This is a genomic window from Candidatus Goldiibacteriota bacterium HGW-Goldbacteria-1, from assembly GCA_002839855.1.
In the GTDB taxonomy this organism is placed as follows: Bacteria; Oederibacteriota; PGYV01; order PGYV01; family PGYV01; genus PGYV01.
Genome location: PGYV01000001.1, coordinates 230,686 through 288,356, shown reverse-complemented (window position 1 = coordinate 288,356; position 57,671 = coordinate 230,686). Strand labels below are relative to the sequence as shown.

Annotated in this window: 58 protein-coding genes (2 of these 58 only partly in view); 54 read left to right on the top strand and 4 right to left on the bottom strand. The window is 41.1% G+C overall.

The window, feature by feature from the left end; translation table 11 throughout:
• The 19 genes from zwf to CVV21_01110 all read left to right on the top strand — a co-directional run.
• Positions 1-1,066, top strand: the 3' portion of a protein-coding gene (gene zwf / locus CVV21_01200; protein PKL92992.1) for a glucose-6-phosphate dehydrogenase. It extends 497 nt beyond the left edge of the window; only the last 1,066 of its 1,563 coding nucleotides appear in the window; its start codon lies off the left edge, out of view; it ends in the stop codon at positions 1,064-1,066.
• Positions 1,067-1,092: 26 nt separating this feature from the next.
• A complete protein-coding gene (gene pgl / locus CVV21_01195) occupies positions 1,093-1,839 on the top strand; it encodes a 6-phosphogluconolactonase (protein PKL92991.1) in 747 nt (248 codons plus the stop codon).
• 174 nt (positions 1,840-2,013) lie between these two features.
• Positions 2,014-2,265 carry a transposase gene (locus tag CVV21_01190; GenBank protein PKL92990.1) on the top strand — a complete coding sequence of 84 codons (252 nt, stop codon included), beginning with the start codon at positions 2,014-2,016 and terminating at the stop codon, positions 2,263-2,265.
• A gap of 143 nt (positions 2,266-2,408) precedes the next feature.
• Entirely contained in the window at positions 2,409-3,593 is a 1,185-nt protein-coding gene (locus CVV21_01185) for a hypothetical protein (GenBank protein PKL92989.1), read from the top strand.
• 52 nt (positions 3,594-3,645) lie between these two features.
• Entirely contained in the window at positions 3,646-4,155 is a 510-nt protein-coding gene (locus tag CVV21_01180) for a hypothetical protein (protein ID PKL92988.1), read from the top strand.
• A 262-nt stretch (positions 4,156-4,417) separates the two neighbouring features.
• The gene (locus CVV21_01175; protein PKL92987.1) at positions 4,418-5,716 is read left to right on the top strand and encodes a hypothetical protein; all 1,299 of its coding nucleotides are present in this window, start codon (positions 4,418-4,420) and stop codon (positions 5,714-5,716) included.
• A 178-nt stretch (positions 5,717-5,894) separates the two neighbouring features.
• On the top strand, positions 5,895-6,935 hold the full coding sequence (locus tag CVV21_01170) for a hypothetical protein (protein ID PKL92986.1): 1,041 nt from the start codon (positions 5,895-5,897) through the stop codon (positions 6,933-6,935).
• A 120-nt stretch (positions 6,936-7,055) separates the two neighbouring features.
• Positions 7,056-7,328 (top strand): hypothetical protein, encoded by a 273-nt coding sequence (locus CVV21_01165; GenBank protein ID PKL92985.1) that lies wholly within the window; start codon positions 7,056-7,058, stop codon positions 7,326-7,328.
• Positions 7,329-7,666: 338 nt separating this feature from the next.
• Entirely contained in the window at positions 7,667-8,323 is a 657-nt protein-coding gene (locus tag CVV21_01160; GenBank protein ID PKL92984.1) for a hypothetical protein, read from the top strand.
• Positions 8,324-8,595: 272 nt separating this feature from the next.
• Positions 8,596-8,796, top strand: coding sequence for a hypothetical protein (locus tag CVV21_01155; GenBank protein ID PKL92983.1), 201 nt, complete (start codon positions 8,596-8,598; stop codon positions 8,794-8,796).
• A gap of 552 nt (positions 8,797-9,348) precedes the next feature.
• Positions 9,349-9,549 carry a hypothetical protein gene (locus CVV21_01150; protein ID PKL92982.1) on the top strand — a complete coding sequence of 67 codons (201 nt, stop codon included), beginning with the start codon at positions 9,349-9,351 and terminating at the stop codon, positions 9,547-9,549.
• Positions 9,550-9,575: 26 nt separating this feature from the next.
• On the top strand, positions 9,576-10,706 hold the full coding sequence (locus CVV21_01145) for a hypothetical protein (protein PKL92981.1): 1,131 nt from the start codon (positions 9,576-9,578) through the stop codon (positions 10,704-10,706).
• Between the two features lie 151 nt (positions 10,707-10,857).
• Positions 10,858-13,800, top strand: coding sequence for a hypothetical protein (locus tag CVV21_01140; GenBank protein PKL92980.1), 2,943 nt, complete (start codon positions 10,858-10,860; stop codon positions 13,798-13,800).
• A 1-nt stretch (position 13,801) separates the two neighbouring features.
• Positions 13,802-15,136 carry a hypothetical protein gene (locus tag CVV21_01135; GenBank protein ID PKL92979.1) on the top strand — a complete coding sequence of 445 codons (1,335 nt, stop codon included), beginning with the start codon at positions 13,802-13,804 and terminating at the stop codon, positions 15,134-15,136.
• A gap of 1 nt (position 15,137) precedes the next feature.
• Complete coding sequence (locus tag CVV21_01130; protein PKL92978.1) at positions 15,138-15,995, top strand: DNA methyltransferase; 858 nt, start codon at positions 15,138-15,140, stop codon at positions 15,993-15,995.
• Complete coding sequence (locus CVV21_01125) at positions 15,992-17,581, top strand: hypothetical protein (GenBank protein PKL92977.1); 1,590 nt, start codon at positions 15,992-15,994, stop codon at positions 17,579-17,581. Before CVV21_01130 ends, CVV21_01125 begins: the two co-directional genes overlap by 4 nt.
• A 375-nt stretch (positions 17,582-17,956) precedes the next feature.
• The gene (locus CVV21_01120) at positions 17,957-19,924 is read left to right on the top strand and encodes a D-alanine--D-alanine ligase (protein ID PKL92976.1); all 1,968 of its coding nucleotides are present in this window, start codon (positions 17,957-17,959) and stop codon (positions 19,922-19,924) included.
• Positions 19,925-20,450: 526 nt separating this feature from the next.
• The gene (locus CVV21_01115; protein ID PKL92975.1) at positions 20,451-20,786 is read left to right on the top strand and encodes a hypothetical protein; all 336 of its coding nucleotides are present in this window, start codon (positions 20,451-20,453) and stop codon (positions 20,784-20,786) included.
• 16 nt (positions 20,787-20,802) lie between these two features.
• Complete coding sequence (locus CVV21_01110; GenBank protein PKL92974.1) at positions 20,803-21,135, top strand: hypothetical protein; 333 nt, start codon at positions 20,803-20,805, stop codon at positions 21,133-21,135.
• A gap of 399 nt (positions 21,136-21,534) precedes the next feature.
• On the opposite strand, the gene CVV21_01105 is transcribed toward CVV21_01110, so the two are convergent.
• On the bottom strand, positions 21,535-21,717 hold the full coding sequence (locus CVV21_01105) for a hypothetical protein (GenBank protein ID PKL92973.1): 183 nt from the start codon (positions 21,715-21,717) through the stop codon (positions 21,535-21,537).
• Between CVV21_01105 and CVV21_01100 the strand changes: the two genes are divergently transcribed.
• The 20 genes from CVV21_01100 (at position 21,683) to CVV21_01005 (ending at position 36,376) form a co-directional block, all read left to right on the top strand.
• Entirely contained in the window at positions 21,683-24,631 is a 2,949-nt protein-coding gene (locus CVV21_01100; protein ID PKL92972.1) for a hypothetical protein, read from the top strand. The two genes, CVV21_01105 and CVV21_01100, sit on opposite strands and share 35 nt — an antisense overlap.
• Positions 24,632-25,495: 864 nt before the next feature.
• A complete protein-coding gene (locus CVV21_01095) occupies positions 25,496-25,738 on the top strand; it encodes an AbrB family transcriptional regulator (GenBank protein PKL92971.1) in 243 nt (80 codons plus the stop codon).
• Complete coding sequence (locus tag CVV21_01090; GenBank protein ID PKL92970.1) at positions 25,735-26,130, top strand: VapC toxin family PIN domain ribonuclease; 396 nt, start codon at positions 25,735-25,737, stop codon at positions 26,128-26,130. Before CVV21_01095 ends, CVV21_01090 begins: the two co-directional genes overlap by 4 nt.
• A gap of 438 nt (positions 26,131-26,568) precedes the next feature.
• Positions 26,569-26,835: a hypothetical protein gene (locus CVV21_01085; protein ID PKL92969.1), complete on the top strand. Its 267-nt coding sequence runs from the start codon at positions 26,569-26,571 to the stop codon at positions 26,833-26,835.
• Positions 26,835-27,098, top strand: a complete 264-nt coding sequence (locus CVV21_01080) for a hypothetical protein (protein PKL92968.1) — start codon at positions 26,835-26,837, stop codon at positions 27,096-27,098. The genes CVV21_01085 and CVV21_01080 overlap by 1 nt, the downstream gene beginning before the upstream one ends.
• A 119-nt stretch (positions 27,099-27,217) precedes the next feature.
• Complete coding sequence (locus CVV21_01075) at positions 27,218-27,784, top strand: hypothetical protein (GenBank protein ID PKL92967.1); 567 nt, start codon at positions 27,218-27,220, stop codon at positions 27,782-27,784.
• 140 nt (positions 27,785-27,924) lie between these two features.
• Positions 27,925-28,269, top strand: coding sequence for an ArsR family transcriptional regulator (locus CVV21_01070; protein ID PKL92966.1), 345 nt, complete (start codon positions 27,925-27,927; stop codon positions 28,267-28,269).
• Positions 28,269-29,306, top strand: coding sequence for an arsenical-resistance protein (gene arsB / locus CVV21_01065; GenBank protein ID PKL92965.1), 1,038 nt, complete (start codon positions 28,269-28,271; stop codon positions 29,304-29,306). The genes CVV21_01070 and arsB overlap by 1 nt, the downstream gene beginning before the upstream one ends.
• Positions 29,303-30,442, top strand: a complete 1,140-nt coding sequence (locus CVV21_01060; protein ID PKL92964.1) for an acetyl-CoA synthase subunit gamma — start codon at positions 29,303-29,305, stop codon at positions 30,440-30,442. The genes arsB and CVV21_01060 overlap by 4 nt, the downstream gene beginning before the upstream one ends.
• Positions 30,439-30,756 (top strand): ferredoxin, encoded by a 318-nt coding sequence (locus CVV21_01055; GenBank protein PKL92963.1) that lies wholly within the window; start codon positions 30,439-30,441, stop codon positions 30,754-30,756. The genes CVV21_01060 and CVV21_01055 overlap by 4 nt, the downstream gene beginning before the upstream one ends.
• A gap of 80 nt (positions 30,757-30,836) precedes the next feature.
• Positions 30,837-31,160 carry a hypothetical protein gene (locus tag CVV21_01050; protein ID PKL92962.1) on the top strand — a complete coding sequence of 108 codons (324 nt, stop codon included), beginning with the start codon at positions 30,837-30,839 and terminating at the stop codon, positions 31,158-31,160.
• Positions 31,161-31,299: 139 nt separating this feature from the next.
• Entirely contained in the window at positions 31,300-32,460 is a 1,161-nt protein-coding gene (locus CVV21_01045) for a hypothetical protein (GenBank protein ID PKL92961.1), read from the top strand.
• Positions 32,461-32,474: 14 nt separating this feature from the next.
• Entirely contained in the window at positions 32,475-32,900 is a 426-nt protein-coding gene (locus CVV21_01040; protein PKL92960.1) for a zinc-binding protein, read from the top strand.
• Positions 32,900-33,271, top strand: coding sequence for an ArsR family transcriptional regulator (locus CVV21_01035; protein ID PKL92959.1), 372 nt, complete (start codon positions 32,900-32,902; stop codon positions 33,269-33,271). Before CVV21_01040 ends, CVV21_01035 begins: the two co-directional genes overlap by 1 nt.
• 1 nt (position 33,272) lies before the next feature.
• The gene (locus tag CVV21_01030) at positions 33,273-33,506 is read left to right on the top strand and encodes a thioredoxin family protein (protein ID PKL92958.1); all 234 of its coding nucleotides are present in this window, start codon (positions 33,273-33,275) and stop codon (positions 33,504-33,506) included.
• A gap of 10 nt (positions 33,507-33,516) precedes the next feature.
• Positions 33,517-33,960, top strand: a complete 444-nt coding sequence (locus CVV21_01025) for a thioredoxin (GenBank protein ID PKL92957.1) — start codon at positions 33,517-33,519, stop codon at positions 33,958-33,960.
• A complete protein-coding gene (locus tag CVV21_01020) occupies positions 33,950-34,342 on the top strand; it encodes a hypothetical protein (GenBank protein PKL92956.1) in 393 nt (130 codons plus the stop codon). The genes CVV21_01025 and CVV21_01020 overlap by 11 nt, the downstream gene beginning before the upstream one ends.
• Entirely contained in the window at positions 34,339-35,049 is a 711-nt protein-coding gene (locus CVV21_01015) for a cytochrome C biogenesis protein (protein ID PKL92955.1), read from the top strand. The genes CVV21_01020 and CVV21_01015 overlap by 4 nt, the downstream gene beginning before the upstream one ends.
• Positions 35,050-35,126: 77 nt before the next feature.
• Positions 35,127-35,552, top strand: a complete 426-nt coding sequence (locus tag CVV21_01010) for an arsenate reductase ArsC (GenBank protein ID PKL92954.1) — start codon at positions 35,127-35,129, stop codon at positions 35,550-35,552.
• Between the two features lie 461 nt (positions 35,553-36,013).
• The gene (locus CVV21_01005) at positions 36,014-36,376 is read left to right on the top strand and encodes a hypothetical protein (protein PKL92953.1); all 363 of its coding nucleotides are present in this window, start codon (positions 36,014-36,016) and stop codon (positions 36,374-36,376) included.
• A 3-nt stretch (positions 36,377-36,379) separates the two neighbouring features.
• Here the strand turns inward: CVV21_01005 and CVV21_01000 are convergent, their stop codons facing one another.
• A complete protein-coding gene (locus tag CVV21_01000) occupies positions 36,380-37,531 on the bottom strand; it encodes a hypothetical protein (GenBank protein PKL92952.1) in 1,152 nt (383 codons plus the stop codon).
• A gap of 85 nt (positions 37,532-37,616) precedes the next feature.
• Between CVV21_01000 and CVV21_00995 the strand changes: the two genes are divergently transcribed.
• Positions 37,617-39,479 (top strand): hypothetical protein, encoded by a 1,863-nt coding sequence (locus CVV21_00995; protein PKL92951.1) that lies wholly within the window; start codon positions 37,617-37,619, stop codon positions 39,477-39,479.
• Positions 39,480-39,482: 3 nt separating this feature from the next.
• Here CVV21_00995 and CVV21_00990 read toward each other — a convergent pair whose 3' ends face one another.
• Entirely contained in the window at positions 39,483-40,034 is a 552-nt protein-coding gene (locus tag CVV21_00990) for a hypothetical protein (protein PKL92950.1), read from the bottom strand.
• Between the two features lie 123 nt (positions 40,035-40,157).
• On the opposite strand from CVV21_00990, the gene CVV21_00985 reads away from it, so the two are divergent.
• The gene (locus tag CVV21_00985) at positions 40,158-40,499 is read left to right on the top strand and encodes a hypothetical protein (GenBank protein PKL93054.1); all 342 of its coding nucleotides are present in this window, start codon (positions 40,158-40,160) and stop codon (positions 40,497-40,499) included.
• Between the two features lie 47 nt (positions 40,500-40,546).
• Here CVV21_00985 and CVV21_00980 read toward each other — a convergent pair whose 3' ends face one another.
• The gene (locus CVV21_00980) at positions 40,547-41,422 is read right to left on the bottom strand and encodes a cation-efflux pump (protein PKL92949.1); all 876 of its coding nucleotides are present in this window, start codon (positions 41,420-41,422) and stop codon (positions 40,547-40,549) included.
• Positions 41,423-41,565: 143 nt separating this feature from the next.
• On the opposite strand from CVV21_00980, the gene CVV21_00975 reads away from it, so the two are divergent.
• The 13 genes from CVV21_00975 to CVV21_00915 form a co-directional block, all read left to right on the top strand.
• Complete coding sequence (locus CVV21_00975) at positions 41,566-42,327, top strand: hypothetical protein (protein PKL92948.1); 762 nt, start codon at positions 41,566-41,568, stop codon at positions 42,325-42,327.
• On the top strand, positions 42,324-43,055 hold the full coding sequence (locus tag CVV21_00970) for a hypothetical protein (GenBank protein ID PKL92947.1): 732 nt from the start codon (positions 42,324-42,326) through the stop codon (positions 43,053-43,055). The genes CVV21_00975 and CVV21_00970 overlap by 4 nt, the downstream gene beginning before the upstream one ends.
• A gap of 22 nt (positions 43,056-43,077) precedes the next feature.
• Entirely contained in the window at positions 43,078-44,310 is a 1,233-nt protein-coding gene (locus CVV21_00965; GenBank protein PKL92946.1) for a DEAD/DEAH box helicase, read from the top strand.
• Positions 44,311-44,415: 105 nt separating this feature from the next.
• Positions 44,416-45,117 carry a hypothetical protein gene (locus CVV21_00960; GenBank protein PKL92945.1) on the top strand — a complete coding sequence of 234 codons (702 nt, stop codon included), beginning with the start codon at positions 44,416-44,418 and terminating at the stop codon, positions 45,115-45,117.
• A complete protein-coding gene (locus CVV21_00955) occupies positions 45,114-45,362 on the top strand; it encodes a hypothetical protein (protein PKL92944.1) in 249 nt (82 codons plus the stop codon). The genes CVV21_00960 and CVV21_00955 overlap by 4 nt, the downstream gene beginning before the upstream one ends.
• Before the next feature lie 207 nt (positions 45,363-45,569).
• The gene (locus tag CVV21_00950) at positions 45,570-47,219 is read left to right on the top strand and encodes a hypothetical protein (GenBank protein PKL92943.1); all 1,650 of its coding nucleotides are present in this window, start codon (positions 45,570-45,572) and stop codon (positions 47,217-47,219) included.
• Positions 47,220-47,374: 155 nt separating this feature from the next.
• Complete coding sequence (locus CVV21_00945; GenBank protein PKL92942.1) at positions 47,375-49,240, top strand: hypothetical protein; 1,866 nt, start codon at positions 47,375-47,377, stop codon at positions 49,238-49,240.
• Between the two features lie 37 nt (positions 49,241-49,277).
• Complete coding sequence (locus CVV21_00940) at positions 49,278-50,849, top strand: hypothetical protein (GenBank protein ID PKL92941.1); 1,572 nt, start codon at positions 49,278-49,280, stop codon at positions 50,847-50,849.
• On the top strand, positions 50,846-52,336 hold the full coding sequence (locus CVV21_00935) for a hypothetical protein (protein ID PKL92940.1): 1,491 nt from the start codon (positions 50,846-50,848) through the stop codon (positions 52,334-52,336). The genes CVV21_00940 and CVV21_00935 overlap by 4 nt, the downstream gene beginning before the upstream one ends.
• A 13-nt stretch (positions 52,337-52,349) precedes the next feature.
• Positions 52,350-52,697 (top strand): hypothetical protein, encoded by a 348-nt coding sequence (locus CVV21_00930; protein ID PKL92939.1) that lies wholly within the window; start codon positions 52,350-52,352, stop codon positions 52,695-52,697.
• A complete protein-coding gene (locus CVV21_00925) occupies positions 52,657-53,130 on the top strand; it encodes a hypothetical protein (protein ID PKL92938.1) in 474 nt (157 codons plus the stop codon). Before CVV21_00930 ends, CVV21_00925 begins: the two co-directional genes overlap by 41 nt.
• On the top strand, positions 53,131-54,147 hold the full coding sequence (locus CVV21_00920) for a hypothetical protein (GenBank protein PKL92937.1): 1,017 nt from the start codon (positions 53,131-53,133) through the stop codon (positions 54,145-54,147).
• A gap of 113 nt (positions 54,148-54,260) precedes the next feature.
• Positions 54,261-57,671: the 5' portion of a hypothetical protein gene (locus CVV21_00915; protein PKL92936.1), read on the top strand. 429 nt of this gene lie beyond the right edge of the window; 3,411 of the gene's 3,840 nt are visible here — the first part of the coding sequence; the start codon lies at positions 54,261-54,263; its stop codon lies off the right edge, out of view.

The window sequence follows — 57,671 nt, the reverse complement described above, 5'->3', positions numbered from 1 at the left end:
AAAACCGTTTATTAGGGTCATGTATGAAAAACCTTTTGGGCGTGATAAAGAAAGCGCCAAAGCGCTTAATATTGAATTACTTGAATATCTTTCAGAAAAACAGATTTACCGTATTGACCATTACCTTGGCAAAGAGACTGTGCAGAACATCCTTGTGTTCAGGTTTGCCAACATGATTTTTGAACCGGTCTGGAACAGTGAATATATTGACAATATTCAGATAACTTTTTCCGAAGACATAGGCGTGGAACACAGGGCGGGTTATTATGAAAAATACGGAGCTTTAAGGGATATTTTTCAGAATCACATGCTGCAGCTTGCCGCCCTTATAGGGATGGAACATCCGGCGGGACTGGACGAAGAAAGCATAAGAAGCGAAAAAATGAAGTTTTTTAAATCAATAACCCCTTTTGATTTAAGCGGTTTAAAAGATAGTGTGATAATGGGGCAGTATGCTGCCGGCAATAATATGACAGGTTACAGGCAGGAACAGGGCGTTAATTCTGATTCCTGTGTTGAAACTTATTTTGCCTTAAAGATGTTTGTGGATAATAAGCGGTGGGAAGGCGTCCCGTTTTACATAAGGGCGGGCAAAAGGTTAAAACGTAAAACATCACAGATTGCCGTTGTATTTAAAAAAGTCCCGTCGTGCATGTTCTGCAGGGAACATCAGGGCAACACTATGTCTCCCAACATACTGGTATTCGGTATTCAGCCGGAGCAGGGTGTAAACCTTACGTTTCAGGCAAAAACGCCGGGGTCAAAAATGTGCTTAGCCCCGCTTGAAATGAAATTTAATTACAATGATTTATTCGGCGGGCAGGTATCTGATGATTATGAAACCCTTATATTGGACTGCATGCAGGGGGACAGGACATTGTTCTGGACAAAAGAAGGCTTGGAAATATCGTGGCAGCTGCTGCAGCCCGTGCTTGAACAGTGGGAAGCCTGCAGGATAGGTGAAAAACAGCAGCTTCTTCACATGTATCAGGCAGGGTCATGGGGGCCTGAAGAAGCGGATATGCTGATTGAAAAAGACGGAAGAAAGTGGATAATAAAAGAGTAATAGAAGTTTTGAATTTTGGAGGATAAATGGAAATAACGGTTCATGAATTTCCTGACATGAAAAAACTAAGCGGCCAAAGCGCGCTTTATATAGCTGGTATTATTAAGGGCAGTATTGAAAATAAAGGCAGGTGTATTATTGCGTTATCCGGCGGAAAATCCCCAAAGCAGGTTTATGAAAAACTTGCGGAAGCTGAGGTTAACGCGGGAATCAACTGGCGCAGGGTTTTTGTTTTTTGGGGAGACGAGCGCTACACAGGGCATACGTCAGACGACAGCAATTATTACATGACATACAGAAGCTTTCTTTCAAAGGTAAATATACCGCAGGAAAATATCTTCAGGGTGCCGGTGGAAGTGTCCCCCGCATCGTACGCGGCAATCCTTTATGAACGCATGATGGAAAAGTTTTTTATGTCCATGGGCGCGGTTAACGGAAAAAAAAGGACGCCTGTTTTTGACCTTATGCTGCTTGGGGTGGGCACGGACGGCCACACGGCATCATTATTCCCCGGCCATGAAGCGGTTAACGAGAAAAAAAGATGGGTGGTAAGTTTAAAAACCGCTGATAATATTCAGGAACGCGTTACAATGACCCTGCCGGTTATAAATTCCGCGTGCAATGTGGTCTTTATAGTCTCCGGTGAGGGCAAAGGCAAAATAATAAGGTCAGTGCTGGAAGAACGCGGCACAGACAAAAAAGAATACCCCGCCGCAAAAATCACCCCGGAAACGGGCACAGTTTGGTTTGTGGATAAAAGGGCGGTTAAGTAACAGCAGCAGCTTGGCAGCTGGGCAGTTAAGCGGCTTGGCAACCTGGTTTAGCATTGGTAGCCGCACCCTTTAGGGTGCGTGTTTTTGGTGTTGCAGGTTTGTATGTTCGGTCTTACCTCCGACTTTCTGTTCTTAATATACAGGATAAAACAACTCCGGAAAGGGTAATTTGACATGGAAAAAACAATTAAAGAACTGACAATGCTGCTTTTGTACTTAAACTCATGGAAAGAAAAATTAATTGACGGCGAAAAGGTTAACCGCAGCTGGAAAAATTTCCGTTATGAGGTTCTGGACCAATTGGAAGAAGAAGGCTTAATATACGGCGGTAAGAAATCAAAATCTGTCACTATAAGCGAAAAGGGTATGAAAACAGCGGTTAAGCTTGCAGAAAAATACATGAAAATGGGCAAAAAAACAGAGTAACTAATCTCCGGCATCTGTGATTATATTAACGTAGAGGCGTAATACATTACGCCTCGCACTTGAGCCTCGCACTTGATTTTAAATTGTAACTGGATCTGGTAGGCGCGTCCCTTTAGGGCGCGGCAGTTGATTTTGATCCGGTATTGGAATTTGATCTGGTAGACGCGGGTCTTCAGCCCGCGGCCTTTGTTCTGGTTTTTAATAAAAAAATCTATAGAATACGGAAAGTGAACATAAAACTGTTTACTTTGAATAACGTTGTTGGAGGGGAAATGAAAAAAATACTGCCGTTGATAATACTATGCCTGTTTGCATGTTCAATTTATAGTTATCCATATTATATGGAAAGTGCATCATCTGTCGGGATGGGCAATGCGAAAACTGCTTTGGCTGATGATGAAAATGCTATCTTTCAAAATCCTGCGGGTTTAGCCGGCATAGAGAATACATCGTTTTCTTTATCGGGCGCTTTGACAAAATACCTTTGGAAGGGAAGCACACATACCGCGGACTCCGGTGATTTTTTGTCTACCGCTTACGGTGTCAGTTATATAAATAAAAATTATGGTTTTAATATTTATGTCAGAGCACAGGGCGATGTGCTGAATAAAACTTTTTCTGACAATGGAGAGGCTGTCGATTCCTTAATATATGAGTATCAGTTAGCGGGGGCGTATGGAATAGATCTATTATCTAACATCTCAATAGGTATTAATGTTAAATATAATCATGTTATTTCCAAGATATCAGATGTCAATAATACTTTGCTTTTTGGCGCGGGAGTATTATTAGAAATAACGGAAGAGTTTAAGATGGGTGTTAATATTCATGATGTTGGAGGTATAAATTTTAACAGATATCATATTTGGGATGATTATGGAAGGGAGATGGAATCTGATATTTTACCTTGGGATATTGACTTTGGCATTAGTATAAAAGTATTTGACAGTTTGACAGCGGCATTTGATATTAAAAATATAATTGGAGGATACTTTGATCTGCCTACGGTAGTTCCTGCGTATGCAGGATATTTTCAGCCGGTTATTGCAAATACTATCAGCTATAACTTTGGCCTTGTTTACAGCGTTTCTGATTCTATCACGTTATTAAGCGGAATTATTATAAGAGAAGAACCGCAGGATTTCTTTTATTATATATATAACACCGGTGATTCGTTTAAGATGATTCAAAAAACAATTGTTTCTGCTGGATTGGAATGGCAAGTTGAAAATTGGATGTTTAACTTTACATTAAATGATGATTTTAGAGAAGTCGGCGATGTTAAAATGCCATTAAGTTACTATTTAACAATCAGATTAAATATTTAATAGAAGCCGGATATGGTTAAGGCTTAATACTTCTTTTACGGAGGGTACTATCATGGCAAAGAAAATACTTATTGCCTACGGGTCTTTTTCGGGGTCAACGGCTGAAACCGCGGAATTTATCGGAAAGAAGCTGTCTGAAAAGGGCATGCAGGCTGATGTGAAGCCTGTAAATAAAATTAAATCAGTTGAAGGCTATGACGGCGTTATCATCGGCAGCGGTGTTGTGATGGGGAAAATAAAAGGCTCTGTCGTGAAATTTGTCTCCGCGTACAAAGACGCGCTGTTAAAGGTTCCTGTGGGTTATTTTCTTGTATGCCTGACAATGCAGAAAGACACGCCTGATAACAGAAAAACCGCAGCCGGGTATCTGGATCCGGTCAGGGCTTTTGTCAAGCCGGTAAGTGAAGGGCTGTTTCCGGGCAAGGTGGATTTTAAAACGTTACCGTTTCCCATGAACTTTTTAACCCTGATGCCGGCCTTTAAAAAAGGCGTGCCCGAGGGGGATTTCAGGGACTGGGCAAAAGTGGAAAAATGGGCAGACGAGACAGCTTCAAAGTTTTAAAGTTTTTATTTATTGGATATGGGATAAAAGTTTATGGGATACTGCCTTGTTTTGGTAGGCGCGTCCCTTTAGGGTGCGGCAGTTGATTTGATTTTGTAATTGTATTTACCAAACATCCAAGCCTCTAAGCGTCCGAGTATCTGTTTTATCATCCTTTGGCCTTTCTGAAGCCGTGGTAATATATTATATTAGTAATATAATGTATTTGACAAAACATTATATTACTAATATAATATATTTAAACACGTAAAGAAGGTGAATAATGGAAACGGTGAAACTAAAAGAGCTTGTACAGTCCCACAGGGAAAGGTTTCTGGCGCGTGGTGGGTTAATAAAAAGGGAACTTCAGTCCGGGCTGGAAAAATTTTATGATACGGGTGAAATTGTGCTTATAACCGGCGTCAGGCGCAGCGGGAAGTCGTCGCTTATGCGGCTGATATGCGGTGATATTATGAAAGCCGGAGTCCGCAAAGAAAATATATTATATGTGAATTTTGATGATGAACGTTTTATAGATTTTACCAGCGCTGATTTTGAGGTTTTATATGAAACGTACCTGGAGGCGGAAAATCCGCGCGGGAAGAAATATTTCTTCTTTGACGAGATACAGAACATAAGCGGCTGGCAGAGGTGGGCAAACAGGCTTTATGAGCGGGGGGATACAAAGGTATTTATCACCGGGTCAAACGCATCCATGTTAAGTTCTGAAATATCAACACATCTTACAGGCAGGAACAGGCAGGCTGTAAACTGGCCTTTTTCCTTTGGGGAATACCTAAAATTTCATGAAGTTTCTGCGGCTGTTTCAAAACCTCCCTCTGCCGAGAAAAAGGCCGCGCTAAAGTCCCGTTTAAGTTTATACATAGCCGGAGGAGGATTTCCGGAAGCCGTGAAAAACAACGACGTCACACTGGTGGAGCAATATTACAAAGATATTATATACAGGGACATAATTTCAAGATACGCGCTGCGTAATTCGCGCGAGTTTAAAGAACTGTGCGTATATCTTTCTTCAAACATAGGAACCATATGCAGCTATGAAAACCTTGCTAAAATGATACATGCTAAAAACATTACAACGGTTAAAAATTATCTGGAATACCTTGAAAGCGCGTATATGTTTTTTAGGCTGCCGATGTTTGATTTTTCCGTAAGAAGGCAGATATATAATCCCGGAAAATTCTACTGCGTTGACACGGGGATGGCCAAGGTAACAGGTTTTAAATTCTCCGAAAATGCCGGGCATATTTATGAAAACGCTGTTTTCCTGGAATTAAAGAGAAGAAACAGGGAAATATATTACTGGAAATCAAAGGACGGCCATGAGGTTGATTTTGTCTGCAGGGAAGGGATGAAAATAACCGAAGCCATACAGGTGTGCCTTGATATATCCGCGGAAAAGGCTAAAGACAGGGAAATAAGGGGGCTGGTAGAAGCGGCAGCCGAGTTGAAGGTAAAAAAACTGACCATAATAACCAAAGATGAAGAAAAGATAATAAATCATGGCGGCTTAAGTGTGGCAGTGGTGCCGATGTGGAAGTGGCTGCTTAAACCCGCTTAATTATGAGACAGGTATTATGCCTTGGCAGGTTTGGCTTTTGTCTTAATAATGTTTTCATTTATGGGATAGAATTTTTGGAATTGGTAGACGCGGGTATTCGGCCCGCGGTTTTTGTTTTTGCAGGGACGGCGCTACCGCACCGTCCGGGTAATAAAATAATATAACTTATGGAGATAATATGAACAAAAAAATATTAGTGTTAAGCGTGCTTTTTTTATTTTTAATTATGGGATGCGGTGCAAAAAATCAAACCGCAATTGGGGTCATGGATCCGCAGTACTGGAAAACGCAGGCTATTAAGGATATAATTCCATTCTGGGAAAAAACCATTGATGAAGACTACGGCGGTTTTCATACTGACGTAACTTATGAAGGGCAGGTTGAAGCGGGAAGCAAACTTCCAAGGATGAATTCAAGGGTTGTTTTTGGTTTTGCCGCCGCGTATATGCTTTCAGGCGATGAAAAATACCTGCGTTTTGCGGAACATGGCATGAAATACCTTAGTGACGCGGGGTGGGATAAAGAAAACGGCGGCTGGTACGCTTTTACTGATGATTACGGCGGCGGCGATATGGGCGCTAAAAATATGTTTGACCAGACGTATGGGAATTTAGGGCCTGTATTTTATTATATTGTAACGGGGGATAAAAGAGCGCTGGAACTTGTGGGGCGGACGCATACGCTGATGAATGAAAACGCATGGGATAAAAAGTATGGCGGTTATTATACGATGGTGGATAATCAGTGGCAGAACATTACAACCGCCAAATCGTTTAACGCCCAGCTTGATACATGCACGGCATATTTAATCTACTATTATCTGGCAACAGGGGACGAAAACCTGTTACAGGATTTAGTACGCCTTTGTGATGTTATTGTTGAAAAAATGGTGGATAAAAAAACGGGTTTTGTGGGTGAAAGCTATACGGCTGACTGGACCGGCAAGGAAACTGAACTTTGGGGAGGGCACAATACAAAAACCGGCTGGGTTATGATGCGCATGTATTATCTTACAGGTAATAAGGAGTATTTAACGGCGGCGCAGAAAATAGATTCCGCCCAAAGAAAGTATATGTGGGATAAAAAACACGGCGGATGGTTTTTTAAATTCATAAGCACCCGCCCCGGTTCAATTGACGATTCCAAAGACTGGTGGACCCAGGAAGAAGGCAATAATCTGATGCTTAACATGTATTATCACTCCAAAGATAAAAAGTAAATTGAGATATTTAAAAAAAGCGCGGAGTTCTGGGATAAGTATTTCATAGATAAAACATACGGGGAGTGTTATGAAACCCTTCTGGCGGACGGCACACCGTCGTCGCGCGTTAAAGGGACAATGTACAAATCCGCCTACCATACAATGGAACAGGCCCTGTTTAATTACCTGTATCTTAGCCTATATGTCCATAAAAAAGACGCGGAACTGTATTTTAATTTAAGTTCAGATACGGAAGGGCAAAAGCATTATGTAAACATACTTGAAGCAAAAGAGGTAAAGATAAAAAGCGTGGAAATTGACGGTAAAGCGTGGGAAAAGTTTGAAGATGATTATGTTTTGCTTCCAAAAGGGAATAATATGAAGGTAAAAGTGGTATTTGGGATAGAGTAATGGGTGATTTGTATTTGTTATCGCACAGATTGTATTTTTGTCTTGGTAGACGCGGGTCTTTAGCCCGCGGTAGTTGGTTCAGTTTTTGTAGGGATAGCGCTCCCGCGCTGTCCGGTATTTGATTTAGTTTTTGTAATTGTCTTTGCCGACCTTCCAATCATCTAATCATCCAAACATCTGTTTCACTGTCCCTCCGTCCCTCCGTCCCTCGTATTTTTATTGCAGTTTTCATCTATGTATTTTCCGCTTGCTGAATGCCCGGTGTTGTTATAGACTTGAAAAGCTTTAAAGTTATATGTCAGGGCAGACATCAGGCCTTTATAAAATGGAGGAATTAAATGAAAAGAATATTAACTGTTTTTGTTTTATTATACATTATACTGTTTCTGACAGTTTCCTGCCAGAAACCATGTAATACCTGCCCCACGGTTGTGGAAGTTACTGTCGTGGTTATAGCCACATCCACGCATACATGCGATTATACTGCCACGGTCACGTGCACCGCTACGCCCATAACTTCCGCAACACCCACATGCACAATTACTCCAACCCCCACAACCACAAGAATCTGCAGCCCGGAGCAGTGTAATGGTATTGACGACGACTGCGACGGTATTATTGACAATGATTTTCCTGAACAGGGGCAGGAGTGTTTTGAAGGGTATGGCGCATGCAGGCAATCCGGTGTTTTTGTGTGCAACGGCAGCAGCGGGGTAATCTGTAACGCTGTAGCATTGGAACCGCAGACAGAGATATGCAACGGCCTTGACGATGACTGTGACGGCCTTGTTGATGAAGATTTTCCTGATTTGGGACAGCAGTGTTTTGAAGGGCTGGGTGCGTGCAGACAATCCGGTGTTTTTGTGTGCGACAGCGGCGGCGGGGCAATCTGTAATGCTGAACCGTTGATGCCGCAAACGGAGATATGTAACAACGGGATTGATGACGACTGCGATGGATTAATAGACATGGAAGATCCTGACTGCATACTATAACTGACGCAGGACTTCATCCCGCGGTTGTTGGTTTGTCTTTGTAGGGACAGCGCTCCCGCGCTGTCCGGTATTTGATTTGGTTTTTGTTATTGTCTTTACAAAGCCTCCAAGCATCTAACCTTCCAAGCATCTGTTTTACTGTCCCTCCGTCCCTTTTGCGTATTTAATCAAAAAACCTACTTGACAAAATAGCTACAAAATAGTAAATTTAAATTGGGTCCTGATCATTATATAGGCAGCATAATGATGCAGGGGGCAGAAGGGAGAAAAAAATGGGTACAAAGAAAAAAGTTTTTGGGAGAATCTGGGAGGATAACAGGTTTCAAAGCCTGTTTGTGTGTTCGTGCGGGAAAAGGGAGTGGGTAATTGAAACCGAAGAAGATCCCAAAAAAGTTATATGCAATATCTGCGCAAACACACACTACCTGAAAAAAAGCAAAACCGGACGTTATATGGTATTGGAAAACGCGTAAAAATTTCTAATATCCTGTCCGGGATAATCGCTGATCTTAATGCAAACTTAGGGTCATACCCCAAGTTTGCATTGAACATTTCTGACGCGTGATGCTGGTTTTTACCTGTAGAACCGCAATGTATTGCAGCTCGTATTTGAATTGGAATTGGTAGCCGCGTCCCTTTTCCGGCCGTCGCAGCAAAAAACTGTTATGGCGGAGATGGCAGGGCGCGTTGTTTAGATTTGTGCCGTTGCAGACACGGGTCTTTAGTTCGCGGTAGTTGGCTTAATTTTTTGTAGGGATAGCGCTCCCGCGCTGTCCGGGTTTTGAATGTGTCTTGTTATCGCACAGTTTGTATTTATGACCTGGTAGACGCGGGTCTTCAGCCCGCGGCCTTTGTAGTTGTTTTTACCAAGCCTCTAAGCCTCAAAGCATCCAAGCCGCCATTAGTATTTTAGGGTAGTTAACAGAAGTATTAACTTGACAAAACACCTACAAATATGTAATATAAATATTGTTCTTTCATTTTCTAATAAATGCAAGTGGCGCGGGGGTAGATGGGAGCCGAAGATGAAGGGAAAGGCAAGAGTTTTTGGGAGGGTGTGGGAAGATGACAAATATCACAGCCTGTTTGTGTGTTCGTGCGGGCAGACAACATGGGTAATGGAAACAGAGGAAGATATAAAAGAAGTTAAATGCAGTTTCTGCGAAAAGTCACATTTTCTTGTAAAGAATAACAGCGGGCGTTATATGGTAATGAAAGTAAAATAAACAGCAAAGCTGACCGGGAGGGTGAAGTGAAAAAAATCTTTCTATTAATGGTAATATTGCTTTTATCAAATATGTCTTTTGGAGAAGTTATTAAAAGCATTGGTGAAATTAACGGCGGAATTAATCTGCTTGCGATGACCGAATACAACAAAGACGCTCAGGAACAAAACGAAAGTTTTGAATCTTTAAATGCATCTTCGGATTTTAGGCTGATTACTTCCGGCGGCTTGGTAAGCATTGCCGGGGCTTATATATTTGACAGCCCGTCCGGTTTATGGGCGTTTTATTTGAAAAATGATTACATTATTGTTCTGGATAATGACAGTAAAGTGTTTTGGCCTAACAGCACCAATGAATTACTGACTATGAAAAGTAATTTAAGCGCTGATTATTTTGGCCTTGGGTTTAGAAAGTATTTTCAGGACAAATGGAAAAATGAACAGGTGAATTTCTTTCTTGGATTTGATGCTGGTATTATGTATTCAATTGCAAATCAGGTGGAAGGCAATGCATATACAGCAACAGGCGATGAAATGGGAACGCTGTCTGTTACGCCGTTTGGTTTATTTTTTGGAACCTGTTTTGAAGCGGGCACAGATTACTGGTTTAATGATAACTTTGGATTAAATTTTAAAGCGGGGTACAGGTATTCAAAAGGTGATTTAGAGGGAATATTCCGGGGAACCGGTTATTATTACCCTCAAGACGGCTCCCTTATGGTTCAGCCTGTTGATTATTCGGGTTTGTATATTAATGGCGGAATATCTTTTTCTTTTGGAAAATCAAAAGCAAAAGAGTCTGGCGTAGCACAGGATATTGATGATTCAATCTCTAATCTATCAAATGAAGGTGTAGAACCTTCTGATGTCGAAAGTATTTCGGAGTCAGAAAAGTTGCCCGCGCTGCCCTCTGATAACAGTGAATACACGGAATTTATGAAAAAAGGCGATATAGAGTTTGAACGCAAACGTTATAAAATCGCATTGGTGTATTTTGAACAGGCGGCTTTAATTCAGGAGACGGCTGATGTATATAAAAGAATCGGGAATTGTAATTTTTATCTGGAAAATAAAGCAGAAGCAAAAAAAGCATATACAAAATCAATAGAACTAAATCCGCATGACATACAGCTGATCAATTGGCTGGAGAAATATTAGTTTCTCAACTCAAACTTGGGGTCAGACCCCGGGTTTGAGTTGAGAAGTATATTTTGATACTTATTATCATGTGGTTTAAATTGACGCGAAACGCGGCAGGGTTTATAATAGCCATAATTACCAAATAGCAACGGGAGGGCGCAAAGCCTACATGAACCTGACAAAAGAACAGGCAAAACAAGAGCTGCAAAAGCTTGTGGATTTATTTGAAAAAGAAATGAAATCCGGCGAAGCCATGGAACTTAACGAGGCTAACACCAAAAGCACCTTCATTGAACCTCTTTTAAGGCTGCTTGGGTGGGATACAAACAATCATAATGAAGTCTGTCTTGAAGACGCAATTTCCCGCAAGCGTGTGGACTATTCTGTGCGTTACAACGGCAGGGTGGAATTTTTTGTAGAGGCTAAGCAGGTAAGCGTAAACCTTGAAGATAAAAAGTTTATTAATCAGGCAATAGGATACGGGTACAGCAGAAAAGACGTGCCTTTTGTGGTTTTAACCGATTTTGAAGGCTTTAAGTTATTTGACGTAACAGTAAAGCCGGATATAAGAAACATAAGAAAAGGCATAAAACTTGACCTTAACTGGAAACAGTATGTAGATAAATTTGATGACCTTTGGATGCTTTCCAAAGAATCGGTTATAAACGGGGATTTAAACAAACTTCTTTCAACCAAACCAAAAGACAGGGTTCCTGTAGATAAAGCCGTCCTTAATGACCTTAAAGTCTGGCGTGAGCACCTTGCCAAAGACATCTACAAAAACAACCCGGATTTATTTCACTCCGGAGATTTGGAACGTGACGCGGACTACTTAAAAGAAATTAACCAGAAGCTTTTAGACCGAATAGTATTTATGCGTTCCTGTGAAGACAGGGGGCTTGTAGCAGGGCATTCTTTAAGGGCGCTGTTTGAAGACAGAAGCGACAGCCTTGGAACAAGGACAATGCAGGTAATACTGGACAAAGAATTTGCCTTTTATAACCGCATATTTGACAGCGAACTGTTCCGCCCGCAGGACTGGGAAAAAGACCTTAAAATAGAATTTAAGACGCTTAACGCTATAATAGAAGATACCTATAACCCATATCAGTTTGACGCCATACCGTTAGAAGTGCTTGGAAATATTTACGAGCAGTTTTTAGGTTACACAATAAGGGTCACGGACAAACAGGTAAAGTACGAAGAAAAGCCTGACGTAAGAAAAGCAGGCGGCGTTTATTACACGCCTGAGTATATTGTGGATTATATAGTAAAGAATACAGTAGGCAAAAAGCTTGCGGAATTAAAGGAAAAAGACATAAAAAAATTAAGAATACTTGACCCTGCATGCGGTTCGGGCAGCTTTCTTATTCGCGCGTATGAAGAAATGCTTAACTGGTACAGGGATTTAAAAAGAAAACAGTCCACAGAAAAAGCAGATAAACAAAGCCAGGATAAGTTATTTGAACAGGGAAAACAGCAGGGCGATGTGCTGAATATCGCGGAAAAGGCAGAGATATTAAAAAGGCATATATTTGGCGTAGATTTAGACGAGCAGGCAGTGGAAGTTACCAAACTTTCACTTGTTTTAAAGATGCTTGAAGGGGAATTTGTGCCTATCGGCGGCCAGGGCGTACTACCTATGCTTAATCAGAACATCAAATGCGGCAACTCCCTTATATCCGGCGACCCGCTACTGCTTACAAGGTACTTTGGGAATGATTATTACAAGATAAAACCTTTTAATTGGGAAGAACAGTATAAAGAGGTTATGGCAGAAGGTGGATTCGACTGCGTTATCGGCAACCCTCCGTATATTGGATTTCAAGGTTTCAAAAAGGAAAAGGAGTTTTACACTGACGTATATTCAAGTGCCAAAGGAAAATTTGATATATATGTATTATTTATAGAAAAGGGTATAAAAATTATTAACAAAAATGGTCTTATGTCATATATTTGTCCTACGGGTTTTATGAAACGCAATCACGGTATTGAATTAAGGAAGTATATATTAAACAATGTCAATGTTGAAGAAATTATTGATTTTGAACATGAATCAATATTTAAAGATGCGTTAAATTATACAGGTATATTTATATTTTCAAAATCTAAAGCTAAAGACAATATGCTCAAATACAAAATAGGTTTAAATGGGAAGCTTGAATATTATCCACAAAAAGAATTAGGTGAGGGTTTATGGATTTTTAGAAATCCTTTGGAAACTAAAATAATAGAAAAAATCAATAAATTAGATAATGTTAAAAAATTGATTGAAGTGACAGATGATATTACCGAAGGAATTGTCACCGGTTTAAATGACATCTACCTTTTGGATTCGGAAACAATCAAAAACAATAAAATCGAAAAAACTTTTTTAAAACCATGTATAAGAGGCAGAAATATAAGAAAATACTACTTGGACGCTGTAGACGAATACGTTTTTTATCCATATGATGTAAATAATGATTTGATACCTGAAAAAGAAATAAAAGCTAAAGCTCCAAATTATTATAAATTTTTAACATCTAATAAAACCGAAATTAACAAGAGAGAATACTTTACTAAATCATCAAAAAAATGGTATGAACTTTGGAATCAGAGAAAAACAAAGAATTTTACCAATATTAAAATTATTGTACCAGAACTGGCTGAATCAAACCGATTTATGATTGATGATAAAGGTTATTACTACGGGGATACGGTTTGTGGCTTTTACTTTGAGGAAAAAGCCGACGTAGATATTTATTACATTTTGGGTATTCTAAATTCTCGATTAATGGAATGGTATTATAAAAAAACAACAGTGCCAAAAGCTAATGAATTCTTTATATATAAAACTATGTTTCTAAAAAATCTACCAATTTTTGTTATAGATAAGAAGGATGAAGCTCAGGTGGTTAGACAAAAAAGAATATCTGATTTAGTTAAAACAGTATTGTTACTGAGTTCTCAGTTAAATAATAACAGAAAAGGCGCACAAGGTAACCAGATTGACAAAGAAATAGACTCAGTGATGCAAAAAATTGATGAAGAAATATATGGGTTATATAAGATTTCACAAGAAGAAGTTGAATTGATAAAAGTGATTAGTAATAAAAATAGGGAGGTGTAAGATGGGCGAATACAGAAGAGAAACTATAAAATTGGAAAAGTTAACCATAAATCTTGGTAATCCCAGATTTGACCAGAAAGAAAATCAGAGGGATGCCATTATTGCAATGGTTAATGATCAAGAAAAAAAGATAATAAATCTTTCAAAAGATATAATTGAAAATGGGGTTAACCCATCTGATGTCATTATGGTTTCTGAAATGGATTCAGACACATATGTGGTTCTGGAGGGCAATAGACGTGTTGTAGCCTTAAAACTGTTACTTAATCCGGATATAATAAAGAATGAAAATGAAAGTTTCTATAAGAAAATAATAAAATTAAGTTCCGTATTTAACGCTAAACCAATTAAAGCGTTAGATTGTGTTGTGTTTGATGAATATAAAGATGCAAATAAATGGATAGTTTTAAAACATACTGGCGAAAATGAAGGTAAAGGAGTTGTGGAGTGGGACGCGCAACAAAAACGTAGATTTGAAGAACATACAAAAGGAAAAATGAATGTATCTTTGCAAATAATAAATTTTTTATCTAAAAGAGATGATGTTGACGATTCTTTAAAAGCAAACTTTGATAAGATTCCTATAACGAATTTAGAGAGACTTGTTGAAGATAAAAAAGTTCAAGAATTTTTAGGCATTAAAATTGAAAATGGTTTATTTGAATCGAAAGTTGAAGAAAAAGAAGTAGTAAAAGGTTTAGTTAAAATCGTAAGAGATTTAATAGATAAAAGAGTAAAAGTTAAAAAAATATATAAAAAAGAAGATAGACAAAGATATTTGAACGAATTTACTCCGGAAGAAAAGCCCGATACTAAAAGAACAAGCAAAGAGGTTTGGGGACTTGGAGAGAGCTTAGTTGATAAAAGAAAGATAATACCAAGATCTTTAAAGTCTACAAAAAGTAGAAATAAGTTAATTCCAAGTGGATATGTCTTAAAAATAAGACAGCCAAGAATTAACGATGTTTTTATTGAGTTGAAAGCGCTTAAATTCGATAAATATACAAACGCAATAGCAATTCTATTTAGGGTTTTTTTAGAGATGAGTGTTGATGAATATATGAGTAATAAAAAGATCGGAACTAAAGAAGAAATAGAAAGTAAATTAAGATTACGGGAGAAAATTACAAAAGTCATAGAATATATGTGTAAAGAAAATATAATGACAAGTAAAGAATTGAAACCTTTGCGCGTTGCGGTAAGTGATAAAGATGACGTGATATCAATTGATACATTTAATGGCTATGTTCATAATAGATATTTCCAGCCAAAAGAAAAAGACCTAATTAAGAGCTGGGAAAATTTAAGTACATTTATTTTAAAGTTGTGGTGTTAGTATGCGATTTTTGTCCCCGTTAAGATATCCAGGTGGAAAAGGCAAAATAGCAGATTATATAAAGACCATCGTTAGCAATAATGGTTGTTTGGATGGGACTTATATAGAACCATATGCTGGCGGTGCATCAGTTGCCCTATCATTATTATTTTCGGAATATGTTAAGAAGATTGTAATAAATGATTTTGACAATATGATCTACTCTTTTTGGCATAGTGTCTTATACGATACAGAAAGACTTTGTAAACTCATAAATGATTCAAAGGTTAATGTTGAAACATGGAAAAAAATGCATAAAAGAATAAAAAGGCCTTCTGAGTATACATTACTTAATCTTGGTTTTACAGCATTCTATTTAAATAGGACTAATAGGTCTGGTATTATAAAAGGTGGCGTCATAGGTGGAACGGACCAAAAAGGGAAATGGAAAATAGATGCGAGATTTAATAAGAAGGAGTTAATAAGTCGGATAGAGAAAATTGCAAGATATAAAAGTCGAATAGAGATATCTAATTGCGATGCGATTACATTAATAAAAAAACTTAAAAAATCCAAAGATATGAAGACTATTTTGTATTTGGATCCACCATATTTTGTTCAAGGACATTCACTTTATATGAATTATTATAAACCAGAAGACCATAAGCAAATAGCAGAACAAATATTTGGATTGGGTGAGCAAAAGTGGATAGTAAGCTATGATGATGTAAAAGAGATAAGGCGTATTTATAGCAATTATAAAAGTATTAAATACAAGCTACACTATAGTTCGGGTGAAAAGAAAACTGGAAATGAAATAATGTTTTTTTCAGATAACATAATAAAACCTAAAAGTAATTTTATACGGGATATTGTATGATGATGGATGAAATTGTAAGCATTTGTCAAAATAATAATTATAAAGGTGTTGTTCTGAAATGCATAGCCCAAAAAGCCGAAGTTGGATTTGTAAACTATTACACTTCGTTTACTTTTTCTGATGATATTTACGCTACAATTGGCGAACCTGAATGGCATGAGTACTCAAAAACACAAATCATTGTCCCTATTTTGAATTATGATGATGTAAAAAAGATTATAGAATTTACTTGTTTAAGAGATGATTTGTTATTAATGCGAAAACATTTTTCGGTTGAAGAATTTTATAAACTGTTGAAAAAAGTTGAAACAACAAAGCGTTTAGATATTGAAGGTAATATTATAAGTTATGATATTGATTTTGATCATAAAGAAGAATATGTTATTGGTTCACATTTTAACAGTATTTTTAGTTCTGGTAATTGTAATTTAGCAAGAAGTTCAACTGTTTTTGCTTTGTGGTCAAATGAAACGAATTATATGCCTTTAAAACCAGTTGAGACTGCAATAATCAACGGAATTGAAGTAAGTAGTCCTATAATTTCTTTAATTGGATTTTTAGGTGCTGATAAATTTAATGAACTCAAAGGTTCAATTGGCATATATTTTCCAAATTTTGATGCTTGGTTTTTAAGTGATAAAAAGGAAAAAGGAACAACCCCAAGTGAACATAATGGCACACGTGTAGAAGTTGGAATTGCCACGAAGAATAAGTCGGATATTAATAAATTATCAATTATTTATAAACTTACTAGGTCTGATGAGACCTTGCTTTGGAACATTTATAAATTAGATAATGTTAAATATCCAACCGGAAGTGAAAACGAAGTAATCATGTTTTATCAGCCGTTGCCAGATGATGTTGATAAAACATTTTTTATGCTTATTTCAAACGACATGAAAATATGTGATTTTACAACTGAACAACCTTATGTTGAAGAACTACATTATACAATGGACATTAATGGTGGTGGTCGAAAAGTTCGAAAAACTTTTTCGGTTGGTGATAAGTTAGATAAAAATAGCATTTTGCGAAAAAAGAAAGCAGATTTACTTCGATTAACAAAAAAGAAAGTTTTATATGAAGCTGGTAACCAACTGACAGCCATAATGGAAATTCAATCAATTGTAGATAAAGCAAATACAAAAGTTTCAATAATTGACCCTTATTTTGGGAATTGTTCTGATGATTGGAATATTTTAAGTAATATTGCTTCATCCACAAAGGTTATGATTTTAACTTTTTATGTAAATAATGATTTTGCTAATGATTTAGTAATTGCGAGGTCGTCAAATTTACAAATAGAAGTTGCAAAAATATTCTATCAACATCCTTTGTCACATAAACAATATAATCCAATACATGATAGATTTATAATTGTTGACGATAGTAATGTTTGGCAAGTTGGTACGTCAATTAATGGATTAGGGAAGCGTGCAACTACAATTATTAACATAAATAGTCCAGAGTCAGAGGATATAATTAAATTGTTCAATTACTATTGGACGAACCCTGCGCCGACCCATCAAGTTTTAATTAATGGCGTTTGGTCTACAATACCAGTAACAAAACAAATTATGTCTTAACGTACATCTGGGAAGTTCTTTCTAATATAAGTAATAGGGGACGGACCTTGAGTTGAGAGTTGATACTAAGTAAAAGTAAATAAAAATTTCAGACCTCATATATAGTTTTTATTCTCATTATTCCCCCTTGACAAAACCGTTATTTGTTCTAAAATTCAGTTTGTCAGGGCGTTTATGCCTTAAAAATTTGGAGATGAAAAAAGTATAGCCGAATAGTATGGTCGGGATTTATTAACCGGGAAAAACTTATAACCAGCCCGAACCATAGCCGGGGAAAACTTCAACCTTTCTTTTTGAAACAATCACTTACCTAAACGGGCGTAGCCTATCTATATTTATACCTATAGCTATGCCTAATAATCCAAAAGGAGATTTATGCAAGTACAGCAGCCTGTTGAAAAAATCAACGGGAAGAACGGCAGTAAGAACAGGGTAGTAACAAAAGGCCCGGTAAAGAACCTTGAACAGCACGTCCATCCGGAATGGTGGAGGAACATTTTCAATTCGTATTACATAATGACAGACGGCGATGTGGTGGAAGATAATCAGATTACAAAGCAGGAAATAGACTTTTTTTCCGGCGCTGTGAAGCTTAAAAAAGACGAATGTATCCTTGACCTTTGCTGCGGGCAGGGGCGCCACACAATAGAACTTGCTTCGCGCGGATTTAAAAACGTGCAGGGAATGGACAGGTCGCACTACCTTATTTCGCGGGCAAAATCTGTATCAAAGGGTAAAAACCTTGCGATTAAATTTAAGGAAGGCGATGCCAGAAAAATACCTTATTCCAATGACACTTTTGACGTGTTAATGCTTTTGGGCAACAGCTTTGGGTATTTTGAAACTTTAAATGACGATGTAATGGTCTTAAAAGAGGTCGCAAGGGTTTTAAAACCGGGCGGACGGGTGCTTATAGATGTAACGGACGGGGATTATGTAAAAAAGAACTTCAGCGCGCGGTCTTGGGAATGGATAGACAAGAAACACTTTGTCTGCAGGGAGCGGTCGCTTTCAGCGGATGGGGAACGCTTAATATCACGCGAGGTTGTGACAGACACAAAAAAGGGCGTGGTGGTGGACCAGTTTTACGCGGAGCGGCTTTATAACGCGGACAGCATATCATTCATAATGAAAAAAGCCGGGCTTTCTGCTATTAATTTTCATGGGGCTATGAATACGGAATCAAAACGGAATCAGGACCTTGGCATGATGGAAAGGCGCGTTATTGTGACCGCTGTTGTGGAAAAAGAACGCGCGCCGGAAAAACAGGCAAAGGATACCAAGGTCAGGGACGTTGTTGTGGTTATGGGCGACCCTAAGAAACCGGACAGTGTAAAACCTTCGGAAGTTTTTGATGATGACGATTTTCAGACCATAGACAGGTTAAAGGACGCGCTGTCAGGGTTAAAGCAGTACAGGTTTTCTTTTATGGATAACCACGCCAATCTTCTTGATGACTTAAAAAAAGTTTCACAGGATAACGCCCTTGTACTTAATCTGTGCGATGAAGGGTATGACAATGACCCCAGAAAAGAACTTCACGTGCCGGCGTTTTTTGAAATGCTTAATATTAAATATACGGGCGGCGGGCCGCAGTGCCTTGCTTACTGTTACGACAAATCGCTTGTGCGCGGAATAGCCGCGGAAATGGGCATACCTGTCCCCAAAGCTTTCTTTATAAAACCGGAAGACATCACATACGAACTTCCGGTTAATTTCAGTTTTCCCCTGATAGTAAAACCCAATTTTGGCGATTCAAGTTTTGGCATCACAAGGACAAGCGTGGTGCATAATTTAGAACAGCTTGACCGCGCTATTTCTGATGTCCGGGAAAAAACCGGATATGAAAAACCCATACTTGTTGAAGAGTTCTTAATAGGCAGCGATATCACAGTGGGAATTATCGGCAATCCGCCGGAATCCTACCGCATTATGCCCATTACCGAAGAGGACTATTCCGACCTTCCGCCTGACCTGCCAAAGATATGCGGGTACGAGGCCAAGTGGGACCCCACGTCCCCTTACTGGAAATACATTAAGACAATTCCGGCAAAACTGCCGGCTGAAACAGAAAAAAATATTCAGGAGTGGTGCGTGAAGCTGTTTGAGCGGCTTGAATGCCGCGATTACGCGCGCCTTGACTGGCGGCTGGATTCCAAAGGCAACCCTAAACTGCTTGAAGTAAACCCCAACCCGGGCTGGTGCTGGGACGGCCACTTAGCAAAGATGTCAAAGATGGACGATGTGTCATATTCGCAGATGCTGGGGCTTATAATCAAAGCCGCAGAAAAAAGGTACGACGTGCAGGAAAAAAGAAGGTTAAGCGGGTTAAAGAATATATAAAGGCAATAAGCGTTGTTTAGGTTTATGTTTTTGTTTTGTAGGGATAGCGCTCCCGCGCTGTCCGTGTATTTGTATTGTCCTGGTAGACGCGGGTCTTTAGCCCGCGGCATTTGATTCTGAATTGGACTTGGATCTGGATTTGGCAGCCGCACCTTTTCCCGGCCGTCGCAGCAAAAAATTTGCTATGGCGGAGATGGCAAGGCGCGTTGTTTAGATTTATATATTTGGTTTTGTATTTAAACGCCCTGTCCGGGGTCAGGCCCCGGACAGGGCGTTTACACTGCGGATCTTTTTGTCTTGGGTATTAAATCAACTGCCGCGCATAATAACGAGCAATTTTATTATAGGCTCGTTATTAAAAGACCCGCGTCTACCAAGGCAAAACCGTCCCTAATTACCTTTTCCGCAAAATAGAAATGTCCTATTTATTATCCTGCCGCTTCAATTTGCAATATCAAAAAAACTTGACAAATCGGATTTTCTTATGTAAAATTTTACATAACGAGATACTTAAAGGGGAGGGGTAATGTATATAGCGGAGTATTATATAAGCCCCGGCGGAAATAAGCCGGTGGAAAAGTTTATACTGGAACAAACAGCGGAATGGCAGTCGTGGATATTCGCGGCACTGGAGCTGCTGCAGGAAAGGGAAGGCAAGCTTAAAAATTACCTTGCTGAAACAAAGCACATTGAAGATAAAATTTTTGAGCTGAAATTTAAGCAGATACCTGTAAGGATACTTTACGCGTATCATCCGCGTGTAAGGGGCAGGATGGTTCTTCTTCATGCTGTGATTAAGAAAAGAGACGATCTTAAAAGGAAAGATATTGAAACAGCTGAAACCAATTACAAGCAGATTTAACAAACGGAGGAATATTATGAAACGTAAAGATAAAGCAACCACAGAAAGCGTATTTAAAAGCGCGGCTACAAAAAAACTGATGGAAAAGCCGGTTTTCAGGGTTATGGTTGATGAAAGAAAGGAACTGCTGAAAATAGCGGAAGAAATAGAGAAGAAAAGAAAAGAGCAGTGCATTTCGCAGTCTGCCCTGGCTAAGATAACTCAAATTCCGCAGGAAGAACTGTCAAGGATTGAAAGAGGCAAAAGAAATATAACCCTTGAAACCTATTTCCGTATTATCAGGGGGTTAGGTTACAAGGCGGAGATTAAATACCATAAAATCCACGTCCCACATAGTACGCACGCGTAATATTTTTAACTGTAACCGCATTGCACCGATATTTTTATTCCGCAAAATAGAAATGTCCTGTTGATTATCCTGCCGCTCTTTTTGTAAAAAAACAGAAAATAACTTCTGAAAAATACCTTGTTTTATTGTACGAAAATAGAAAATTCGCAATTCCACTTTCACAAAACGGATTTGCGAATTGACAATATTATTCAATATTCTGCAGTGGTAGACGCGGGTCTTTAGCCCGCGGCAGTTGATTTGTTTTTTATCGTAGAGGCGCAATATATTGCGGCTAGTTTTAAAAGCGAGGCGTAATATATTACGCCTCTACAGGTAAAGACGAAGAATCAAAAAATGTACTTTAAAAGGTGCGCCTACCAATGCATAAATCAAAAACCGCGGGCTAAAGACCCGCGTCTACCACAGCAAAACCAAGCTGCCAAGCTGCCTAACTGCCCAGCTGCCCAGCTGCCCAGCTGCCCAGCTGCTTTTTTCTGCAACGTTTACCACTCCGGCGCATTGTAATATAGCGGTATAAAACTGCTTTTGCGCAAAAACGCCGGAGATGAAAATGAACCTTAAACTGATTAAAAAATCCATTGTATTCATTCTGTTAATATTTTGTGTATTGCCTGCTTTTGCCTCTGAAATAAGCGGTAAAATCCGCCTTAATTCCGTGGGGTTTAAGCCGGAAATGGCAAAGTTTGCCACTGTTGCGGGCAAGTGCGGCGATTTTACCGTGAAATCCGCGTCGGATAATAAAGCGGTATATAATGGAAAAGCGTCTGCACCGGTTTATGATAAAGAGACTGCGGAAGATTTATGCACCCTTGATTTTTCTGAACTTAAAACCCCCGGTACATATTATATAGAAGCAGGGGCTGCCGGCAGGTCGTGTAATTTTGTAATCTCTGAAAATGTTTTTGACTCCCCATTCTATGATTCTGTCATGGGGATGTACCTGTGGAGATGCGGGACAGCGGTAAGTGCCGCTAATAACGGCAGTACTTTTGCTGCTGAAGAGTGCCATACTGATGACGCTTATCTTGATTATGTCGGCGGCACGGGGACAAAAGACGGTACAGGAGGCTGGCACGATGCGGGCGATTACGGCAAGTATACTGTTAATGCCGGTATCACAGTGGGGCTTATGCTTAAAGCTTGGGAGCAGTTTGGGGATAATATAAAAAGGGTAAAATTAAACATACCGGAATCGGGCGGCGTAATACCTGATTACCTTGCCGAAATTAAATATGAAACAGACTGGCTTTTAAAAATGCAGGCAGATGACGGCAGCGTTTACCACAAAATTTCAACTTTAACTTTTCCCGGCGCTGTAATGCCTGACCAGGACAGGGCGCGCAGGTACTTTGTTCCGTGGTCCAGCGCGGCAACCGCGGACTTTGCCGCTGTACTTGCGGCTATGGCAAAAAACATAAAACCATATGACACGGCAGCAGCCGTAAAATATATTTTAGCCGCGGAAAACGCGGCGCGTTTTTTAAAGGCAAATCCCGACAACCATAAATCTGACCAGAAAGCATTTTCCACCGGTGCTTATGACACAGGCGACAGCGACGACAGGCTGTGGATGTACGCGGAGCTGTGGGACGCGACAGGCAAGAATGAATACTTAAAAGAATTTGAAAAAGCCGCGGCGCAGTATCCATCTAAGTTTGATACAGACTGGGACTGGCCCAATGTAAAAAATCTTGGAATGCTTACGTACTTATTCTCCAAACGTGAAGGTAAAAATAATACCCTTATTGATGACATGAAAAAACAGTTAATCGCCTGCGCTGACAGTATTACAAAAACCGCTTCTGAAAACCCGTACGCAAGGGGGCTTGGCACGTCCTATTACTGGGGATGCAACGGCAGCGTGGCAAGGCAGCCTTTAATACTTCAGTCAGCCAATTTAATAAAACCCGATTCCGCATATTTAAAAACCGCGGCAGATGCTGTGGCGCATATATTTGGAAGAAATTATTACGGCAGGTCGTACGTGACGGGAATAGGGCACAATCCTCCTTTAGACCCGCACGACAGAAGGTCCATGGCTGATAATCTGAAAGAACCATGGCCGGGTTACCTGGTGGGCGGCGGCCACGACGCAAAAGGTTGGAAAGATGAATACGGAAGTTTTGCGACAAATGAAATTGCCATTAACTGGAACGCTTCCTTGATATACGCGCTTGCGGGATTCTTATATAACGGCCCGGAATATACCCCCACCGCCACAATGACGGGGACGCCGCCCACTTTAACTCCCACATTCACGCCGGTGCCAAAAGATTTAATTTATGACGGCGATACAAAAGGCAAAAGAATAAAAGATAACACGCAGGGCGAAGCAGAAGGCATTATGGATTACGCGGGCGGCGTAAAAGGAAAGGCGCTAAGGATGCATTTCATGGGTAACAACGAAGAAGCGCAGAAAGTATGGCGTTTAAAAAAACCGGTTTCTCCTGACGGCTTTAATTATATAGAGTTTGACGTGAAAGCGGTAAAGGGTACAATGCCGGAGTTATATTTCAGTTTAAGCATGGGCGCTTCAAGCGATATGCTTTTAAACGTAAATGATTACTGTGAAAAACCCATATCCGCGAACTGGACAAAAGCACGGTTCCCGATAGATGAAATGATGGTATCCGGGGATAAATATATAAGCGAGCTGATGTGGATAGGCATTGCGGGCAAAATTACTGTAATACTGATAGACAATATAAAACTGATAAACTACACCCCGCCCACGCCCACCATATCGCAGACGCACTCTGTCACGCCCTTTGTGACCGCCACACCTTCGGCCACAATTACCCCCACCGGCACCGTGACAGAATTTGTCACATCAACACCGACGGAGACAGTAACACCCACCTGTACAGCTTCGCCCACGATAACAGTGACTTATACAGCAACGCCTGAAACAGGCGTTAAAATTATCATAGATAATTCATCAAACCCGGGCTCTAAAAACCTGCTTGGATACATCTGGTACACCTATGATGATAAAAGTAATAATGGCACGTCGGAAATTTGGCCCAAACCCGGCAGTAATTTTGAAAAAAGCGGCAGCGGAAAAGATAATAAAGGCAAAGCCGCTGTCATGAAAGGAAAGGTTACCACCATGTTTCAGTGGGGATATTTAGGTATGGGCACAAAGCTGACCGCGGACGGGAAGACAATAAATTTAGCAAAGTGCGGCGGCGTGCGTTTCTGGCATAAAGGCGACGGCAAAAAATACAGGGTTAAACTGATATCCGCCCACCCGGACTTTAAGCAGGGTGAAGGCGATAATCACCTGGGTGTTGAATTTGAAACTTCCGGCGAATGGCAGCTTTTTGATATGTCAATCTACTCTTTTGTGAAAGAACCTTACTGGGGTTCGTTTGTAGAACCGGATGACGCCCTTTCAATGATAAGGGATATTCAATGGCAGACAAGGGAACAGCCCCACCAGAGCATAGAATTAATGATAGACGGCGTTGAAATTTACGGCTGTGAAAAATAAGTAAGACGCGTTGTTTAGATTTATGCAGTGGTAGGCGCGTCCCTTCAGGGCGCGGCAGTTGCTTTTTGTTTTACTTCCGACCCTCCGTGCATCCGACCCTCTGTTTTACAGGGTTTGGGTATATTTTTTCAGCGCACGCCGCAAATTGGTAATCTTGAAGTCAAATAAGCTTGAAATCTACAACCATGTTAATTCATTGGCAATCGGGAACCCGCGGTACATACATGTATGCCGGCGCGGCATTATATACGGATTGCCGCATACATAGTATGTTAGGGCGGCACGCACTGAAAAAACACACCCAACCCCTGTGGTTTTCTTCTAATTTTCCAATTTCGAATTTTCAATATTTGTTTTATCTTTGTTTTTACTTCCGTCCATCCGTGCATCCGACCATCCGACCATCTGTTTTAACGGGCTTGGGTATATTTTTTCAGCGCGCGCCGCAAATTGGTGTTCTTGCAGTCAAATATACTTGAAGTCCTAAGTGTGTTAACGTCATTGGCAATCCGGAACCCGCGGTACATACGGATTTGCCGGCGCAGCATTAAAGCGTCCCTGCCGTATACAAAGTGAGCTAGAGCGGCACGCACTGAAAAAACACACCCAACCCCTGTGTTTTTTATCTAATCTTCGAATATCGAATCTTCAATTATTTTGCATCCGACCGTCCGTCCCTCTGCTTTACCGGGATTGGGTATGGCAGTGGTAGGCGCGTCCCTTTAGGGCGCGGCAGTTGCTTTTTGTTTTACTTCCAACCCTCCGTGCATCCGACCATCCGTCCCTCTGTTTTTCCGGGTAAGACGTTTTAAATTTGACTTACATTTCATTATGCGGTATATTTAGTGAAACAGGAGGTATTCAATGTATACATGCACAGTGACATCAAAAGGGCAGATAGTAATACCGGCGCAGATACGCAGGCGGCTTAACATAAAAACGGGTACAAAACTGTCAATGCAGGATACGGGGTTAGAAATAACCATAAGGCCGGTAACAGAAGAATATCTTGACGCGGTGGCGGGTGTTTTAAAGAGCAAAAAGAACCTTGCGCACGTGCTTTTAGAAGAAAGGGCCGCGGAATACGGCAGGGAAAAGAAAAAATGAGATTTGTCCTGGATTCGTACGCTATGATTTCATTTCTACAGCGTGAAAAAGGTTTTGAAACAGTAAAAAAAGCCATGGAAAAATCCATTCAAAAAGGGCAAAAAACCCTGATGACAACTGTCAACTGGGGCGAGGTTTATTACATCATAAAAAGGGAAGAGGGGGCCCGCGTGGCTGATGCCATGGTTGAAATAATGGACACCCTTCCGGTTGAACTGCTTCCCGCGGGCAGGGAAATTACCAGGCAGGCAGCTGCCCTGAAATCTGAAAAAAAGATGTCTTATGCAGACTGCTTCGCGGCTGCAGCCGCAATAATGCATAAAGCCGTGCTTATAACCGGGGATAAAGAGTTTAAGGAAGTTGAAAAGGAAATAGAAATAGAGTGGATATGAAGAAGTTTAGGATATAAATTTTAAGCAATAAGCAGATAAGCAATTAAGCATAAGCGAAATCCCATCCCTCGTGTTGCATGCCGTCTACCCAGTCAGCTCGGCGCTTAACAAATGTTGTTATTGTATTTTATGTATTGGTAGACGCGGGTCTTTAGCCCGCGGCAGTTGTAGTTGGTTTAGGTTTTGTATGGAAATATATAAACATATAACTTAAAAGATCCGCGGGCTAAAGACCCGCGTCTACCAAAACGAAATCTTGCCGTTGTGCTTCCGTCTCTCTGCCCCTAAATTTACCCGGTACTTCTGAAATACATACGCTAACACAAAATAACTAAAATTGTTATAAATTGTTGATTTTTAGTTATTTTGTGTTATATTTGGTTTGGAAGCTTAAATAAAAAAATGCCGGGTAATGATAATGACAGGGAGGTAATAAAAATGACCGCGAAAATGTCTTCATTTACAATCCAGATGGACAGCGAAATTAAGAATGAGTTAAGGGAAGTATGCGATAAAGAGGGTTACAAACTGAATAAATTCATTGAAAAAGCCGTAAAGAATGAATTAACCAGGCGGCAGCTGCAGGATGACTACCTTACATACGCGAATTACATGGCAAACGAAAAGGCAACCGCCGTGAATCTGGATGAATTCGCGGAAAGCATTGGGGTTAAGGCAAAGAAAGCGCATAAGGGTAAACTTTAATGACGGCAGTAAGGCTGTATAAGATTGCACAGACGGCGCAGATTTTTATGAAAATAAGGCCTATGATAAAGGAACGGCAGGAAGTATATGACGAAATCTGCACCCTTGCGCATAAAATACGCCCGTATAAAGAGAGCGAAGGCATCCGGCGCATAGCGCCGGGTTTCTTTAAATACACGGCAAAAAAATATATATTTGATTTTGAAGATACAAATGACGGTTATATTACAATAGCCAAAATCTCGTATATAGAAAAGGCATAAATAAGAACACGCGATTACTGTAAAGATTCATGTTATTTCTGCTGTTAAAAGTCGTATTTACAGAAAATGTTGTATTGAGTATAATCGTTTTGAGGGGAACAAAAAATCGGGAGGGTGTTATGAAGAAATCTGTAATTGTTTTAATGCTGTTTGTTTTTGTTATGGTTTTTACGGGGTGCGCGGAACTGGAAAAATATATTATTAAATCGAACTATAGCGCGCAGGAAGCTGAAGGCCAGACTGTAATAAATGCAGGAGCTAATGAAGCGTATTACGCTGCAAGGAAATGCCTTTTAGATGACGGCTTGAAAATAGTACGTAATTCAACGAGCGGCCCAATTATACTGGTCGGCGAATCCTATAAAATGAGAAGCGAAGGGGACAGGCTTACAAATACCCTGTTTACAAATATGCTTGGCGGTAAAAAAGCCACGGAAAGTGTTGTTGAAAAGGAAGTCAAAAGCAGGCAGTTTATTATTAAGGCCAGATATGATCAAAACTGGAAAATAATTGAAGGGCAGCTGGGTATTTTATACACCGGAAACATAACAGGGATAAACGGGCAGGGAAAAGTAGTAAAAACGATAGAAGCAAATGTGTTAGGAGAAGAAAGGCAGAGGGCGATGGCTAAGCTTAAAAGCTTAATTGCCGAATATACAAAAGACAGCAGCAAGATGGGGCAATAAGAACTTTATAATCCCTTTTAAAAGAACCGCGGGAGTAATCCTGCGGTTCTTTTAATTTATAAAACAAAAATGTTGACATCCGGGGATTCGCCCTGTATAACTATATTACCAAATGTTCATATAGTAATACAGGAGGAAAAATGGTTAAAATATTTAAAGCGTACGCGGATGAGACAAGGCTTAAAATCGTAAAACTTCTCCTGTCCAAACAGGCAAAAGGCGGGCTGTGCGTCTGCCAGATTTTAAACGCACTTCAAATGAAACAGGCGGCTGTTTCAAAAGCCCTTAACGTTTTAAAAAACGCGGGTGTTGTCACGGATATAAAAAAAGGGATGTGGGTCTATTATTCAATTTCAGATACTAATCAGACTAAAGACATTAACATCATTATAAAAAAAGAGCTTGGTTCTGATACTATCGCTATAAAAACAGCAGGCGCCATAAAATCCCCGCAGGCATGCTGCGATTCAAAGAGGTGTAAATAATGGAAAATGCCAGAAAGTTGCCTTTCGTTGACAGGTATCTTACAGTCTGGATATTTCTTGCCATGATAATAGGTATAGCTGCCGGTTATTTTATTCCTGCTATAACAAACTCTGTCGCGGCAATGCAGATAGGCACCGCATCGGTTCCCATTGCGATAGGCCTTATACTTATGATGTATCCGCCTATGGCAAAGGTGAAATATGAAAAAATGGGGGAAGTTTTTCACAATAAAAAACTCCTTATATTCTCGCTTATCCAGAACTGGCTGGTGGGGCCTGTTTTAATGTTCGGGCTTGCCGTTCTCTTCCTGCGTAACCATCCTGAATATATGATAGGTGTTATTCTTGTAGGCCTTGCACGGTGTATTGCAATGGTAATAGTGTGGAACGACCTTGCGCAGGGCGACCGCGAACTTGGCGTGGGGCTTGTGGCTTTTAACGCTGTATCGCAGATGCTTTTTTACGCGGTGTATATCTGGTTTTTTATAACCGTCCTGTTAAACGTATTCGGGCTGGTAAAAGGTATTAATGTTTCTATTTCCATGTGGGAATCCGCAAAGGCGGTCCTTATATATCTTGGCATTCCGTTTACGGCGGGGCTTGTAACGCGTTACTCGCTTTTAAGGTTAAAAGGGACAGAGTGGTACGAACAGAAATTCATACCAAAAATATCACCCTTAACTCTTATCGCGCTGCTATTCACAATTATAATTATGTTTTCGTTAAAGGGCGAATATATTATTAAACAGCCGCTTGATGTGCTGCTTGTGGCGGTACCGCTGATATTATATTTTCTGATTATGTGGTTTGGAACTTTCTTTATAGCAAAAAAAATGGGAGCAAATTACAAACAGACTGTGGCTGTGTCTTTTACTGCGGCCAGCAATGATTTTGAACTTGCCATTGCTGTGGCAATTGCCATATTCGGAATCAGTTCACAGCAGGCGTTTGCCACTGTCATAGGCCCGCTTGTAGAAGTGCCTATAATGGTTTTACTGGTAAATGCGGCGTTTAAATTAAAAGGAGGCTTTAAATGAGTAAAGGTGAGGATTGCTGCTGCGGGCCGGCGGCAAAAAATGATATTAAATATATAGAAGTCGGGGAATATTCTATTAGCCGCGGGCCGGATAGCGAAGGCGGATGCTGCTGCGCTGCCGCGAATTCATCTGTGGTTCCGGGAGTTGGTTTTAACTGGAAGCTGTCCGATAAAATGGGAGAGATTGCGGTTCGGCTTGGCTTTAAGCGTATGGATTATGCCATAGCGCCGGGGTTATACGCTGTGGGTAAGCCGGATGAAAACTCGCCGGTTTTAGTGTCCGCAAACTATAAACTTTCATTTGATGTTTTAAGGCGCGACGCAAAAATCGACGCGTGGGTTCTGGTAATTGACACCAAGGGTGTAAATGTCTGGTGCGCCGCGGGCAAAGGCACGTTTTGTGACGCGGAGATTATAAAAAGAATAATAGAAACCAAACTTGATATGGTGGTAACGCATAAAAATATTATTCTTCCGCTGTTGTCAGCGCCGGGAGTGGCCGCGCATGAAATACGCAGGCAGACCGGTTTTAAGGCGGTATTCGGGCCGGTAGAAGCGCGCGATATAAAAAAGTTTATTGATAACGGGATGGAAAATGACACGGCGATGAAGACTGTGGAATTTACAATTTGGCGCAGGGTGGAAGTGTCGTGGCTGGAACTGGTTATGGCAATGGACAAACTGTTCTGGCCCATGATTGCGGTAATAGTTTTATCGGGGATAAGCAGCAGGGGGTTTGTTCTGTACGACGCTGTCTACCGCGGAATGTTTTATTTATACGCCGCGCTGACCGGAATGGTGTCGGGCACGGTGCTGTTTTCTATGCTTCTGCCGGCGCTTCCGGGCAGGTATTTTTCAGTTAAAGGTATTTTCTCAGGGTTGCTGGGAAGCATATTTTTTGTGCTGTTATCCGGGGTCTTAGCCGCGCCTTACATGTATTTAAGGCTGCCGGCATCTGTGATTATCATTATCTCTATAGCTTCATTCACCGCTATGAATTATACCGGGTGCACGACATTCACATCAATTTCCGGCGTGAAAAAAGAGGTAAAAGATTCCATTGGTTTTATAACAGCAGGCGGCATAATTTCCGTTCTGCTTATAATTACAGAGATGATAATGAGGGTGATAATATGAAACTAAGATACATAGATGAATTGGTTTCCATAAGTTACAATCAGGATAAATGCACGGGATGCACAATGTGCGTAAAGGTGTGTCCGCGCGGGGTTTTTAAGATGGAAGGGAACAAGGCTGCGTTTGCCGATAAGGGCGCGTGTATTGAATGCGGCGCGTGCATGGTAAACTGCGCTTACGGCGCGATAAACGTGGAAACAGGCCCCGGCTGCGCCGCCGCCATACTTGGGTCAAAAAACGGCAAAGCAGAGTGCGGCTGCGGTGATGACACAAATTCAGGGTGCTGCGGCGGCGGCAAGAGCGGCTGCTGCTGATTGAAAGTTAACGTATTGACAATAAGGGCTTTAAAGTGCATAATTGAAAAAAGTAAAACATAGCAAAAGAGGTAAAATCCATGAAAAAAACGACAAAAAAGGCAAAAATAGGAACTAACTCTCACATTCACAATGATATATTTAAACAAATAATGAAAAACAAAAAAGCGATGGAAGCATATGACGCTGAAAGCATTATGTTTGATTTTATAGAAAAAGTTAAGGCTGAAATGAAGAAGAAACACCTTACAAATTATGCCCTTGCAAAAAAGGCTCAAATTGACCATCAGGTGCTTGCCCGCATCCTGAACGGTCAAAAAAACGCCGAACTGGCAACGCTTGCGAAAGTGGCAAACGGGATAGGGGCAAGGCTTAAGATGGATTTTATTTTCACTGACAGGTAAAACCATATACAATGAACTTGCAGCCGCAAGCCTAAGAAAATATCCAAAAGTTTCACAATCGCAGATTTAATTGTTGACAAGGGCTTTTTTTTAAGATAACGTATGCACGATAGCGCATATAAGCATATCAGGAGAAAAGATGAGTGACATAAAAAAGTTTTTATACATCCTGGCTGTTTTCTTAATTTTCTATTTTATACCTGTTGAAAGCGTTCAGTTAAAGAATGCCATAATGGAAGCGCTTTATATGACGCAGGATTACGCGCGCCAGCATGTTTTGCTTTGCCTTATCCCCGCGTTTTTAATTGCGGGCGCCATTGCGGTATTTATAAAAAGTAATGCCGTATTAAAATACCTTGGCGCAAAAGCAAATAAATTTGTGGCGTATACGGTTGCATCTGTATCCGGTTCTGTTCTTGCTGTCTGCTCCTGTACCGTGCTTCCCCTGTTTGCCGGAATATATAAAAGGGGAGCGGGCATAGGGCCGGCCACCGCATTTCTTTACTCCGGCCCGGCTATTAATGTCCTTGCAATCATATTGACCGCACGGGTGCTGGGCTTGGAACTTGGTATCGCGCGTATTGTCGGCGCTGTAGTATTCTCGGTAATCATCGGCCTTCTTATGCAGCTGATATTCAGCAAAGAAGAGGAAAAACGCATGGAAGAATTTGTAAATGCGGATAATTCAGAAGAAAGCATGCCCGCGTGGAAACTGATTTCATATTTTGCGGTAATGATTGCGATACTTGTTTTTTTAAACTGGGGTAAAGATGAAAATATGTATGTCTGGAATTTAATATACAGGGCAAAGTGGATTATATCGGGCGTATTGATTGGTGTTCTTGCTTTTATGGTTTTTGGCTGGTTTAAAAAGGACGAAATAAAAGAATGGGGAAAAGAAAGCTGGGGATTCGCGGTGCAGATACTTCCGCTTTTGTTTATGGGTGTTCTTGCGGCGGGATTTCTGCTTGGCAGGCCCGGCCATGAAGCGCTTATTCCTTCAAGCTGGATAGTATCATTAGTAGGCGGAAACTCAATATGGTCAAATTTGTTCGCGTCTGTTGCCGGCGCCCTTATGTATTTTGCAACGCTGACGGAAGTACCGATATTACAGGGTTTAATAGGCGCGGGAATGGGCAAAGGCCCGGCGCTTGCGCTTTTGCTTGCAGGGCCTGCTTTAAGCCTTCCTAATATGATAGTTATCAACAGTATAATGGGTTTAAAGAAAACAGCTGTGTATATTGGCCTGGTTGTAATTATGGCTGCTTTAACAGGCATGCTGTATGGTTTTTTATTCTAATAAAGAGGTGAAGCATGAGTGACTGTTGTGGAAGTTCAAATGACGCGATAATCTGCGCGTGTTCAGGAGCGGCTGACGTGGGTTTTTTAAGCGATAGGGCTGCAAGGATGCTCTCTGTTGCGGGGCACGGCAGTATGTACTGCCTGGCAGGCGTGGGCGCGGATATTGAAAGTTTTGTAAAAGGCGCCAAAGATTCCGGCCGTGTAATTGTTATAGACGGCTGCCCGGTAAAATGCGGAAAGAAAGCAATGGATAATCACGGTGTAAAAAGTGAATCATATGTTGTCACTGAATTTGGTTTTAAAAAGGGCGAAACAGGAATGTCGGAAGACACTGTAAAGGACGCGTTTTTAAAGATTCAGGATGCTGTTTCAGCAAAAGCCCCTTCTGACTGCTGTAATGGCGGCGGTTCTTCGTGCGGCTGCGGCGGTAAGTGCTGATGGAAAGGGCACTGGAAGTATTTGCGGCATTGTCTGACAAAACCAGGCTGCGCACATACAGGTTGCTTTTAAAGGCGGGAAAAGACATCGCGGTATGCGAACTTATAGACGCGCTGTCAGAAAGCCAGTATAACGTGTCAAAACACCTGCAGATACTAAAGACCGCGGGCATGGTAAAGGAAACAAGAAAAGGCAGATGGGTTCTTTACTCTGTCATTGAAAGCCCTGAAGTTGAACTGGCAGAACCGGTCCTTAAAATGCAGGAAGAAATATTTAAAACAGATATGGAAAGGCTGAAAAAACGATTAAGCCTGCGCAATGGCGATGATATTGTTTCGTGCCAGCTTGCAAGGCAGCTTATGGAGGCATAAAATGAAGATAGCTGTTCTGGGTACGGGATGTCCAAAGTGCATTAAGACAGAAGAAGTGGTGCGTAAAGTTGTGGCGGATAATAAAGTTGACGCGGAAGTGATAAAGGTTAAGGAGATAAGCGAAATAATGAAATATAACGTGATGATGACGCCTGCGGTTGCGGTTGACGGCAAAGTGGTTGTTTCCGGCAAGATACCAAGTGAAGCTGAAATTAAAAAAGCCCTGGGGCTTTAAGGAGAATAAAATGAAAAAAATTATTATTGCATTTGTAATTCTGGCTGTGTCTTTTGTATTTATATTTGCGGGAAGCAGGCCCAAAGCTGTTGGTACAAATCAGGTTCAGCCTCAGGAAACTGCTGCACCGGTTAAAGCTGCCGATGTGAAATCCGCGTCTAAAATTAAAGTAACATTTATTGAACTTGGGTCTGTAAAATGCGTGCCGTGCAAGATGATGGTGCCGGTAATGGAAGAGATAGAGAAAAAATACGGCAAAGAAGTAAAGGTGGTATTTCATGACGTGTGGACGCCTGCCGGCGAACCGTACGCGAAGCAGTTTGGGATAAGGGGAATACCCACGCAGATATTTCTTGATGAAAATGGGAAAGAATTTCACAGGCATACCGGATTTTATCCGCTTGAACAGATTCTGCCGGTGCTTGAAAAAGCGGGGGTGAAAATTGAAAAATAAACTTGTTCTGATGTTATTACCGGTAATATTAACGGCTTTCTGCGGATGCGTAAGCGTAAAGCCGGCAAAACTGGTGCTTGCGGTTGATTCAAGCGCGTGCAGCTGCGTAAAAAACAGGTGTGTTAATATGGAAAGCGAAATTAAAAATTTTATTAAAGAAAACACCCTTTCAAATAAAGTTGATTTAAAAGTGTTTGATAATTCAAAAAATGACGGCACCAAAGCTGTTATGGACAAGTATCAGATGGGGCTTTATCCGTATATTGTCCTTGTGGATAAATCTGATCAGGTGCGTTACAGGGCAAGCGCTTCTGATTTTAACAAAGAGAAAATGCTGGAAGAGATAAAATTAATAGCATCTGAAAAGGAAGCGGCGAAATGATTGAACAGATATTCACATCGCTGACCCTTGCCCTTGATAAAGCGCCGGCAATTGCGCTGTCCGCTTCTTTTATATGGGGCATACTTAGCATCCTTTTAAGCCCGTGCCACCTGGCTTCTATACCGCTTATAATAGGTTTTGTGGGCGCTCAGGGGGATAAGATTACGATAAAAAAAGCTTTTTTAATTTCGCTTTTATTCTCGGCAGGTATCCTTATTACAATAGCCGTTATCGGGGTTGTAACAGGCCTTATGGGAAAAATGCTGGGTAATACAGGCCCGTGGGGTAATGTATTTGTAGCTGTTGTTTTTATTATTGTGGGGCTGTATCTGCTTGAAATAATCTCATTTCCTTTTTTAAATAGTATAAGCCAGCCAAAATTTGAAAAGCGCGGATACTGGGCTGCTTTTATTCTGGGGCTTGTATTCGGCGTGGCGCTTGGGCCGTGCACGTTTGCTTACATGGCGCCAATGCTGGCAGTGGCGTTTAACTATGCCGCGGAAAATATTCTGTACTCGGTCCTGCTTGTCACTCTTTACGCCGCAGGCCACTGCGGGGTAATAGTGCTTGCCGGAACATTCACGGAACTTGTGGAAAAATACCTGCACTGGGGCGAAAAATCCAAGGCTGTAATGATTATCAAAAAAGCGTGCGGTGTGCTTGTTATTTTGGCTGCCGTTTACCTTTTATACGGCGCGTTTTTTTAACTGAATATTAACATAAAGTTCATTAACACTTAACAGCCATGATGGATACTGATAAAAATTAAAATCAGGAGGAAGTTATGGAAAAAGTGCTTTTTATCTGTATCCACAACAGCGCGCGGTCACAGATGGCAGAGGCTTATTTGAATAAATTTGGAGGGGAAAAGTTCACAGCTGAAAGCGCGGGGCTGGAACCGGGCGTTTTAAACCCCCTTGTTGTAAAGGTAATGGCGGAAGACGGTATAGACATATCCGGCAATAAAACCAAGAGCGTATTTGATTTTTATAAGCAGGGAAAATTATTCTCTTATGTTGTGGCTGTCTGCGACGCGGAAGCCGCGGAAAGGTGCCCGATATTTCCCGGTACCGGTCAAAAACTTCACTGGCCTTTTAATGACCCGTCAAAGGCCGAAGGGACAGAAGAAGAAAAACTTGCCAAAATCCGCGGTATCCGCGATTCCATAAGATCTGAGGTAATAAAGTTTATCAAAGATTACTCTGAATAGTTTTGTTTTTACCGTAGAGCCGCAATATATTGCGGCTTGCTTTAAGCGGTTGAAGTTAGTCTATGACCTGGTAGACGCGGGTCTTTAGCCCGCGGATCTTTTTAAATTTATGCAGTGGTAGGCGCGCCTTTTAAGGCGCGGCATTTGACCTGATAATTACCTGAAAGAAACGCGCAGAACAACGCGCCCTAAAGGGACGCGGCTGCCAAAACAAAACGTAAACACAATTGTCCCGTCTTCTTTCGCTCGCAAGCTCGCTTCATTGACGGGATTTCCGCTTCGCAGGCTCGCTACAACCGCGGGCTAAAGACCCGCGTCTACCACGGCAAAACCAAGCATCCAAGCCTCTAAGCGTCCAAGCATCCGGTTTATTATCTTCCGTCCCTCTGTTATACTGTTTTTCCTGTTTGACTTGTATATTTTGTAAGCTATAATATGTACAAGCAAAAACAGGAGAAGCCATGTACGACGTAAAATTTGTGGAGTACAAAGGCAGAAGGATACTTTATCACGACATGAAAGACTGCGATGCATCTGAATTCGCGGAGATGCTTAATAAATCCATGGAACTGGCATCTAAAGAGCAGCCGCATTCCATTTTATCAATAGCGGTCGGCGGTGAAAACACACCTATATTTACGGACCATGAAATGTTTATTAATTATCTTAAAAAAAATACCCCATATATAAAAGCTTCCGCTGTTGCGTGCCTTCCTGAAATTAAGGAAAAAATGCTGGCCTCTGTCATGAACGGGGCTGAAAGAAAACTTCAGCTGTTTAAAACCGAAGAAGAAGCCCTTGAATGGCTGATAACGTTTCCTTAAAATTTACACGTAACTGTTAAACTTCTGTATTGTTTTTTCCTTATCCCACCAGACCCTAAAAGGCGTATTTATCCTCTGAACTTTTCCTGTCTTTGCGGAAACATACGCTTTATCCATAACTTCCATTATATGCAGGGATTGTATGGCGTCGTAGGATAATACCTTACCTGCCGGGATAAACTCCGTAAATTTGCCCATAATGTCATACTTGGGGCCCCATTTGGGCATATCAACAGGCGTATAGCAGTCAGGCAGCCCGCGGTATTTTATTTTTTTCAGTTTCTTTGACGGGTTTTTTGTCTGCACCACAATTCCGGGAGCGTCATCTATTCCGTCAAAATGAATATACACAGCGCCGTGCCTTCCGTAGATTACAGTCCTGTTTTCCACATAAGGGTGCTGCCACATGGCTTTTGCGGTTCCAAAGACCCCGCCTTCAAATTCCATAATCATTACGTTATTGTCATCCACGGAAGGGGTTATTTTTTTTCCGTCTGATAAAATTCTTTTAGAAAGAAGGGTGTTGGAAAAAGCGGATATCTTTTTTACCCCTCCCATTATTGTTATCATCCTTGAAAGGGCGTAACAGCCAACGTCAAGCATAGCCCCGCCTTTGGCGATTTTTTTATCATAATACCAGTTGTCCCTGGGAGGCCCGGGAAAAGACAGTTCCGAATGCGCTGACACAATTTTGCCTATGTATTTTTCCTTAATTAAATCAAATGACGCCAGATAGTGGGGGTACTGGTCAAACGGAAGCACCATTAAAAGTTTCTTGTTTTTTTTGGCGGCTTCAGCCATGGCTTTTGCTTCTTTATAATTTACAGCCATTGGTTTTTCACACAGCACATGGCACCCCGCGTTTAAGCAGTCAATTGTATGGCGCGCGTGCAGGGAGTGCGGCGAAGTAACTATAACCGCGTCCGGTTTTATCTCTTTAAGCATTTTTTCATAATTGTCATAATAAGCCGGGATTGAATATTTTTTTGCTTTTGCCGCCGCGTTTTTTATATTCCTGGAAAAAACCGCGCAAAGTTCCGTGTTATTGAGCGCCTGTGCCTGTGTTATAAACCTGTCGGAAATTTCTCCGGCGCCCAAATATGCAATTCTTATTTTTTTCATCAGTCCCTCCTTAAATTTTAACGTTAAAATCATGATACATAAAGGCGCGCTTAAAATCAAATGAAAATATGTTATAATTGATTCAGATGCGGTGAATAGGCTAACGTGACAGCTTGTTTTGTATTCGGGGGAATACGTGATTATTGAATTGATTAACCGCGCTAAGAAACTCTCAAGAACGGTTATTTATTTAACTCCGTTTATCCTTTGTTTAAATTCCGGCCTTTATTCATCTGACGAAAACGGTCCTTATAATTATTTGCCTTTATTGGTGTTGTTTTTAACGGGCGGCGGCCTTGCGCTTTTAATTTTCTGGACGATATACAGAAAACGTGTTATCAGCCTCAGGTACAGCGAGACAAAATACAGGGACTTAATTGAAAACTCAAGCACAATCATACTTGATATGGATACTTCCGGCAGAATAACTTACATGAATAAATTTGCATATAGTTTTTTTGGGTTTAATATGACGGAAATTATGGGCAAGAAAGTTGTAGGCACAATTGTGCCTGAATTTGAAAGTACAGGCAGGGATTTAAAAGCCCTGCTTGAAAAGATATATGAAGAACCTGACAATTATTTCAGCAGCGAGAATGAAAATATGCGCAGAAACGGCGAGCGTGTATGGATTGCCTGGACAAATAAGGGGATATACGGGGCCGGGGGAAAACTGCAGGGGGTAAGGTGTTTTGGAATAGACAGAAGCAGGCAGCGCAGGGTGGAACTGGAACTGATTAAATACAGGCAGCAGCTTGAAGATATGGTTGAAGAACGCGCCGGTGAAATTAAAGTGAAAAATGAAGCGCTTGAAATTCAGATAAAAAAAGTGCGTGAACTTAACATCACGCTTACAGAAGAAAAAGACAATATGAAAAAGATGCAGGACGAACTTGCCGCCAGCGAAATGAAATTCAGGACCCTGTCAGAACAGTCAATGCTTGGGATAATGATCCTGCAGGATAATGTGTTCAGGTATTGCAATGAAGGTTATTCAATTATATCCGGTTATTCAAGCGGCGAACTTTATGCGATGCAGCCGGGGGGCTTTTTAAATTTAATTCATCCTGATGACAGGGCGTTTGTGGCTGAACAGGCGGCAAAAAAACAGTCCGGCGATAAAGATGTGGTGAACAATTACCAGGTTAAGGCTATAACAAAAACCGGCGGGATTAAGTGGATTAATATCCTTTCCAGAACCATCCAATACGAAGGAAGGCCGGCGGATTTTGTTAATATTGCTGATGTAACAGAAATTGAAAATATGCAGGAAAGGCTGAAGGATACAATAGACGCGCTGAAAAAAAGCAATGATGAATTAAGTAAATTTGCCGCCGCCACTTCACACGACCTTCAGGAACCCTTAAGGACAATATCAATTTATGTGCAGATGCTTAAAAAAAGAAATGAAAGCATCCTTGACGCGGAGTCTCTGCAGTATATGCATTTCACGGTTAATGGGGTAAAACAGCTAAGCGCCCTTGTAAGGGGGCTTGTACAGTATATGACGGTCAATAAAGACGGGGACAGCAGCAGAAAAACAGACACTGACACGGCGGTTAAAGGGGTAATAAAGAGCCTTGAAGAGAAGATAGTAAAAAGCAAAGCGAAAATAAATGTGGGTAAACTTCCGGCGGTAATGGCTGAAAGTTCTCAGGTAGTGGAAGTTTTTACGGAGCTTCTGGATAATGCCATAAAGTTTTCCGCAAAAAAGAACAAGCCTGTAATAAGCATTACGGCAAAGCCGGTAAACAAGCACTGGCTGTTTTGCGTAAAGGATAACGGTATCGGAATATCTTCCAGATATTTTCAGAGAATATTTATAATTCTGCAGAAACTGCACATCAAAGATGAATATGAAGGCCCCGGAATAGGCCTTGCGAAATGCAAAAAAATTATTGAAGGGTATGGCGGAAATATCTGGGTGGAATCTGAAGAGGGCAAAGGTTCTGAATTCTGCTTTACCCTGCCTGCCGTTTAAATTTTATTTCTGGCCCGCGCGGTCTGTTATAGCCGACCCGCCGCTGAAAACCTGATACCGCCACTTGGTAAGTTTTTTTGTCTTTTTATCAAATATAAAAGTTTTAAGGACGCCGTTTTTTAAGGTGTTTGCGTACGACTGTGAAGTGGCGTTGCTTAAAAAAGTGGCTGACTGATATTCCGTGTTTTCCACAACGGTGGCCACACGTTCGTCATATACAGCTATTTTTATAGTATCGCCTTCCGTTATTTCCGTGGGTTTGCCGTATTCGGCAAGCATGTCGTCAAACGTCCATTTGTCCAGTTTTTCATTGTTAGAAACCGCAAGGGCATCAAGCCTTACTTTTTCGGCTTTTGCCAGTTCTTCTCTTCCGGCTGAATCTGCCAGTACTATAAGAGCCACAACGCCCAATACGCCGGCAGTTATTAATAAAGCAAACTTTGTGGCTTCGGCGTCTTCTTCGTCGGCTGTTGCGGCAAACACCGGATCAGGCATGCTTAATGATACCGCGGCCAGCATTGAAAATATAAGCGCCGTACATATTAATTTTTTCATAAACAGCCTCCTTGATGATTTTGATAGTATAATAAAATTATATCATAAAAAAATTTGATTTAATTTTGAAATTATTATATATTATTGCAGGGAATTTAAAAACATAGAGGAGGGTATTTGAAAATGGCGGATGAAAAGAAAACATCACTTGGGATTGACGAGAACGTGGAAGGGCTTCTTTGTTATGTGTTTGGCTGGGTAACGGGGCTTATTTTTCTTTTGACGGAAAAGGAAAGCAAATTTGTCAAGTTTCACGCGCTGCAGTCCATATTTTTTTCCATAGCAAGTTTTGTGGCGGGTATAATGGGAATTGCCCTTGCTTTTATTCCGGTAATAGGGCCGCTTTTAAGTCCGGCAGTAACTCTGGGTATAATTGCGCTATGGGTCATTCTTATGGTAAAGGCGTATCAGAAAGAGATGTTTAAACTGCCGGTTATAGGGGATATGGCGGAAAAACAGGTTTAATAATAAAAGTATTTCTAAAGGCGCGGCAGGGTTTGCCGCGCCTTTATTTATTTATCAGGTTCTATGTGAATTACCACGTCTATAATATCAAGGTCTGAATTTAAAAGGCAGTTTTTTACCTTTCCGGAAATTACATGCCCTTCGCGCACTGTTAAATCTCCGTCAAGCTGTATGTGAATTTCCACTGCCAGCATGCTTCCAAGGTGGCGCGTGCGCAGTTTGTGAAAACTTTTAACCCCGTCCACTTTCATGCATAAGTCTTCAATTGACGCAAGCGTCTGCGGCGGCGCGCCTTTGTCTGTTAATTCATTGAATGAAGGCACAATTACTTTTATTGACATCTGAATTATAAAGACGCTTACTATAAGCGCGCCAACGTGGTCAAGAAATCCCCACTGCGGGATAAAAATAGCGCCGGCAACCGCAAGCGCCGCGGGAATTGCTTCCACCGCGTCCGCCCTGTGGTCTGCGGCTTTTGCTATTAAAGCGGGGGAGCGAAGTGATTTGCCGTGTTTTATTGTGTACCGGTGAAGAAGTTCTTTTATTATCATGGAAAATATTGCAGCGTAAAGGGCAATAAGCTCCGGTTTTGCGCCTTGCGGCTCCCTGAAAGTTATTATCGCGTTGTAGCCGATAAAAATTCCCGTTAACGCTATAAGCACTCCCACTATGATTGCGATAAACGTTTCAATACGCCTGTGGCCGTGAGGGTGCGTATCATCAGGCGGCGCAGTCCAGAACCTATGGCCTATAAGCAGCATAATATCTGATATTGTGTCGCCTATGTGGTTTACGGAATCGGCAATCATTGTCTGGCTGTGTCCAAAAACACCGGCTGCCATTTTTAACGCGGCAAGGGAGACGTTTCCTATAAGCCCGATAATAATTACCCGTAAAGACCTTTTACTGTCTGCTTCGTTCATCTGTTTAAAGCCTCCTGATTTTCAACAGTATAACATAAAAAAAATACGGGATAAAAGTTATAATTAAACGGGTTTTATTATATTTTTGTCTTTGAACACAAGTTGTGATAAAATTAGGTTAATTTACAAAACGGGAGATTAAGATGAAAAAAGAAATAAAGGTTGTCATACTTATCCTTTTTATAGCCGCGGTGGTATATGTGCTTAAATTTTCCCCGCTGTCGCATTATTTCTTTACGGAAGACGGAAGGCAGGAATTTTACACGGGGCTGCAGGCTTATCTTGACGGCCTTGGGTTCTGGGCTCCTTTTATGTTTGTACTGATATACGCTTTATCACTTTTATTTTTTGTGCCTGCAAGCATTTTCACTTCCATAGGCGCGCTTTTGTTTGGGCAGTGGTTTGGCCTTGCTTTAAACCTGCTTGGCGCTTACCTTGGCGGCGCGGTTTCGTTTTACATAGCGCGCTATCTGATGAGGGACATGGCAGCCAAGATGCTGCAAAAAGGCCATTTTAAAGCTCTTGATGAAAAAGCGGCGGAACACGGTTTTTCGGTCATAATGTATTTAAGGCTTATGTTTGTGCCTTTTACGTATCTTAATTTCGCTGTAGGGCTTTCCAAGATAAGGTTCAGGGATTTTTTCTGGGGCACAGTGATAGGTGTAATACCGGGGCTTGTGGTAATAACGTTTCTGGTATCGGCTTTAAAAGAACTTGCGATTAAATACGCTGTGCATAAAGACATCATAAAGTCGCTTTCCGCGGACATCTGGCGCGCGGATGTGGTATTGCCTGTGCTGCTTTTTATTTTTTCGTTTTTTATCCCCACTATCATCAAACACTTCAAAAATAAATTCAACGTCACTCCTGAAATAGAAAAAGAAGCGGGAGAAGGGGTAAAATGATAAAAATAGAGAACCTTGTAAAAAAATACGGAAGTTTTACCGCGGTCAAAGGGCTTAACCTTGAAATAAAGAAGGGTGAAATTTTCGGTTTTTTAGGGCCCAACGGCGCGGGTAAAACATCCACCATAAAGATGATGACCGGTTTAACAGAGATTACTTCCGGTTCTGCCTGTATTGACGGGATATGTTTAAGCGATAATCCCGTTGAATACAAACATAAATTTTCGCTTATCCCGGACAACCCGTATATGTTTGAAAAACTGCGCGGAATAGAGTTTATTGAATTTATAGCAAACCTGTATAAGGTGGATAAAGAACACTATAAAAAACAGTATGACAGATATGTGGAAGTTTTTGGCGTGGGTGATTTTGTAAATGATTTTATAGAAAGCTATTCACACGGGATGAGCCAGAAACTTCTGATAGTCGCGGCAATGATACATTCGCCGAAGGTGCTTATCCTTGATGAACCCATGGTGGGGCTTGACCCAAAGTCCATGAGGGTGTTAAAGAATGAACTGAAAGCCGCGGCAAAAGAAGGCATGACGGTTTTTATGTCCACCCATTCAATGGAAACCGCGGAAGAGACGTGCGACACGGTCGGGATTATAGACAAAGGGGAGCTTTTAATAACAGGCACGGTGCAGCAGATTAAAACGGCAAACAGGACAGAACGGCTGGAAGACCTGTTCTTTATGATAACTGATAAAAATAATATCAAATCATGATGTACCGGATGATTTCAATTCTATGACGGATACTCACACTTTATTTTCAGGGTTGGGTATTGATAAAAAAATTCTTGATATCCTTGCCAAATTAAAATTCACTGTCCCGACCCCGATACAGGCAAAAGCCATACCAATAGCGGTTGAAGGAAAAGATATAATAGGAATAGCCCAGACCGGAACGGGCAAGACTTTTGCTTTTGGTATCCCTATGGTGCAGATGCTTTCTAAAAACGGCGGCAAAGGCTTAATTTTATTACCCACGCGAGAGCTTGCGCTTCAGGTAAACGAAGCCCTGCTTCAGCTTATCCCCGCTTTTAAAATGAAAAGCCTTGTAATCATCGGCGGCCATGATATGCAGGGGCAGGTGGACGGAATTGGGCAGTCTCCGGACATCATAATCGCCACGCCGGGGCGGCTTATAGACCACCTTAACCGGGGAAATCTGGAATTAAACAAAGTGAATTTTCTTGTCCTTGACGAAGCGGACAGGATGCTTGATATGGGGTTTTTAAGGGACATTCAGGAAATACTTTCTGTCATCAGCAAAAAAAGGCAGACGCTTCTTTTTTCCGCCACTATGCCGGGGGATATTTTGAAAATAGCGGAGCAGTATATGCAGCTGCCGGTTGTGACTGAAATTGCGCCGGCAGGCACAGCCATAGAACTTGTAAGCCAGGAACTTTACGTTGTAAAGCCGGAAATGAAAAGCGTGCTTGTACTGGAGCTTTTAAAAGAAGTGACAGGCAGCGTGCTTGTGTTTACGCGCACAAAAAAGTCAGCGGCGAAGATTGCTCAAAAATTAAAAAAATCCGGCATTGCCGCGGCAGAGATACATTCAGACCTTGCAATGCATGAAAGAAACAGGTCTCTTGAAGGGTTTAAATCAAAAAAGTACCGCGTGCTGGTGGCAACCGATATTGCCGCCCGCGGCATTGATGTTACCGGAATTGAACTTGTAATTAATTACGACCTGCCTGATGACGCTTCCAATTACGTGCACAGGATAGGCAGGACAGGCCGCGCCGGTTTAACCGGCCGTGCGATATCGCTTGCCGCCCCTGACCAGGGCGCGGAAGTAAAAGCCATTGAAGCAATCATAAGGACTGTAATACCGGTTATAAAACACCATAAAGTCCCGCATGAAGGGTTTACATCGGTCCCGCTGATACCGCTGCCAAAACCGTATGAAGCCGCACGCCCGCCCAAGTTTGACCGGCACAATGAGAAAAAGAAGTGGAAGGACAGGGATTGAAAGACCAGGGAACACAGCTGAAAAGTTTTTTAACAGACAAAGATAATTATGTTTGCCATACAATAATTACTATTATATGTTTTGTATGGCAAAGCAGGAGGTTAAATGCCGTTACCCATAAAGATAGAGGAATTATTCAAAGGGCTTACTGTAGAGTCTGACAGGCTGGATTATAAGGAAGGGTTCAATCCGGAAAAAGTAACGCAGACAATATGCGCTTTTGCGAATGATATTAATAATATCGGGGGCGGTTATATAATTTTTGGTGTTAAATCCTCGGATGGGGCACCTGAACTTCCGCCGGCCGGCTTGAAAGAATCACAGGTTGAAGCATACCAGAAGAAAATAATCGAAACCCAGTATAAGATATTACCTTTTCCGCAGGTGATTCTATCTCCTGAAATATATTTTAAAAAAAGAGTCCTGGTATTATGGGTACCGGGAGGGGAAAACCGGCCATATAAGGCGCCTGTCAGCTATGAAGGTTCAGAAAAAGCCTATTATATCAGGCGGCATTCCACAACAGTAAAGGCAAATCAACATGAGGAAAAACAGCTTTTGGAAATATCTGCCCGCATTCCGTTTGACGACAGGGTTAACCATAATGCCGATATACGGGATATGAAGAGGGATATAATACTTCAATTTTTAAAAGACACAGGCAGCGGTTTATATGAGAGCGCAAAGGGGGTGGCTCTGCCGGAGCTACAACTTCAGATAAAAACGTATCTGAAAAAACACTTCCAATGTCTCAGGTTGATCCTAAGTCTGTCCCAAGTCTGTCTCAGGTCTGTCCTAAGTTCATGAGTATAAACACAGCGGTGGCTGTATTAAACGCAGCTTCCGGCGAAACAACGCTGCAGGCCGTAATGGAGCTGATTGGAAAAACAAATAAAAGCAGGACAAGGAATGAAATTATAAAACCGCTTATAAAATACAACCTGATTAAAATGACAATACCGGATAAACCAAGCAGTTCCAAGCAAAAGTATATTGCAACGCAAAAAGGCATAAACACGCTTAAAGGGATTAAATTGAATAAGAGTTCTTGAAAGTAAGCTTTTTTCTGTGATTCGCCGGGTATAAAAAAGCGTATGCTTAAAGATATTAGATTTATTGAATCTGAAAACATTGAAAATGATGAATTTGTTGTAAATAATCGGCCGTAAAAAACTAGACGGTGTTTAAGACGGTTAATTAGTATGTTTTTGTATTATAATAATTATATTACTATTTAAAGCAGGAGGCAAGACAGTTATATGAGGGAGATTGCGCTGTTATCAGGTTTTTATTTTACGCAGTTTAAAAACAAATTCAAGCACCCTGTAAAGGGGGACTTGGTTAAGTTTTTTCTGCTTATTGTCTTTTCGCTGGTGTTCTTTCCTATGATATACCAGCTTTTCTTTTTTATCTTCAAACACTTTTACGGGGCGCAGTTAATAGGCGGGCTTCTGGTAAACAGGCTTTTGTCCGCTATCTACATGACTTTCTCTTACATGATTGTGATGTCGGCAGTGGTGTCGGCAATACCGGTTCTGTATTTAAGCCGCGATATGGATTTTCTTTTCAGTTCGCCGATAAAAGCGGAGGATATTTTTACCTTTCAGTACCTTAAAATAATTTTTGAAGCGTGCTGGATGATGCTTTTAATGTCCATTCCCGTGTTTGCGGCGTACAGTACTGTTTTAAAAATAGACTTTTACCAGTACCTTTTTATAATGGCGGCGCATATTCCGTTTTTTATTGTTATGGCATCCGCGGGTATTACCCTTACGCTTGTGCTGGTCAGGTATTTCCCGGCGGAAAGCATACGCAATATAGCAATAGCAATGAGCGGTATTTTTCTTGTGGGAATTGTTTTATATTTCAGGATGCTGGAGCCGGAAAAGCTGTCAGCGGGTTCCATGCAGGATGTATCTGAATTCTTAAAATATCTGAGGACTCCGGAAAGCTTCTTTCTGCCGCACACGCATTTTATCTCCATCGTAAAAGATGTCACGGCTTACGGCATTTACCGCGGGATCGGACCTTTGCTGGCGTATGGGTCAGCCGCGATTTTAATATTCGCCCTTGTGATAAAAGCCGCGGGGCTATGGTACTTTGACGGCTATGGAAAAAAAGGGATTTATAAGAAAGAAAAGCCCCTTGCAGCAGGCCGCGCTTTTACCCGCAGAAAGGTATTTGAATCGCAGCTTATCAAGGATGTGAAATACCTTGTACGTGACACTTCGCAGTGGATACAGGTGGTATTTTTATTCGGCGTTGTGGTGATTTATCTTTTTAATATGTATAAGATGCCGTCCGAACTGTTTGACCTTAAAAACGTAATTTACTTCCTTAATATAGGTTTCATAGGGTTCATAATTTCCGCTATCGGTTCCAGGTTTATTCTTCCCGTGATTAGCGTGGAAGGGCGCGCGTTCTGGATATACCGCTCTGCCCCCACTACCATGACAAAATATGTTATTGATAAATTTATCGCGTACGGAATTCCCATGATGATTATCGGGCTTGTAATCGCGCTGCTGTCAATCAGGATTTTAAAATCAGACCCGTTCATTAATTATGTAACCATATTTTCAACCGTGTGCGTGACTTTGGTAATATCAGGTGTGGGCACGGGTTTTGGGGGGTATTTCGCGAATTTCAAAATAAAAAATGCGGAAGAGATGATTACGGGCGTCGCCGGGCTTTCGTATATGTTTGTGACAATGGTGTTTATAGGGATAACGCTTGCCCTTGTAGCCGACCCTGTCAGGGATTATTACAGGTCAACCCTTGTCCGCGCGATTGTATTTAACCCGCGGGAATATATATGGCTGTTTGCCGCGGCCTTTGTTTCATCGGTTGCAATCACCGTATTTTCGCTTTGGGCGGGGATTAACCGGCTGAAGAAGATGGAGATTTAAGGCAGGGGGGAATATCTTTTATTGACAGCCCGTGCACAACGGTATATTCTGACCGTATGCGTTTATATAGTTATGGTATTTGAAATGGCCATGATATATAATTACCCGATAAAAAAAACTCGGATAATACATGCAGCGATATTGCGGGGTGATTAATGAAAAAATCGGCAAGTGCTCCGGTAATTCTAATCAAAAGCCTGAATGTACTCCTATATACTTTAATAATTGCATGCGCTGCTAATGCCGCAACAGCAACACTTACCATCACGGCCACCGCCACTATCACCCCTACATATAATATTGCTGTTTCATCCGTGTGGCGGGTAAACGCGGGGGGCGCCGCGTATCCTGACAGCTGGGGCAACACATGGGCGGCGGATACAAATTACAGCGGCGGGTATGGGCACAGTGTTACGGTTACGGTTGCAAATACCGCTGACAGCCCGCTTTACCAGTTTGAAAGATACGGGAACCCCTTCACATACACATTCAATGTGCCGCCGGGCAGTTATCAGGTTACGCTTAAATTCGCTGAATTATACTGGGAAGCCGCAGGTGACAGGATATTTGACGTATTTATAAACAGCACGCGGGTGCTTGACGATTTTGATATTTATAATGAAGCGGGTTCCGCTTTCAGGGCGGTAAGCAAAACGTTTGATAATATATCTCCGGCGGCAGGGCAGATATCAATTCAGTTCGGGCCTGCCGTAATTGACAATGCGCAGGTCTGCGCGGTGCAGATAAACCCCATGCCGCCCACGCCCACCTGCACGAGGACGCCGTGCGCGACACCGCAAATCATTCCATATCTTCAGGTAAACGGCGGAACCTGGCAGCAGACAGACACCGTTACCGTAAATCAGGGTTCTGTGGTAAACCTTGGCCCGCAGCCTTTAACGGGCGGAACATGGAGCTGGACCGGGCCGTCAGGATTCACTTCATTATCGCGCGAATTATCAGCAATACCTTTAACGCCGGGGCTTAATACGTTTGCCGCTGTATATACCGATGATTGCGGAAGCCAGGCGGATCAAAATTATTATATAACAATGTCTGCTTCTTTGACGGCAACCGCCGGATGCGCGCGGGGCATAACCATTGACGGATTAATGAATGAAAGTTCGTGGGCGTCCGCGCAGGAATATCAGGTATCTGAACTGTGCCTTGGTACAAACCCGAATAATATTTCCGGAAGTTTTAAAACCCTTTGGGATAATGATAACCTTTATGTGGGTGTTGACGTAAACGATTCCTACCTTAACGCCACGCAGGTGGCGTGCGCCAATTACAATGATTCCGCGGTGGAAATATACCTTGATATGGCCAATGACCGCGGCACCCAGCCTTATCCCGGCTCTGTGGGCGATTTTCATTTTATGATAAGTTACGACTGCCTGCAGTTCTGCTTAAACGCCACTGTCGCTCTGCCGCCGGGCGGGCTTCAATACAAAAGCACTCTTAAAGCCGGTTCTGCGGGATATATAATGGAAGTGTTGATACCGTGGTCAACGCTGGGCGTTGTCCCTGTAACCGGAAGTTTTTATCAGTTTGACGTGCAGATTGATTTTAACAACGGCACCACGGAGCGCGTGGGACAGCTTGTATGGAACGGGGATGAAAATAACTGGGAAAGTTCGGCGAATCTGGGGGATATTATGCTTGGGTTCTGCCCCAGCCCCACGGCGACAGCCACGCCGGTTCCGCCCGCGCTTAAGGAATCGTTTCATATTTTTCCCAATCCTGTGGATCCAAAACAGTCGCCTGCAAGTATCAGTTATCACTTAAAAAATGATTCGGAAGTAAGCATAAAAATTTTTACCGTCACGGGAAAACACGTAAAGACTGTCCTGGATAAAACCGTAAAATCCGCGGGGCGCCATTCTGAAGATGAATGGGACGGTACGAATGATAATAAAATTGAAGTATTGTCCGGCGTTTATTTATGCGTGCTGGAAGTTAAGGATAAATCAACAGGAGTAACAGCAAAACTTGTTAAGAAAATGGCCGTATTAAGGTAAAAATAAAAAACAGGCTGTGACGGGTGATGAGGTTTTTGTGAAAAAGACCGCGGTTAAAACAGGCATACTAAAAATTAAATTAACGGCGCTGACAGTGCTTGCGTTGTTTTGTTTTTTTCCCTTACAGGGGGCGCCCGGCGATTACGGCAGTGAAAATGTTTTCATGGCCGGCGCCGGTTCCAGGCCGGACGGCATGGCAGGCGCTTTTACGGCTGTGGCAGATGATTTGTCCGCAATTCATTACAACCCCGCGGGGCTTGTGCTTGTTAAAAAACAGGAAATAGCGCTGTTATATTACCCCTTATATGAAGCCGTGTCTTACGGGTCTGTTTCTTACGGGCAGCCGCTGCTTAATTTTGGAACCATTGGCGCGGCGCTGTTTATGTTTTCCGCTGACGGTATGGAAGGTTATGATACGGACGGAAACCAAACTTCTGATTTTAAAAACGGCCAGTACAAAGCGGCCTTATCATACGCGCGCAAAATAACCGACGGCTTTTCTGCCGGCGCGAATTTTGACATTTATTACTCCAATATGGCGCGGTTTAATTACGCCGGATTCGGCGCGGATATAGGCGTGCTGTACGAACCTTTTTCTTTTCTGCGCGCCGGGCTTATCGCCCGCAACCTTATAACGCCTGCTTTTTCAATGCAGTCGGTCACCGAAACGCTTGGGCGCACATACACCCTTGGGGTTATGGCAAAACACAAATACGCGGATTTTGAATTTAAGGCCGCTTATGATATTTCTGCCGGTGAAAAGGAAGGTTTTAAAGACAGGGTTGGCATAGAGATAAAATGGGCGGGAATTACGGGCGCAAGGGCGGGCTATACAGACGGGGAATTTACTTTTGGCGCGGGGCTGTATTTATATGACATTAAATTTGATTACGCGTTTGTATCAAACGGCAGTTTTGGAAGGATGGACAGGTACACCCTTTCATACGCGTTTGGCATGACACTGGAAGATCAGAAAGCGCACAGGCGCAGGAGCATTTACGCTGAAGTGCGCAGGATAGTGGAAGAAAGGCTTAAGATAAAATTAAAAGAAGAGGCGGAAGCGTATTACCGCCGCGCTTACGCATATTACCTTAGAAATGAATTTGAAGACGCCCTTACAGAGGCGGAAAAGTCGCTGGAATGGAAAAAAGATTATGAACCGTCGCTGAAAATGAAAAAGATTCTTGAAGAAAAACTTAAAGAAAAGATAAAAAGCGGCGAAGGCACGGATTACAGCGGCGATACGGACGCTTATATTTCCGCGGGCATTGAATTATACGAGAAAAAACAGTATGATGAGGCAATAAAACAGTGGGAAGCGGCCTTAAAGCGCAGGCCGGGGAATAAAGCGCTTAGGTCTTTAATCGCAAAAGCGAAAAAAGATATGGAATCCGGCAGCGGCAAAGTTCGGCTGACGCGCGAACAGAAAGAGGCGGCGGACAGAATGTATTATCTGGCTGTAAACAGCTACACAGAGGGCGATTTAAAGGGAGCTGTTGAAATGTGGAAGAAAGTCCTGGCGATAAACCCGGATGACGTCAAGTCTGTGAGAGATTTAAGAAAAACACAGGCGGAAATTGAAGAACTTAAAAGGCGCGGGATAGAATGAAAAAAAATTTTAACAGCATGAAGTGGGAAGTGATGGGGGTTGTACTTTTTCTTACCCTTACTATAACCGGAATAATGAGCTTTATGCTGCTTAACATACATAAAAAAAGCCTTATAAACGAAGTGGAATTAAGGGGTATAAGTACAGCCCGCAATATTGCCAATAATATCGCGGATTTTATAATGATGAGGCACGAGCTTGAAGCCGCGAAAGTTTTAAAAGAAGCGATGCAGAACAAGGGCGTAATTTACGCGATGGTGGTGGGTTCAAACGGAGTGATACTTGCGCATAACGATATGACGCGGGTAAAAAAGAAATATTCGCAGCCCGGACGGGTGATAAAAACAACTGCCGCGAAAAATACTATATTTGAAACAGAGTCCGGCGGCAGATTAATAGAATTTACCGCCGCGGCAATTGCCAAACATAAAGCAAGGACAGGCGTGGTGCGCGTGGCAGTATCTTATGACCTTATCAGCCGCGCTTTAAAACAGACGTACATTAACATAGCGCTGGTGACGGTAATCGCGGTGATTTTAAGTATTATAGGCGCTTTCTTTTTAAGCACGGCTATTACAAAACCCATAAATATCCTCGCGCAGGGAGTAAAAATTGCCGGCAGCGGCGATTTAAATCACAAGATTGTGATTAACAGCAAAAATGAACTTGGGCTGCTTGCCGGCGCTTTCAATGAAATGACTGATGACCTTAAACGCGCGCAGAAAACCGCGCTTGAAAAACTGGCAATGGAAAAAGAACTTGAAATTGCAAGCAGGCTTCAGGATTCGCTGCTGCCCAAAAAATTTCCCGATATGGGAAAATATGAAGCATCGGCATTTTACAAACCGGCTAAAGAAATAGGCGGCGATTATTATGATGTAATTCCGCTTGCTGATAAAAAGTTCGGCATTGTTATGGCTGATGTGTCGGGCAAAGGTGTGCCTGCCGCGCTTATCATGACGATGTTAAGGGGTGTATTAAACACCGAAGCCATGTTAAATTCTGACCCTGTGCGGGTCCTTATAAACCTTAACAACGGGCTTCTTGGCAGGGTGGAAGGAAATATTTTTGCGACAATTTTTTACGCCGTGCTTGATACGGCAGGCGGTTTAATTGAAATGGCGTCTGCCGGCCACCACGAAATACTGTTTTATAAAAGCGGCGCGGGCGCGGTGGAATCATACTGCCCCAAAGGCGCGGCTATAGGAATTTTAAAAGGCAATAATTTTGAAACCCGCCTTGAAAAGATAACTGTAAAAATTGAAAAAGGCGACAAACTGCTTCTTTTCACGGACGGCATAAGCGAGGCTAAGTCCAAAAGCGGAGGCAGGTTTGGCATGGAAAGGGCGGTAACGTCACTGCAGAAAAACGGCGGCAGTGCATGCCGGGAAATAATTGACGCACTGCTTTATGATGTTGATGTTTTTACGGGCAAAGAAGAACAAAGCGATGATATCGCTGTTTTGTTAATAGGCAGGACAGCTTAACGGAGGTAATAAAATGCCATTTGAAATCAGGGAAAACGCGGACGGAGAAATAATAATTGTGCGGGTTTACGGCGAACTGGACTCTTCGTCGGTGGCGGCTTTTACGCTGGGCTTTAAAGAAATATCGTCTAAGCATAAGAAAGCGAAATATGTGGCGGATATGAAGCAGCTTGATTTTATAAGTTCGGCCGGCTGGACCGCATTTTTAAATGAATTCAAAGAATTACAGGCAGAAGGCAGTGAAATGAAACTTGCGGCCATGCAGCCGGACGCGAAAAGGGTGTACAGCCTTGTGGGAATTGACGGAGTGATAGAAAGTTATGAAACGGTTAAAGAGGCACTGGACAGCTATGCCAAATAAAGCTGAAATATCCGAATTAAAAGTGGAAGCAAAAGCGCAGAACCTGGGTGTGATAAGGAAATTTATAAACGATGCCATGAAGAATCACGGTTTTGCGCAGGATAAAATATCCGCGCTGAAAGTGTCAATAACAGAGCACTGCGAAAATCTGATAAAACACGCGTACGCGGAGAAGCCCGGGAAGATAGATATTATAATGAAGCTTAATTATCCGGCCGCAAAAATAACGGTATTGGATTCCGCGCCGCGGTTTGACATGACGGCGTATGAAATTCCGGATACATCGCGCAGGATTAAAAGAGGGCTGGGCGGCAAAATGGGAATAAAGACAATAAAAGCCCTTTGCGACAGGGTTTTGTACAAAAGAAGAAAAAATTATAATGAGAATACCTTTATAATAATGCAGAATAAAAAAGGGAAGGTAAACAAATAAATGGCAACTATAAAAGACGTCGCGAAAATCGCGGGTGTTTCATACAACACGGTATCTTTTGTGGTCAATGGCGTGGATAAAGTGGCGCCCGCTACAAAAGAAAGGGTTTTAAAGGCAATAGAAGAACTTCAGTACAGGCCGAACAAAACCGCCAGGGCGTTAGTGGGCGCAAAGGCGGATTCAATAGCGTTTATCAGCACGCGGTTTACTTCAGTGTTTGGAATGAATATACTGCGCGAAATTGAAGACGGCGTGCACTTAGCAGGGTTGTCCGCGAACTATGACCTGATACCGTATTCCACAAGGGGCGAAGGCGCGTTTAAAGATCAGATAATTGATTCCATAATTTTAAACAGAAAAGCAGACGCTATAATTATGCTTGGCATAAAACCGGAACAGGGGCATATGGAAAAGTTAAAAAAAGCAGGGGTGCCGCTGATTTTAATAGACGGGTGTATGGATGGCGCGCATAGCGTTAAATGCGACAATGAAAAAGGCGCTTTTACGGCGGCTGATTACCTTATAAATAAAGGAAGGCGCAATATAGCGTACATTGGAATGGCAAAAACAGGCGGCGAGACATGGCCTTCTATAATAGAAAGGGAAGAAGGTTATAAAAAGGCGCTTGTAGGCCGCGGCATTTCAGTCCGCGATGAGATTATGGCAGAGGTAAATAACAATTATATAAATGAAGGACGCGCGATAACGCAGAACCTTTTAAAGTCGCATAAAGACATTGACGCGATATTCTGCGGCGCGGGCGACAGCACGGCAATTGGCGCGATAAACGCGGTAAAAGAAGCGGGGCTTCGCGTACCGGAAGACATTGCGGTTATAGGGTATGACGACATACCCGTAGCGTCAGCGTTTACGCCGTCGCTGACTACTGTAAGGCACCCTGTGGAGAGAATGGGAAACGAGGCGTTTGTGATAACCCTTGAAGCCATGCAGGGCAAACTTACCACCCCCAAGAATCTTGTATTTGAACCGGAGCTTGTAAAAAGAGAATCCGCGTAAGGGATTTGGTGAATATGGTAAAACACTCAGTTTGTGAGATATTTTGATCAGACACTTAGAGTATCTTGCCGTGTTTCTTAAAAATAATATATGTTAATTTTGGAGCAATAGAATTGAATAAAATTACTTTGAAAAGTTGTCGGAAAAATATAAATGCAGCATTAAAACAAGCTGGTCCAAGATATACTCCTGCCTTAGACAAAATGTCTCCTAATTTGCATATTGCGAAATTTGAAAATCTTTTTGATAGTTTGTTTCAAAAAGGAGAATTTATTGAAACTTTAAACGTGATTGAAAAGAAAGCAAAAGAAACGTTAAAACTTTATATTTTTGATAGCGAAAATTCGATACTTTCAGACCAAGAAAAAGACGCCTTGTGTTTAAGTCAAAAGAATCTAAAATCAATAATACAAACTATAATTATTATTAGAAACAATATTGGACTTTTTCATGACGTTGAATTAAATGATATATTAGAAGAACTGAAGATTGGGAAAGAGAGGCTTGATAAAATTATTATGAGTTCTCGTATGAGAAAAAAAGAAGAAAGAATTGCTCCTCAAAAAGTCGATAAATCTGATTTAAATAATAATTATGAAGGGGTTATTTCGTCGTTAAGAGATGTAATGGAAGTTACAGAAATGTTTTATATTTTTTTAACCGAATACGGCTCAGATATACATAATAAACCATTTGTTTTAATTTACGGAGAGGCTGGAATAGGTAAAACACATACCTTGTGTGACTTAGCTTTAAGAAATGTAGAACAAGGAGCAATGTCAGTTATAACATTAGCTGAAAATTTAAATGTTGAAGGGGATATTCTAGAAAATATTGTAAAAGTAAATGGATACAATATGACAGTAGATACTTTTTTAAAACAGATGAGTGACTATGCAAAAACTAACAAAATGCGTTCGTTGTTGATAGTAGATGCAATCAATGATAGTTCTATTCAGGAATGGGAGAAACAGCTAAAAAACTTAATACAAAAAATGAGTTTGTATAAGGGTATAGGGCTGGTTCTAAGTTGTCGTACACCATATGAAAAACTATTATTAACAAAAGTCAACGGCACTCTAATTGCTCCGATCAAACATTTTGGATTTCGTAAAATTGAATTTGATGCGCAACAGGCTTTTTTTAAATGGAAGAAAGTTCCAGCCCCTGAAGTGCCTTTGCTGGAAGATGAGTATAGTAATCCACTATTTCTAAAATTATTTACTGAATCACTTAGTTTCTTGCACGAAAAGAAACATAAATCAAAAGAATTAAATTCGATATGTTCTGGACAAAAGAGTATGACTTTTATCTTGGAACAATTTTATGAAAGGGTTGGAGGCAGTTTTGTAAGTGCTTTCTCGTCAAAAAGGGATTTTTGCTGGCTGGTTGCAAAGGAAGTTGCAGATGTCATGTCTGCAAAACAACGTGACTATATAAATCCTTCTGAATTTAATGATTTAAAAATGCTAACACCAATGACGACGTCAGAAAAGGATATATTTATAAAAAAATGTTGTTCCGAAGGTATGTTTATTAAAACTTGTATTTATGAAGGAGATAATTCATGGGTGGAAGTGATTAAATTTCCATATCAAAAAGTATCTGATCATTTGATAGCAAGATCAATTCTCAAGATGGAATTAACGGAGAAAAACATTACTGAAAAAAAGAATGCTCTAAAACAAGGTTTTTTAGGAAAAATATTTTGTGAATCTAATTATGGCGAATATATAAATCTTGCAGAAGCAATTATGTTAGAATTTCCGATTAGGGATGAAAATAAAAATGAAATATTTGATTTGCTAGATTGGAAAAAGATAAGTTATATGTATTGTGAATCTTTTATTAGGGGATTGGCTTGGAGACCAATTAACTTTATTACAAAAAGAACTAGTAAATATTTGAACTTATTTTTAAAAAATCAACAATTACGGTTTAAAGCATTGGATTCTATTATAACTTTGGCCGTTAAGAACCATCGCTTTAATGAAAAGTTATATAAATGGCTTTTTTCAATGGATTTAATTGATAGAGATTTATTTTGGACAGAATACCTTAGAAATGAATATGAGTCTTCAGCAATTCAAAAACTTATTACCTGGATAGAAATTAATCATAATAAAGTCTCTAAAAGATACCTATCACTATATATTGATGTGCTTACGTGGGTTTTATCATCAACAAATAGATCGTTAAGAGATAAGGCTACAAGATCGCTTGTATATTTAGGCATAAGAAATCCCGAAGCTTTGTTGAAGAAAACAATCAATAGTCTAAATATTAATGATCCATATATTGTTGAAAGAATGTTTTCTGCGAGTTATGGAACTTTAATGAGATTAGTACATAGTAAAAAGGGAAGAAAGAAAATATTTAAAGTTAATAAATTGATTCCTAAAATTTATAGACAAATGTTTTGTAAGAGTTCTGAATTTGCTACTACAAATATTCTCTTAAGAGATTCTGCATTAGGTATTATTGAATTAACGTCAAAAGTATGCGGGAAAAACAAACAAATAGTATATTCAAGGTTGATAAAACCTTTTAAAGGTGGAAGTTGCAGAAAATGGGGGAAAGCAAAAGATAGAGATGAAAATAAATATAGAGGTGGGGATTGTCCGTTGGGCATGGATTTTAAAAACTATACATTAGGACGTTTATCGCCAACCAGAAGGAATTATGATAATAGTAATAATGATTATAAATTAATTTTGCAAAATATTTGGTGGCGTATATATAACCTTGGTTATTCGCTTGAGAAATTTTCAAAGGTTGATCAAGAGATTGCTACTGATAGTTGGCGAACTGATGAGAATGTAAAGATTGAAAGATATGGCAAAAAGTATGCTTGGATATCATTTTTTGAATTATATGGTTATCGAAAAGATATGGGTGTTATAAAAGATGATTATGGGCCTGAACGCTTGTCTGATTGTGGAGTTGATCCGAGTTTTCCTGAGTTTCCAAGGGAACCGGATTTCATGAAGTGGTCCTATTTGGGAGATAACATTTCATCAATAGAAAAATGGTTGAATCAGAAATCTGTGCCAAAACTTAATGATTTATTAGTTCCTAATAGTATTAAAAATTTTGGTCATGAATGGGTACTGTTAGGTGGTTTAATAGTACAAGAGTCTAAAAAAGATAAAAGATATATTCACATTTATACTAAAGGGGCATTCATAAGTAAGGAAACAGCAAAAGATTTAAAGGAATTCGGAAATAGTAAAATGCAATTTGAATTAGGCGGAGGTGATGTGCCAAGTGACACATATACTTATGCTGGTGAAATACCATGGCACAAATATTATAGAAAAACGAATACTGACTACCTGGAACTCATTTTAAAGGAAAGAAGAATGTTAATTGAAAGAATACCACCTTCAAAAGATGCTAATGTTGAAAATGAAGAACTATCAAACTTTTTAAAAGAAAATAACATGACAATCGCAGATATGTTTGCGATGGAATCCAGATTGAAGAAGATTAAAGGTAAATATTATGAAGTGAAGATTGAAAAA

Excerpts from the sequence above, each read along its gene's own strand:
- CVV21_01075 (PKL92967.1), top strand. The coding sequence starts at position 27,218 with ATGAAGAAATCTGTAATTGTTTTAATGCTGTTTGTTTTTGTTATGGTT.
- CVV21_00920 (PKL92937.1), top strand. The coding sequence starts at position 53,131 with ATGGCAACTATAAAAGACGTCGCGAAAATCGCGGGTGTTTCATACAAC.
- CVV21_01140 (PKL92980.1), top strand. The coding sequence starts at position 10,858 with ATGAACCTGACAAAAGAACAGGCAAAACAAGAGCTGCAAAAGCTTGTG.
- CVV21_01100 (PKL92972.1), top strand. The coding sequence starts at position 21,683 with ATGAAAATGAACCTTAAACTGATTAAAAAATCCATTGTATTCATTCTG.
- CVV21_01125 (PKL92977.1), top strand. The coding sequence starts at position 15,992 with ATGATGATGGATGAAATTGTAAGCATTTGTCAAAATAATAATTATAAA.
- CVV21_01150 (PKL92982.1), top strand. The coding sequence starts at position 9,349 with ATGAAGGGAAAGGCAAGAGTTTTTGGGAGGGTGTGGGAAGATGACAAA.
- CVV21_00990 (PKL92950.1), bottom strand. The coding sequence starts at position 40,034 with ATGAAAAAATTAATATGTACGGCGCTTATATTTTCAATGCTGGCCGCG.
- CVV21_00985 (PKL93054.1), top strand. The coding sequence starts at position 40,158 with ATGGCGGATGAAAAGAAAACATCACTTGGGATTGACGAGAACGTGGAA.
- CVV21_01165 (PKL92985.1), top strand. The coding sequence starts at position 7,056 with ATGTACAAATCCGCCTACCATACAATGGAACAGGCCCTGTTTAATTAC.
- CVV21_01035 (PKL92959.1), top strand. The coding sequence starts at position 32,900 with ATGGAAAGGGCACTGGAAGTATTTGCGGCATTGTCTGACAAAACCAGG.
- CVV21_00970 (PKL92947.1), top strand. The coding sequence starts at position 42,324 with ATGATAAAAATAGAGAACCTTGTAAAAAAATACGGAAGTTTTACCGCG.
- CVV21_01170 (PKL92986.1), top strand. The coding sequence starts at position 5,895 with ATGAACAAAAAAATATTAGTGTTAAGCGTGCTTTTTTTATTTTTAATT.
- CVV21_00925 (PKL92938.1), top strand. The coding sequence starts at position 52,657 with ATGAAACGGTTAAAGAGGCACTGGACAGCTATGCCAAATAAAGCTGAA.
- CVV21_01120 (PKL92976.1), top strand. The coding sequence starts at position 17,957 with ATGCAAGTACAGCAGCCTGTTGAAAAAATCAACGGGAAGAACGGCAGT.
- CVV21_00980 (PKL92949.1), bottom strand. The coding sequence starts at position 41,422 with ATGAACGAAGCAGACAGTAAAAGGTCTTTACGGGTAATTATTATCGGG.
- CVV21_01070 (PKL92966.1), top strand. The coding sequence starts at position 27,925 with ATGGTTAAAATATTTAAAGCGTACGCGGATGAGACAAGGCTTAAAATC.
- CVV21_00955 (PKL92944.1), top strand. The coding sequence starts at position 45,114 with ATGAGTATAAACACAGCGGTGGCTGTATTAAACGCAGCTTCCGGCGAA.
- CVV21_01175 (PKL92987.1), top strand. The coding sequence starts at position 4,418 with ATGGAAACGGTGAAACTAAAAGAGCTTGTACAGTCCCACAGGGAAAGG.
- CVV21_01105 (PKL92973.1), bottom strand. The coding sequence starts at position 21,717 with ATGGATTTTTTAATCAGTTTAAGGTTCATTTTCATCTCCGGCGTTTTT.
- CVV21_01180 (PKL92988.1), top strand. The coding sequence starts at position 3,646 with ATGGCAAAGAAAATACTTATTGCCTACGGGTCTTTTTCGGGGTCAACG.
- CVV21_01135 (PKL92979.1), top strand. The coding sequence starts at position 13,802 with ATGGGCGAATACAGAAGAGAAACTATAAAATTGGAAAAGTTAACCATA.
- CVV21_00935 (PKL92940.1), top strand. The coding sequence starts at position 50,846 with ATGAAAAAAAATTTTAACAGCATGAAGTGGGAAGTGATGGGGGTTGTA.
- CVV21_00945 (PKL92942.1), top strand. The coding sequence starts at position 47,375 with ATGAAAAAATCGGCAAGTGCTCCGGTAATTCTAATCAAAAGCCTGAAT.
- CVV21_00965 (PKL92946.1), top strand. The coding sequence starts at position 43,078 with ATGACGGATACTCACACTTTATTTTCAGGGTTGGGTATTGATAAAAAA.
- CVV21_01090 (PKL92970.1), top strand. The coding sequence starts at position 25,735 with ATGAGATTTGTCCTGGATTCGTACGCTATGATTTCATTTCTACAGCGT.
- CVV21_01115 (PKL92975.1), top strand. The coding sequence starts at position 20,451 with ATGTATATAGCGGAGTATTATATAAGCCCCGGCGGAAATAAGCCGGTG.
- CVV21_01095 (PKL92971.1), top strand. The coding sequence starts at position 25,496 with ATGTATACATGCACAGTGACATCAAAAGGGCAGATAGTAATACCGGCG.
- pgl (PKL92991.1), top strand. The coding sequence starts at position 1,093 with ATGGAAATAACGGTTCATGAATTTCCTGACATGAAAAAACTAAGCGGC.
- CVV21_00930 (PKL92939.1), top strand. The coding sequence starts at position 52,350 with ATGCCATTTGAAATCAGGGAAAACGCGGACGGAGAAATAATAATTGTG.
- CVV21_01155 (PKL92983.1), top strand. The coding sequence starts at position 8,596 with ATGGGTACAAAGAAAAAAGTTTTTGGGAGAATCTGGGAGGATAACAGG.
- CVV21_00960 (PKL92945.1), top strand. The coding sequence starts at position 44,416 with ATGCCGTTACCCATAAAGATAGAGGAATTATTCAAAGGGCTTACTGTA.
- CVV21_01055 (PKL92963.1), top strand. The coding sequence starts at position 30,439 with ATGAAACTAAGATACATAGATGAATTGGTTTCCATAAGTTACAATCAG.
- CVV21_01015 (PKL92955.1), top strand. The coding sequence starts at position 34,339 with ATGATTGAACAGATATTCACATCGCTGACCCTTGCCCTTGATAAAGCG.
- CVV21_01025 (PKL92957.1), top strand. The coding sequence starts at position 33,517 with ATGAAAAAAATTATTATTGCATTTGTAATTCTGGCTGTGTCTTTTGTA.
- CVV21_01045 (PKL92961.1), top strand. The coding sequence starts at position 31,300 with ATGAGTGACATAAAAAAGTTTTTATACATCCTGGCTGTTTTCTTAATT.
- CVV21_01030 (PKL92958.1), top strand. The coding sequence starts at position 33,273 with ATGAAGATAGCTGTTCTGGGTACGGGATGTCCAAAGTGCATTAAGACA.
- arsB (PKL92965.1), top strand. The coding sequence starts at position 28,269 with ATGGAAAATGCCAGAAAGTTGCCTTTCGTTGACAGGTATCTTACAGTC.
- CVV21_01060 (PKL92964.1), top strand. The coding sequence starts at position 29,303 with ATGAGTAAAGGTGAGGATTGCTGCTGCGGGCCGGCGGCAAAAAATGAT.
- CVV21_01130 (PKL92978.1), top strand. The coding sequence starts at position 15,138 with ATGCGATTTTTGTCCCCGTTAAGATATCCAGGTGGAAAAGGCAAAATA.
- CVV21_01080 (PKL92968.1), top strand. The coding sequence starts at position 26,835 with ATGACGGCAGTAAGGCTGTATAAGATTGCACAGACGGCGCAGATTTTT.
- CVV21_01160 (PKL92984.1), top strand. The coding sequence starts at position 7,667 with ATGAAAAGAATATTAACTGTTTTTGTTTTATTATACATTATACTGTTT.
- CVV21_00950 (PKL92943.1), top strand. The coding sequence starts at position 45,570 with ATGAGGGAGATTGCGCTGTTATCAGGTTTTTATTTTACGCAGTTTAAA.
- CVV21_01000 (PKL92952.1), bottom strand. The coding sequence starts at position 37,531 with ATGATTTTAACGTTAAAATTTAAGGAGGGACTGATGAAAAAAATAAGA.
- CVV21_01010 (PKL92954.1), top strand. The coding sequence starts at position 35,127 with ATGGAAAAAGTGCTTTTTATCTGTATCCACAACAGCGCGCGGTCACAG.
- CVV21_01005 (PKL92953.1), top strand. The coding sequence starts at position 36,014 with ATGTACGACGTAAAATTTGTGGAGTACAAAGGCAGAAGGATACTTTAT.
- CVV21_01110 (PKL92974.1), top strand. The coding sequence starts at position 20,803 with ATGAAACGTAAAGATAAAGCAACCACAGAAAGCGTATTTAAAAGCGCG.
- CVV21_00975 (PKL92948.1), top strand. The coding sequence starts at position 41,566 with ATGAAAAAAGAAATAAAGGTTGTCATACTTATCCTTTTTATAGCCGCG.
- CVV21_01190 (PKL92990.1), top strand. The coding sequence starts at position 2,014 with ATGGAAAAAACAATTAAAGAACTGACAATGCTGCTTTTGTACTTAAAC.
- CVV21_01040 (PKL92960.1), top strand. The coding sequence starts at position 32,475 with ATGAGTGACTGTTGTGGAAGTTCAAATGACGCGATAATCTGCGCGTGT.
- CVV21_01050 (PKL92962.1), top strand. The coding sequence starts at position 30,837 with ATGAAAAAAACGACAAAAAAGGCAAAAATAGGAACTAACTCTCACATT.
- CVV21_01085 (PKL92969.1), top strand. The coding sequence starts at position 26,569 with ATGACCGCGAAAATGTCTTCATTTACAATCCAGATGGACAGCGAAATT.